A 57,671-nucleotide genomic window follows, 5' to 3' on the forward strand; every position below is an offset into this window, starting at 1 on the left:
GAAAGAAAAAGAAAGACGGAACCTTATATAAGGATTATTTCTATTATGCCTGCAAACATCGTCGCCTGGTAGACGGTCATAAATGTGGATATCGTAAACAATGGAGCGAGGAGAAGATTAATAATGCAGTGGAAGAAGTTATTCGGAAGCTGGTGAAGAATCCTAAATTCGAAGAAGCAATTCTGAATAAAATCGGTTCAAGAATAGATACAGAAGAAATAGAAAAAGAGATTGAAGGATTAGAAAAGCAGCATAAGCAGCTGACAGGAGCAAAAGCAAGACTCGGACAGCAGATGGATAGTCTGGATATCATGGATAAATTTTATGAGAAGAAATATCAGGATATGGAGACAAGGTTATACCGTTTGTATGATGAGATTGAAGGCGTGGAGAACAGTATAGAAGAAGTCAAGAATCGCCTGCTGAATATTCAGCAACAGAAAATATCAGAAGAAAACGTCTATCAATTTCTTTTATATTTTGATAAACTATATGATAAGTTCACCGACCTGGAGAAGAAAGAATTTCTTAACAGCTTTGTAGAACAGGTGGACATTTATGAGCAGGAGCAGCCGGATGGCAGATTCCTGAAGCACATAAAGTTCCGCTTCCCGGTGTATTTTGGAGACAGGGAAATACAGGAACTTTGTTGGAACAACGAAAGTACCGTTGAGACGGTAGTCTTGATGTCAAAACAAAGAAATAAGGACCAGCTTCCAGGTCGAGACGGTGAAATCCGGCAACTCAACTCCCTGCGAGTGTATGGCCAATCAGAGGTCAGAGCGGATGGATTGTGTAGGAGTTGAGCGTTCTTCACTGTCTCAACTGTCGAGACAGTAGCAGAGAGCAGCAATGTAAAAGTGCCTTGCATTATTTGGATGCTGATAAGACAGAAATTTCGTGAAACAGACGAAGAGGCTTGTCTGAAAAAAGAAGGAATGAAAAAACAGGAGAGGAAAAAAGAAACATGGCAGTAAATAAAAATGGAATCGTAGTATTAGGAGCAGTTTTTGTGGATATCAAAGGTTTTCCAGAGGACATCTACGTCCCGGATGGCAGAAACGCCGGCCATGTCGAATACATCCACGGCGGTGTGAGCCGAAACGTGGTGGAGGATATCGCAAACCTGGAACTGCGCCCGACCTTCCTTGGAATCGCGGATAATACCGCACTCGGCGAGGATGTTGTGCGCAAACTGCAGCGCCACAAAGTCAATACCGAATACATGAAAGAAATCCCGAACGGCATGGGAACATGGCTTGCTGTCTTCGATCACAACGGTGACCTGGCGGGCTCCATTTCCCAGCGCCCGAACCTGATGCCGATTCTCGATATTCTGGAAGAAAACGGAGATGAAATTATCGAAAACTGCGATTCCATTGTGGCAGAGATCGATATGGACAAAGAGATCATCAAAAAGCTGGTACAGCTCTGTGAAAAATACGATAAAAAATTGTACGGCGTTGTCAGCAACATGAACATCGCAGTCAGCAGAAGAGATCTTCTGCAGAAATTTGACTGCCTGATCTGCAACCAGCTCGAGGCAGGCGTTCTCTTCTCCGATGATTACAGCGAAAAAACACCGGCCGAGATGGAAAAGATTCTCGCCGAGCGTCTGAAAGCGGCAAATGTTCCGGCCATGGTCGTAACAATGGGCGGCGACGGAGCGGTTTATGCGGAAGCAGACGGAGAGAGCGGCTTCTGCCCGGCGCAGAAAGTACAGGTAAAAGATACAACAGGAGCCGGTGATGCGTTCTGCGCAGGTGTTTCCGCCGGTCTGACCTATGGAAAAACGATTGGCAAGGCAGTTGAAATCGGTACGCGTCTTGCTGCATCCGTCATCACATCGTCGGAAAATGTCTGCCCGCGCTTCCGCCCGGAAGAGTTCGGCATCGAGGCATAGAAGGGGGCAGAAATGAAGTTACTGTACGGAACCGGCAACCCGGCAAAACTCGACGCGATGCGTCACCGCCTTGCCGGTCTTGGGATTGAGCTGATCGGGCTGAAAGATCTTGGCGGTGTTAAGCAGCCAGAGATTATCGAGGATGGAAAAACGCCGCTGGAAAATGCCAGGAAAAAGGCGGAGGCGTATTTCAACGCGCTTCATATGCCGGTGTTCTCCTGTGATTCCGGTCTGTATTTTGACAACGTGGCAGAGGACGACCAGCCCGGCGTCCATGTGCGGACCGTGAACGGAAAGTATCTGTCCGATGAAGAAATGACCGCGCATTACGCCGCCCTTGCAGAAAAGTACGGCGGCCTGACGGGACGCTACAAAAACGCAGTTTCGCTGATTCTTGATGCGGACCACCGCTATGACGCGATGGACCCGTCAATGGAGAGCGCTCCTTTCCGCATGGTCAGCACACCCCATTCGATGAGCAAAAAAGGCTTTCCGCTCGACCGTCTGTCGATCGATCTGCGGACCGGAAAATATTATTACGATCTGAATGAGCAAGAAGCCGCGCTCGATCAGCTTGCCGTGGAAGACGGTTTTCTGCAGTTTTTTGAGCGGGCAATGGAGGAATACCATAAAATGGAACGATATGAACTTCGAACCATCCGCCAGGATGAAATGGAACAGGGCGTTGCCATTGAGCTGGCGTGCTTTCCGCCGAATGAGGCGTGCTCCGAAAAGAGCATGCGCGAGCGGGTGCAGTACGCGCCGGAGCTGTTTCTGGCGGCAGTAGACAAAGAAACCGGAAAAATCGCCGGAACGCTGAACGGACTTGCAACAAACGAGACAAAATTCCGTGATGCCTTTTTCGATGAAATCAGTCTGTACGACCCGACGGGAGAAAACGTCATGCTGTTGGGACTCAGTGTCCTGCCGGAATACCGCGGCCAGGGAATCGCCCGCGCGCTGATGGAAGAGTACAGCCGCCGGGAACAGAAAAACGGAAGAAAACAGCTCATTCTGACCTGCCTGCAGGATAAGGTGGAGATGTACAAAAAGATGAATTTCCGCGACGAGGGAATCTCCGCATCCACCTGGGGCGGCGAGGAATGGCATGATATGACGAGAAAATTAAACGATTAAGAAAATTTGCAGAGAAAATCTCTTGTGTTAAAGTTTGCTGTAAGCGTTATAATAAAGAAAATCAAGCAAAACAGGAGGAACAACCATGAGCAGAATAAATTTTGGAGCAAAACCAAACATGTATCCACTTCCGGTTCTGATTATTGCAACATACGACAAAGATGGCAACCCGGATGCCATGAATGCTGCATGGGGTGTAGTCACAGATTTCAATGAGATCTCCATCAGCATGGGCGACCACAAGACAACAGACAACCTTGCCGCAACCGGTGCCTTCACCGTCAGCATGGCAACCGAGGATACTGTTGTTGGCTGCGATTACGTCGGCATCGAGTCCGGCAGAAAAGTTCCAGATAAATTTGCACGCGCCGGTTTCCATGCAACGAAGAGCGAATTCGTCAACGCGCCGCTGATCGACGAGCTTCCGATGGCACTGGAGTGCAAAGTGAAAAGCTTTGACAACGGCATTCTGGTCGGCGAGATCGTGAACGTCTGCGCAGACGAGAGCGTTCTGACCGACGGAAAGATCGACCCGAAAAAACTGAAACCAATCGCCTTCGACCCGGTCAACAACACCTATCTCGCCATGGGCGACAAAGTCGGCGACGCATTCGGTTCCGGAAAAGCCCTGAAATAAACACAGATGATGACATGACAGCGAATATGTAAAAATTTTATATATTCCCCTTGACAAACCGCCTCCATAGTCTTATGATATGTATAAATTATATATATATAAATATTTTACATATCAGAAACTAACGGAGGTGGTTTTTTATGTATTTTCCGGTATCAGCACTGCTGATCGAATTTATGATCCTGTCGATTGTGAATCGGGAAGATTCTTATGGATATGAAATCAGCCAGACGATCAAACTGGTTGCAGACATCAAAGAGTCGACACTGTACCCGATCCTGAAAAAACTGGAAAAGGCGGGCTACGTGACGACGTATTCCGCAGAGTACCAGGGCAGAAAACGGAAGTATTATTCGATCACAGAAGCAGGAAAAACACAGATGGCGTACCTGCAGGGCGAATGGAAGTCCTATCGTGACACCATTGACAACATCATCGAGTGGAGGAAAAAAGAATGACGAGTGGGGAATATCTGAAACAATTGGAAAAGTATCTGAGGAAGCTTCCGCAGAGCGACTATGAAGATGCGATGGAATACTTCACCGAGTATTTTGCAGATGCCGGTCCGGAAAATGAGCAGGCCGTGATCAAAGAACTCGGAACACCGAAACAGGCAGCCGCCGAGCTGATGCGGAATCTTCTGGACAAAAAAGTAGATGAACGCGAGGCAATGGAAAAGGAAGAAAAACAGAAAGAGAAGAAAAAAACGACAGGCGCCAACGTCGTCTGGATCGCGATTCTCGCCCTGTTTGCAGCCCCGATCGGAGCCCCGATTCTGATCAGCATTCTCATCGTTCTGCTCTGCGCGGCCCTCTGTGCGGCACTGCTTGATATGAGCGTCTTTCTGATTGCAGTTGTCGGCGTGGCCGCCGGAATTAAGATGCTGCTGCGCGGCATTCTGGCAGTCTCGGTTTCCTTCGGCGGATTCTGCTTTATTACCGGAATGGGCGTTTTCATGCTGGGAATCAGTATTCTGTGCGCGGTGTTCGGCGTATACTTTGCAAAATGGATGGGACGGCTGTTCGTGTGGTGTACACGTAAGGTAACGAAAAAAGGAGGAAGCAGATCATGAAAAAATGGACAAAAACAGCATTACTGACAGGATGTGCCTGCTGTATTGCCGGTGCAGTGCTGATGTTCAGCGGATGGGCAAGCGGCGGAAAAGCATACGCGGAAACGTATGATCTGAATGCGATGAGCGGTTCTGCGAAGAAGGAAGACGGCATTTCCACACAGGAAAAGATAAAACTTGATGATTTTGATGAACTGCAGGCAGACCTTACGATCGGCGACCTGAACATCCTTCCGTCCGGTGACGATTCCTGTTATCTCGCCTGGCGGATTCCGTCGAAAAAAGGAGAGACTGCAGTGGAATATCGCGTGCGGGACGGTGTTCTGAGCATCGAAGAGACAAGCGCAGTGTCCGATACGATTTACATTAATATTGACTTTACGGAAGAAATCTTAAGTGGCGGTAAACAGTCGGAAACAGGAGTGATTCTGTATGTACCGGAAAAGAAGGTACTGAAAAAAATAGAGGTAACGATGGGATTCGGTGATGTGCAGATGAATGGCATCCAGGCGGAAAGCGGAAGACTGCAAAATGCGGATGGAGATATCACACTTTTCGGATGTGACATGCAGAATATCAAATGCAAAGCAGATTACGGTGATGTGGAACTGAAGAGTGGAACGTGGGAGAATGGGTCGATCACGCTGGAGGATGGCGATGCGAAAATCCAAAATACGAAGCTTTCCGGAGACGTGTCGGTGGAAAACTCCTACGGCGATATTGAACTTGAACTGGGTAAAAAAGATCTGGAACGGCTGGAAATTACGGCAAAGACAGATTTTGGGGAGATCGATGTACCGGATACCATGGAGAATCTGATGCAGAAAGAGGAGGACGAGCAGAGCTTTTCTTATGTACCGGATCAGCCAGCGGGCAGAATCACACTGATGACAAAGGATGGTGATATCTCGTTGGAAAACGATTAAGCGTTTCTGAATGTTCAGGGACATATGAAATTCCAGAAAAATCGCAAAGCATGCCCGCATGAATGAGCGTTTTTGGAAAATAAGACAAAAGTGACAAAAACACAGGAGGCTGTTTGGATGGTTTCACCAGAAAAAGGGAAATGATCCAAACAGTCGCTTGTTTTTTGTACTTAAATTTTCAGCTTTTAACTTGATTTGTAGATTGCGGTGCTTTAAAATAAAAGTAATCAAGCATTGTGGAACGGGCTCCACAGACTGGCAGCGGGGGAAAAGCCGGAACGAGTCAGAGAAAACAGCCCAGTGTCAGAATAGGAGTTAGGAGAAACTATGGCAAGTATTAGAGATGTCGCGATCAAAGCGGGAGTAGGAATCGGAACGGTATCCCGTGCACTCAATGGGAGCGGGTATATTTCCGATGAAACAAAACAGAAGATCATGCAGGCAGTGGAGGAACTGAACTATAAACCAAATGAGCTTGCCCAGAACCTGTTCCGCAACAAGTCCGGTTTTATCGGAATTGTTGTTAAGAATCTTTCACATCCGTTTATGGCATCTCTGGTGAAACATGTCGAGAATAATCTGTACACCAATGGCTACAAGTGCATGCTCTGCGAGGTTGGGGACAATCCGAACCGCATCGAGGAATTTGTGGAAATGCTGCAGCGAAATGTCATGGACGGCATTATCTGCTGTGCGGATATCCCGTCTTCTGTCAGCCTGGCGGAAATTCACCGTCCGATTGTCATGATTGACCGCTACGTCACCGAAGGGATTCCGTGTATACATTCCGACCATAAGCGCGGCGGTGAGCTTGCGGCGCAGGCGCTTTTGAGCGCAGGATGTAAGAATGTGCTCTATTTTGCATCGAGTGCAACAGAGCGTGGTTGCTCCATGGATCGTTACCGACGGTTTGCGGAAGTCTGCAAACAGCATAAATGTAAAATTACAGCGATTGATGCCGGAAGCAAGATTCTGAATTTTCAGAGCGGCCCGACGATCTGGAAAAAATACATCAGCCATTTTGATGGAATTGATGGACTCTTTACAGCCGATGTCACAGCGGCAGCGTGCATGAAGATGCTGCAGAAAAAAGGGATTAAGATTCCGAAAAAACTGAAGGTGGTTGGCTACGACGGCCTGGATTTTACCCGCTTTTTGACACCGGAGCTGACGACGGTCTGTCAGAATGTGCCGGAAATCGCAAAGCGGAGCGTGGACACAATCATCCGCATGATTGACGGAAAGAAGATTGAGGAGATGGAGCAGATTGTGGATGTGACCTTCCGAAAAGGAGAAAGTACCTGAAGATAACAAAACAGGGAATTACCGAATTTTGCATCATTTTCCGGGATTGCGATAGAACAGAAGAAGAACAGATATCAGAGACACTCGATCTGAAAAGAAAGGGTGTCTCTTTTTCATGTATAAAATAAAAATGAAATAAAACCAACTTATATACGGCAAAAGGGCAGAAAGACTGAGCAAAAGGATATGAAATCGCTGCTGAAACAGTTGCAATTGTCGAAAAAATAGTGAAAAACGGAAAAGTGGAACATATGGAACAGGAAAAGCATGGAACAGCGGAACATGTGGAACAGGAGAATGGGAGAAGAAAGAAGATAAGTGTGAATTTTATGAAAAACAGGATGCATATTGCACAAAAACACAAAATAAAAATTGTGAAAATATTGAAAATGACGAAAAAATATTGATGATTTGTTGACATTGGGCGAACTGCGTACTATGATACAGGTATGGAACAGGTTCCACAAGGCAAAGTGCCAAAACGGAAACGATGCAAATGTGGAACGAAAAGCGGTTGGTAAAGCTTTTAGAGAAATAAGGAGGGAACTATGAAGAAAAAAACGTCATCGCCGAAAACGGCAGAAAGTGGAAAATTGAAAAAAGCGCTCTCGTGCTGGCAGCTGTACATCCTGCTGATTCCTGCACTGATCTGGCTGATCGTTTTTGCTTACTATCCAATGTACGGCCTGATCATCGCCTTTAAAGATTTTAAAGGCCGCATGGGAATCATGGGAAGTCCGTGGGCAGATCCGATCTTCAAGTATTTCAAGATGTTCTTCAGTACCAGTATTGCCATGACGGCAATCAAGAACACGATCGTCATCAGTCTGGAGAGCCTGATCATCGGATTCCCGATTCCGGTTATCTTCGCACTCTTACTGAACCAGGTACAGAGAAGCGGACCGAGACGAATCATCCAGACCATCTCCTACGCACCGTACTTTATGTCAAACGTAGTTGTAGTCAGCCTGATTTCCGTACTGTTTTCCGCAAACGGTCTTGTAAACCACGCAGTTATGGGAGCCGGCGGAAAAGCAATCATGTTCACCAGCCTTCCGGAGTACTTCCGCAAACTCTTCATCGGAAGTAACATCTGGCAGACGATGGGATTCAACGCCATCATCTTCATCGCAGCACTGACCGCAATCAGCCCGGAATATTACGAAGCAGCAACGATGGATGGTGCTTCCAGATTTCAGAAGATCCTTTACATTGATTTACCTCTGATTATGCCGACCATCATCCTGATGCTGATCCTTCAGGTAGGTAATATTATGAACGTGGGATATGAGAAAGCTTATCTGATGCAGAACGGTACCAACACAACCGTCAGTGAGATCATTTCGACATACGTATACAAAGTAGGTCTCCAGACCGCACAGTACAGTTTTGCGACAGCCGTTGGCTTATTTAACTCCGTTGTAAACTTCATTATTCTGGTTATCACAAACGCAGTTGCAAAGAAGACCAGCGATATCAGTATTTTCTAAGAGTCAGGGGGCTTGAAAAATGGCAAATAATAACACTGTGAAAAAGAAAAAAGTAAAAATGAGTACGGGAGACAAGGTCTTTACCGTGATCAATACCGTCATCATGATCCTTGTCTGTATTGCAATTGTATATCCTCTGTATTACGTGCTTCTGGCATCTGTTACAGACCCGGTTGTTGTAAGCTCCGGTAAAATTCTTCTCTATCCGGAAGCGTGGTACACCAACGGATATGAAACCACACTGAAATACCAGCCGCTCTGGACCGGCTATGCAAACACCATCAAATATACCGTATTAGGAACGCTGATTTCCCTGGTCTGCACCATTCCGGCCGGCTATGCACTTTCCAGATACGATATGGTAGGAAGAAAACCGATTATGTTCCTGTTCACCTTCACGATGTTCTTCAGCGGCGGTATGATTCCGATGTACTTAACCGTACAGCAGCTGCACATCTACAACACAACATGGGCTATGGTCCTTCCGGTAGCAGTGTCCGCTTACAACCTGATCGTATGCCGCTCCTTCTTTGAAAGTGGTATTCCGGTCGAGCTTCTCGAAGCAGCAAAAATCGACGGCTGCAGCGATTTTGGATTCTTCTTCAAAATTGCAATTCCGCTGTCGAAAACGATCATCGCAGTTATGTGTCTGTTCTATGCAACCGCAATGTGGAACCAGTTCTTCAACGCACTGATGTTCCTGCAGGATGACAGCAAGATGCCTCTTCAGGTCGTTCTTCGAAACTTGGTACTGATGAACCAGTCCAACCAGATGGGAAGTAGTGCTTCTGAGATGGTAACAAAACAGAAACTGGCTGAGCAGTTAAAATACTGTGTCGTAGTTGTTTCCGCATTCCCGCTTCTGTGCGTATATCCTTTCCTGCAGAAATACTTCGCAAAAGGTGTTACGATCGGTGCAGTCAAGGGCTGATGCAGAACAGAAAATTTATTGTTGCAGAATTCATGGATATAGCAGACATGGTTTATGTGTAGGAATACAAAAATACTAACGTATTTCACTGCCGGAAAAGGCAGCAAAATAAAGGAGGAACAATATGAAGAAAAAAATCGTATCCGTATTACTGGCAAGCCTTATGGTAACCAGCATGCTCGCAGGCTGTGGAAACAGCTCCGGCAGCTCAAGCAGCTCCGGTGCAGGAAGCACAGGAGGAGACACCACCTCTGCATCCGGTACAGAAGCAGGTGACACAGGTCTCACAGCAGAAGAGCAGGAAGCAGTAGATGAGGGAATCATCCAGCTCGACGGTACCCTTCCGATCATCAAAGATCCGGCAAAATTCGAAGAGAAATACGGAAAAATTTCCGCTCTGATCGTAAACTCTGCAGACAGAACTGTAGAAGTAGGCGACCTGGCTATGTGCCAGAAATGGTTCGAGGACACAGGAGTAGAGTTTGACTGGCAGCCGATCCCGCAGGAGAGCGCAACAGAGAAAATCAATCTGATGCTTTCTTCCGGACAGGATCTTCCGGATGTATTCTGGAACTTCGGCGATGGTAAATCCGGAAACACCGTAGTTCAGTACGCAGACCAGGATGTATTCCTTCCGACCGAAGGCCTGATCGAAGAGTATATGCCGAACCTGAAAGCATTCCTCGATGACAATGAGCAGTATCAGCTTGAGATCACCGCTCCGAACGGCCATAAATATGGATTCCCGTACGTAGAGGAAATGAAAGGTCTTGTATTAACACCTGGACCATTCGTGATCAACAAAACATGGCTGGATAAAGTAGGCAAAGAAGTGCCGACAACCGTAGACGAGTGGGTAGACTGCCTGAAAGCAATCCGCGACGGCGGCGATCTGAACGGAAACGGCGAAGACGATGAAATCCCGATGGCAACCTGGTTCGGCGCAACCGATACCTTTGGTTCCTACAACCTGTTCTATCGTTTCACAGGTGCATTCGGATGCGCTGACTCCTACTGCGGAGGAAACTCCTATGCGGATCACTTAAGAATGGTTGACGGAAAAGTTACGTTCACTGCAACAGACGAAGCATTCAAGAAAACAGCAGAATTTTTCAACATGCTGTATGAAGAAGGACTGATCTGGAACGGTTCCTTCGAGGCAGATGAAAGTATGTCATTCAAATCTTCTCTGATCAAAGAGAATGTTGCAAAGATCGGTTCCTTCGGTGTTTGGGGCGATCAGGAAATTACAAACCAGGAAGTACATGATCAGTACGTAGCAGTTCCGAGACTGCAGGGCGAAGACGGTATGACCGGTTTCGAGTGCAACTACTCTGAGCTGCAGGATTCTTCCGATACAGCAATCACAACGACCTGCAAATTCCCGCACGTTGTTGCAAGATTTGTAGATTACATGGTAGGCGATCCGGAAATCTCTGTTACATCTAACTGGGGCGCAATCGGATACAACTATGAGAAAGACGAAGACGGCGTTCTTCGTACACCGCTCGATGAAAACGGAAACTACAAACCTCTGAATCCGGAATATAAGAACTTTGGTGAGGCTCGTGTAAACTCCACAACCTGCCGTGGTTCTATGATCGTTCAGAACGAGTACTATGACACCGTTTGCGGCTACACCTTCGATGCTGTAAAACTTCTCGAGATGCAGAAAGAAAACGGTAAAGATGACATCATGGAAGAGTATGACACCATTCCGCGTGTTCTGATGACCCAGGAAGAGATTCAGCGTCTGGCACAGATTCAGCCGACCGTCTCCGATATCGTTGACCGTTACATCACTACATGGGTAACCGGCGGCGTTGATGATGCAAGCTGGGAGTCCTATAAGACAGAGCTTGAGGGCGCTGGTTTGAGCGAACTGGTTGAGATTTACCAGGGCGCAGTAGATCGAGCAGCTTCTGCAGCAAACTAAAAATCGGGCGAAAAGCGATTACGAAAAAACAGTAACGTAAACGATTTGCAATTAATGTTCTATAACTAAAGAAATTCCAAATGTGGCCATGTTGTATCCCATATAACATGGCCATATTTAAAAAGAAGATTATTTCGTTCTTATTTCTTTTTTGTTGAAGTTCCAAATGGAAAAAGATAAAATAGGAAAAGAGAGAACAGGAAAAGAGGGATCCTATGAGTAAACAGGGAAAAAGAGATTTTAGACCGAACATTCATTTTACACCGGAGAAAAACTGGAACAACGATCCGAACGGACTGATTTATATCGATGGTATCTGGCATCTGTATTATCAGCATAACCCAAATGACGTTGTATGGGGACCGATGCACTGGGGTCATGCAGTATCGAAAGACCTGATTCACTGGGAGCATCTGCCGGTCGCCCTGTACCCGGATGAGATCGGAACGATGTACTCCGGAAGTATGGCATACGATGAAAATAACACCAGCGGATTTGCGAAATACGGTGAGAAACCGATGGTGGCTGTCTACACGGCGCACAATATGGAAACGGGCCTGGAGCAGCAGTGTATTGCATACAGCCTGGATCAGGGAAAGCATTTTGAAAAATATTATGGCAACCCGGTGATCGAAAACCCGGGCACACCGGATTTCCGTGATCCACGCGTCTTCTGGAATGACAAAAAGGACTGCTGGAGCCTTGTTCTGGCATCCGGCGACCACGCAGAGTTTTACGCATCCCAGGATTTGAAAAACTGGAAGAAAACAGGCGAGTTCGGTGTCGGTGTCAATAAAGTGCCGACTGTATGGGAATGCACCGATCTGATCCGTGCTAAAACAGGAAATGAATTTGACGGATTCAAATGGATTCTGATAGTCAGCATGATACATCCGGGAACCGAAGGCCGTGCCAATATACAGTATTTCGTCGGTGATTTTGACGGAGATACCTTCCAGTGCACCGAGATCACAGACGAGCCGCTGTGGATTGATTTCGGATTCGACAATTATGCCGGTGTAACGTATGGAAACTACGACCGTCCGGTTTACCTTGGATGGGGCGTTAATCCGCTCTACGCGAACTTTGTTCCGACCGGTGAGTATTCCGGTCTGATGACACTGCCAAGAGAACTTTCACTTTGTGAGACCGAGGAGGCTACCGCCTGAAAACAAAACCGTTCGGGATCGATGAGTACCGTGCGGGTGCCTTCCCGATCGGAAATCAGAAGCCGCTGCTGACCGAGAGCTTTGGACTTCTCGTGCAGGGTAATTTCGGAAGAATTGCGCTGAAAAACAGCAGAGGTGAGGAAGTAGTCATCGAGGTAACGGTGGACAGCATCACGGTGGACCGCTCTAAGAGCGGCGACCTTAGTTACTTTGATGATGTAGATCCGAAGCTCTTCAAAAAAGAGGATCTGCTGGTATCTACAACAAAACGTTACATGCGCGGAAATGTCAACATGGAGATTATTTTTGACGTTTCCTATCTGGAGATTTATGCAGATGGTGGTCTGGAGACCGCTTCCGTATGCGTTTACCCGGATGCTCCGTATCAGGTGGTTTCCACAGACGGAGATCTGGAAGTGAAAATGTACACCATTAAAAAATAGGGGATATGTTTATTTTGGGAGGTTTTACAAAAATGATGAAAAAAAGAGATTACAGACCGAAAATTCACTTTTCACCGGAAGAAGGCTGGATGAACGACCCGAATGGCATGGTTTATGTAGATGGCGTGTACCACTTCTTTTATCAGAAGTACCCGTATGATACCAGCTGGGGACCGATGCACTGGGGCCATGCAACATCCCGCGACCTGATTCACTGGGAGCATCAGCCAATCGCACTTTATCCGGATGAACTGGGATTTATCTTTTCGGGAAGTGCTGTGTATGATACGCAGAATTCTTCTGAGTATGGTACCAATGAAAACCCGCCGATCATTGCTATTTATACCAGCCATCACAAGGACGGTTTGGAACAGCAGAGTATTGCATACAGCAATGATAAGGGCCGGCATTTTGAAAAGTCATATCTGAATCCGGTCATCAAAAACCCGGGAATTTCCGATTTCCGTGACCCGAAAGCGTTCTGGAATCCGGTCAGAAGATGCTGGAGTCTTGTTCTTGCAGCGCAGGACCGTGTCTTCTTCTACGCATCCCAGGATATGAAAAACTGGGAGAAAACTGGAGAATTCGGACCGGAAGGAAACCATGTGAAGGGTGTATGGGAATGCCCGGATCTGTTCCCGATTGAGTATAAAGGAAAAAATGTATGGGTTCTCGTTGTCAGCATGACGAAAGCTTCCGAAGATGACCACTGCAAAATGCAGTATTTCCTGGGTGATTTCGATGGAGAAAAATTCCTCTGCACCTATCCATCCGATGAGCCAAGATGGCTGGATGAAGGCTTCGACAACTATGCAGCCGTTACATTCCAGAATGCGAAAGATGTTCTGCTGATGGGATGGGGTATGAACTGGCAGTATGCAGCGCAGACTCCGACAGAAGGGTACTGTGGACAGGCAACTCTGGCAAGAAAACTGTCCCTGACAGAAGTAGATGGTGCTCTGACCCTTGCGGCTGCTCCGGCCGGACTGGAAAAATTCCGCCACAGCAGCTATCCGATCGAGAATCACACAACGATCCGCACAGAGACCTTTGGACTGAAGGTTTCCGGAAAAGGAGATGCGAAAATCTGTCTGAAAAACTCAGTGGGACAGAAATTGAAGATTTATGTAACTGACACCAAAATCACGGTTGACCGTACCATGGCGGGCTACAAAGAATTCAGTGAGCACTTCATGACGGAAAAATATTCCATCAGCACCGCAGCGAGAAAGAAAGACGGAGCATGGAATCTGGAGCTTGTTTTTGATGTTTCCATTCTGGAACTGTTTGCTGAGGACGGCGTAGATGCTATTTCTACAGTGGTTTATCCGGAGACACCGTACGACCGTATAAGCTGGAAGGGTGATCTTTCTGTTGAACTTTACGAAATTGATGCATAAGGGCTGCGAGAAAGGGGAAAAGCAAAATGGGATACTTTAAAGATGTGACACCGGAATCAGCTGGAATCAGCTCCAAAGGAATTTTGAATTTTCTCGACCGAATCGAAGAGAACCAGATTGAGCTGCACAGCTTTATGGTGATCCGCCATGGACAGTGTGCAGCGAAGGGCTGGTGGAAGCCGTATGATGAAAAATTTCGTCATCCACTGTATTCGTTCAGCAAATCGTTGACAGCAACGGCGATTGGTTTTGCAGAGCAGGAGGGAATCTTATCGCTGGATGAGAAAATTGTCGATATCTTTCCGGACCTGCTGCCGGAAAATCCATCCGAAAATCTCAAAAAAATCACGCTGCATCACCTGTTGATTATGGGTTGTGGTCACGAGACGGAGATTATGGACAATTCCGAAAACTGGATTTCTACCTTTCTTCATCATCCGGTGCTCCATGAGCCGGGAACGTTTTATAAATACAATACAGCCGGAACTAACATGCTGGCTGCCGTTCTGAGGAAAAAAACGGGACAGAACGTCACAGAATTTCTGAAATCCCGTCTGCTGGAGCCGCTTGGCATCACATCCCTTACCTGTGCGCTGCTCGGAGACGGAACGGAGCTTGGCGGCGGCGGTATGAAGATGGTAACGGAGGATATGGCAAAATTCACGTATTTTCTGTCCAGACAGGGTGAGTGGGAAGGAAAGCAGCTGCTTCGAAAAGACTGGTTTGAACGCGCCTGCCGCAAGCAGATTGAGACGGAGGGCGATTCGGAAGGCCACGTAAAAGACTGGGCGCAGGGCTACGGCTATCAGTGCTGGATGTGCCGTTATCCGGGTTCCTTCCGCGCAGATGGTGCGTACGGTCAGTTCGGCGTTGCGTTCCCGGATCTCGATCTGATTGTGATCCTGACAACAGCAACAGAACAGACGCAGGAGGAGCTGAGTGCACTGCAGGAGGAACTGATCCCGTATGTGAAGAAAGAGGCAGGAGAGATGCCGCCGTCCCCACTTGCCGATGCAGTAAAAGCGCGTACCGCAGATCTGGCTCTGCCGCCGCGCAGAGGAACGAGAAATCCGTTTATGGAAGAAAAGGTAAGTAAGCATGTTTATGTATCTGCCCCGCTGATGGGGAACCAGCAGCTGCCGGATTCCGCAGAAATTCTGATCGGCGGAAGCGGCCTGTTTTCGCTGGAGACAAGCCCGATTCAGGAGATGCGATTCGCTTTTGGCTGCGATAAGATGTACTGGAAAGTACAAGAAGGCGGGAAAGAAAAGGAATTTGTCCTCTCCATGCGCCGGGATTTCGCCTACAGTGAAGCAGACGGCCATATTTACGCAGGATCCGCTGCATGGCGTACCGTCAACACGCTTGAGATGGAGCTTCGCCGGATGGATGGCCTAAGCGCGGCCGCATGATCGTCAGATTCCAGGAGGAAAAGCTGCTGTTAGAGGCAGAGGATACGCTGATCAGCGTTGGGGGACTCGGTATTTCACCGCGTCAGGCACTGACTGTATTTGGATTAAAAGAAGATTAAATGGATCGAAAGAGAGAAAAACCGGCGGAATTTTCCGCCGGTTTTTGCATAGGCGTGAGAAAATCCTGTAAAAGAAAGAAAACAATATGCAAAGTCTGAGAGAAGAATTGCCGATTCTTTCTGAATATGGTAAAATTTTGAATATCTTGGAAAAAGAGCGACGCAAAAGATAAAAATACAGGAGGCTCTATGTCAGTTTTTTCAGATTTATTATCCGAATATATCACTATGAAGGATGTCGGGGTCTACCCGCTTTCACAGTTCTGCGGACTCGATCGTTCTTTCATGTATAAGATCATCAATGGAAAACGAAATCCATCCGGGGAGGATGTTGTGCGGAAGATGGCACAGTTCATGCAGCTGACACCACGGGAAAAAACAGATTTCATGGATGCATTTTACATTACCCAGATGGGTGAAGAGGTTTATTACCGGCGCAAATCGGTCGGAGAACTGATTGAAACATTTAGCCGCCGCGAGGGAAGAAAAGAGCATATCTTTTATGAAAAGGAACTTGCGAAAATGGAAATGAGCGGGGGGGGGGTAGAGGAGAGATTCCCTTTCAGGGCGCAGTGCATGTGCGGCATGCAATTTTACAGTTGTTTTCCGGCGAAGCTGTAAAAGAAAACGGAAAAATTTCCGTTCTGGTTCAGCCGGACTTCGATTTTGCCATGGAACTTCTGCAGGTTCTCGGAGAACAGAACCCGAATTTGACGATTCACCATCTGTTCTGTATGAACAACAACGAGAAGCTAACTTCAATGCGGAAAAATTACAACCTGAGTTGTCTGCAGAAAATTCTACCGATCTGTGCCTGTGGATGCGATTACCGTGCGCGGTACTATTACGACAATGTGGCGGCGCGGCTGAATGAGTTCCGCCTTTTCCCGTACCTCATCCTGACGGAGCACTGTGCGCTTGCTTTTAGTGCCGATTACCAGAATGCAATTCTGTTCCGGGAGGAGACGACGCTGCGGATGATGCGCGAGATGTTTGAAGGCTATTTAAAACAGTCGGAGCCGTTGTTTGAACGTCTTGACACGGTACAGTCCCAGCTTGGCTATACGGAAACACTGATTCGTCGCTTTATCGCATCAGATTCCCCGCGGTATTTCTTCCAGAGAATGCCGTGTCTTTCCGGACTTCTGACACCGGAAATGCTGAAACACCATCTTGTAAAAGAAATGCCGGAGCGAGATCAGATGATACAGGCGGTTGCGCAGTATGCAAAGGTGATGCAGACACGGGTGCTGGATGAAAAAACGACGATGTTTTTCTCAGAGGACGGCGTCAAAAGTTTCCTGGACACGGGCCGCGTGGATGAGTATCCAAAAGAGTGCTATTCTCCGCTGGACTTTGACGAGCGTATTGCCCTGATCCGCCGCTTTCTGGCGCTGCGGGATCGCGCGAATCTTCGTATGATCCGGGAAACGAAAGAGAGAGCAGAGCATGCGCTGAATATTTCGGTCAATGCAAACGAGGGCTATCTTCTGTTCCAGACGCGGACAGAGCGGCTGATTTACCTCAGCATCCGGGAACCGAGCATTCTTATGGCATTCTACGATTACCTGGAATCCATGAAACCGGAAGAACTCTGCACGGAAGAGGAGATGCTGGGACGTGTCGAAGCCATTCTGCATGAATTTGTGGCTTGTCATTCCAGAGAAGGTTCGATATAATAGAAAAAAGGATATTTCCAAACCGGTCATCTCGGGTGAGTTCCGGTGCGTGTCTGCTGAAAAGAAGGCTGGACACGCACCGGGCGGGAACCTGCGGATGACCGGTTTTGACTGTACGAAAAAGAAATGGGGGTTTTTACGAATGAGTACAGAAAGTAAAACAAGAATGACGGAGGGCAGTATTTCAAAAAAGATGATTCTGTTTGCGATCCCGCTGTTCCTTGGTAATCTGTTCCAGCAGTTGTACAATACGGCCGACTCGCTGATTGTAGGAAATTTTCTGGGAAGCAATGCACTGGCAGCGGTCAGCTCTTCGGGCAATCTGATCTTTCTGATGGTTGGTTTTATTAACGGTATCGCAATGGGCGCCGGTGTCGTGATTGCAAGGTATTACGGAGCGAAAAACCGGGAAGATCTGCAGAAAGCGATCCATACGACCGTGGCGTTCGGCCTGGCGGCCGGTGTAGCGCTGACTGTGCTTGGCATGTATCTGGCGCCGAAAATCCTTGTGCTGATGGGAACACCGTCCGATGTCCTGCCGCAGTCCGTCGAATATTTCCGTACCTATTTTGCAGGATCTCTTGGTTTTATCATGTATAACATTTTCGTCGGCATCCTGCAGTCCGTTGGCGACAGCCGTCACCCGCTGATCTATCTGATCGTATCGTCGTGCATCAATGTTGTGCTCGACCTGCTTTTTATCGGAGGGCTTGGCATGGGGGTCGGTGCGGCGGCGCTTGCAACGGTCATTTCCCAGTTCACAAGCGCGATTCTCTGCATGATCCATCTGCTGCGGACGAAGGAAGAGTATCGTCTTCATATCCGCAAAATCCGTTTCGACGGCCGGGCGCTTGGCGAGATTATCCGCAACGGTGTGCCGTCCGGTTTCCAGAACTCGGTTATTTCGATCGCAAACGTTTTCGTGCAGACGAACATCAATGCATTCGGGAAAATGGCGATGGCAGGCTGCGGTTCATATGCAAAAATCGAGGGTTTTGCATTCCTTCCGGTTACATGCTTTACGATGGCATTAACGACGTTTGTCAGCCAGAATCTCGGTGCAAAACAGTATGACCGGGCGAAAAAAGGAGCGCGGTTTGGCATTCTCTGTTCCATTACCATCGCCGAGCTGATCGGGTTTGTGATCTATGCAGCCGCACCGACTTTGATTGCGGCGTTTAACAGCGATCCGGCCGTTGTCCATTGCGGCGTGATGCAGGCGAGAACGATTGCACTGTTTTATTTTCTGCTGGCATTTTCTCATTGCATCGCGGCTGTGCTCCGCGGTTCCGGGCACGCTTCGGTTCCCATGGTTGTCATGCTCTGCGTCTGGTGCCTGTTCCGCGTCAGCTACATTACCGTGACGGTCCGGCTGATCCCGGATATCCGCGTGATTTTCTGGGCTTACCCGCTGACCTGGAGTATCAGTTCTGTCATTTTCCTGTATCTGTTTTTGAAAGGAAAATGGGTATACGGCTTTGAAAAAGGAGGAAAACAAGGATGAACGCAGAATCGACGAGAGAAGCGCTTGATGTGGCATCGCTGGCGGGAGACATCCTGCTGGCGAGCGGCGCGGAAATCTTCCGTGTGGAGGAGACGATCGACCGCATTGCGCGGGCGTATGGCGTCAACTCCAGCGATGCGTTTGTGTTGAGCAGTGGTATTTTCCTGACTGCTGAGAGTGGAAAAAGCAGGAATTTGCCCGCGTGCGTCACATTCCGCTGTCGGCGGCGCGGCTCGACAAGGTAACGGCAGTCAACCAGCTCTCCCGCGAAATCGAGGAGGGGCTGCACGCGCCGAAAGAGGCGAAGGCCTGGCTGCTCGACATTCAGCGGATGCCGGACAAACCAAGATGGCACCAGGTGCTTGCATCCGGTGTCGGAAGCGCGTGCTTCTGTTTTCTGTTCGGCGGCGATGTGGTGGACAGCATGGTAGCGTTTCTGTCGGGCTTTGTTCTGTACTTCTATCTGCTGTACCTGCTGCGCGGCAGAATGTCAAAGATTGCGACGAATATTTCCGGCGGCGCGCTTGTCACACTGATTGCCGTTTTTCTGTATCAGGCGGGGATCGGCCATCATCTGGACAAGGTCATCATCGGTTCGATTATTCCGCTGGTGCCCGGTGTCAATTTCACGAACGCCATCCGTGATATTGCGGATCAGGACTACATCGCTGGTTCCGTGCGGATGCTCGATGCGCTGCTTGTGACATTCTGTATTGCGCTTGGCGTCGGACTGATTATCACAGGATATCATCAACTGGCGGGAGGGCTGCAGCTATGAGTGATACCATTCGTTTAATTGCGGAATTTTTTGCAGCCTGCGTCGGAACGATTGCGTTTGCGCTGCTGTTCCAGGTGCCGCGGAAATACTACCTGTACTGCGGACTGGCAGGTGCCTGCGGCTGGATCTGCTACAAACTGTTCCTCCCGCATACGACAGAGCCGGTATCCATCTTTTTTGCAACGGTGCTCGTCATCCTTCTGTCGCGCAGCTTTGCGGTGTACAAGCGCTGCCCGGTAACGGTATTTCTGATTGCGGGTATTTTCCCGCTGGTGCCGGGAAGCGGCATCTACTGGACTGCTTTTTACGTGGTAACCAATGATCTGGAGCGCGCCGGTGCAAGAGGATTTCTGACACTGAAGGATGCAGTTGCGATTGTGCTTGGCATTCTCCTTGTTTTTGAGTTTCCGCAGAGCTGGTTCCGTAAGGTGTTGACAGACAAAAGCAAATAACCTATTATTGTAGTAGAGATTATAAACAAGGAGGAAGGAAAACAAATGGCATTGAATCAGTTTTCCAGAACACAGCTTCTGCTCGGACAGGAGAGCATGGATCTTCTGGCGAATGCAACCGTTGCCGTTTTCGGTATCGGCGGCGTAGGCGGATATACCGTAGAGGCGCTGGCAAGAAGCGGTGTCGGCCATTTTGTGCTGGTAGACGATGATAAGGTCTGCCTCACCAACATCAACCGTCAGATTATTGCGACGAGAAGCAGTGTCGGAAAATATAAAGTAGACGTAATGAAAGAACGCATTCTGGATATCAATCCGAAAGCGGAGGTAGAGGTATACAAATGCTTTTATCTGCCGGAAAATGCGGACGATTTTGATTTTTCGAAGTATTCATACGTGGTGGATGCTGTTGATACCGTGACAGCGAAGATTGAGATTATCATGCGCGCCAAAGCGTGCAATGTGCCGGTCATCAGCTGTATGGGAGCTGGAAACAAGCTGGACCCGACGAAGTTCCGCGTGGCGGATATCTATAAAACGAACATGTGTCCGCTGGCAAAGGTCATGCGGCGTGAGATGAAAAAACGCGGCGTGAAGAAACTGAAAGTGGTCTATTCAGAGGAAAAATCCCTCCGTCCGCTTGAGGATATGAGCATCAGCTGCCGGACAAATTGCATTTGTCCTCCGGGAGCTGCAAGAAAATGCACGGAGCGGCGTGATATCCCGGGCAGCGTAGCGTTTGTGCCGTCCGTAGCAGGACTGATTCTGGCGGGAGAGGTCATCAAAGATCTTTCCGGTGTCAGAGAGAGACGGCAGCTGCAGTAAAAAATAAGAATAAAAGGGACGAGCCCCGGAAAAGCAGTTGTGCTTTCCGGGGCTCGCCTTGTGTTTATGGAGATTTGAAATTTGAAAAATTACATTACGGCAACAACATCATATTCGGTGCAGCCTTCGGTGAGCGGAATCAGATTTCCTTCTACTGCGGTTCCGTTTACCGTGAGGGAAGAAATACCTTTCTCCCTGTGCTCCGGATTCTGGAAGGTGATGTTATACCATGCACCGCGGAAGTATCTGCGGATCTTGAACTCTTCCATATCGGACGGAATACACGGATTTAAGGAAAGTCCGTCGTAATCCGGCTGAATGCCGAGGATGTACTGGGAAACATTGACAAAAGTCCATGCGGCAGTACCGGTCAGCCAGGAGTTCTTTGCCTCACCGAAGTGAGCAGCGTCTTTTCCGGCGATCATCTGAGAGTAGACGTACGGCTCGGTGCGGTGGATCTCGCTGATGTCCTCAATGTAAGCCGGGCAGATCTTGCGGTACAGATCAAATGCGCGGTTTCCGTGGCCGACAACGGTCTCAGCGATGGAGATCCATGGGTTGTTGTGGCAGAAGATACCAGCATTCTCTTTGTATCCCGGCGGATAGGAGGAAACCTCACCAAGATTCAGGTAATACTTGGTGTAAGCCGGCTGCAGAAGAACAACGCCGTACTTGGTTTCCAGAATGTTCTGGACAGAAGTCAGGGCTTTTTCTGCCAGTCCTTCTTTGACACCGATTTCAGCAAGAACACAGAAGCCCTGCGGCTCGATGTAGATCTTACCTTCCTCACATTCATTGGAGCCGACTTTTTCGCCTGCTGCATCATAAGCACGCAGGAACCATTCGCCGTCCCAGCCTGCATCAAGGACTGCCTGGTAAACTTTTTCGACTTCTTTTTCTGCGTAAACAGCTTCTTCCTCATTGCCTCTGCGGCGGCAGATGGCTGCGTACTCTTTGCCGTATTTCACGAACATAGCGGCGATGAAAATGGACTCAGCAACTGGTCCCTCGGAAGGTCCTGTCGTCTGGAACGGTTCGCCCGGCTCTGCAGAGAAGCAGTTCAGGTTCAGACAGTCATTCCAGTCTGCACGGCCGATGAGCGGCAGTTTGTGCGGTCCGAGATGGGTTACGGTAAAGTCGAAGGAACGTTTCAGGTGCTCCATCAGAGGCTGTGCCTTGGTGGAATCGTTGTCGAAATCAACCTGCTCATCGAGAATGGAGAAATCTCCGGTCTCTTTGATGTAGGCGGCGCATCCGGCAATCAGCCAGAGCGGGTCATCGTTGAAGCCGCTTCCGATATCCATGTTTCCTTTCTTGGTCAGCGGCTGATACTGGTGATATGCGCTTCCGTCTTCAAACTGGGTAGCAGCGATATCGAGCAGACGCTCTCTTGCGCGGTCCGGAATCAGATGAACGAAGCCGAGCAGATCCTGGCAGGAATCACGGAAGCCCATACCACGGCCGGTGCCGGATTCGAAGTAGGATGCAGAACGGGACATGTTGAAGGTAACCATACACTGATACTGGTTCCAGATGTTGACCATGCGTCCCAGTTTTTCATCTGCACAGGAGAGCGCATATTTTGCCAGCAGGCCTTCCCAGTAGGAAGCAAGCTCTGCAAGTGCTGCGTCAACCTGCTCGTCGGTCTGATAGTGAGAGAGCATCTCTTTTGCCGGTTTTTTGTTGATCACGCCAGGAGCTTCCCATTTGTCATCCGCTGCATTCTCACAGTAGCCGAGAACAAAGATAAAGGAGCGGGACTCGCCTGGTTTTAAGGTAACGTCGATGTGGTGGGAACCGATCACACCCCATCCGCTGGCGACGGTGTTGCCTGCAGTGCCGCGCAGAACGGTCTCCGGGCGGTCATTTCCGCGGTAAGCGCCAAGGAAAGCGTCGCGGTCGGTATCGTATCCGTCGATCGGGCAGTTGACTGCATAAACAGCGTAATGTCTGCGGCGCTCGCGGTACTCAGTTTTGTGGTAAATTTCAGAACCCTGAATCTCAACTTCGCCGATGCTGAAGTTTCTCTGGAAGTTGGTCATATCGTCCACGGCGTTCCAGAAGCAGAACTCTACAAAAGAAGTCAGAGCCAGTGTTTTTTCTTCGGTGCCGTTGTTGGTCAGCATGAGACGGTTTACTTCGCAGGAATCTGCCAGCGGAACAAAAGCGGTCAGTTCAGCGGCAACTAAGTTTTTGGAAGAAACAAAGCGGCTGTAGCCAAGGCCATGATGGCACTCGTAGGAATCGAGCGGCGTCTGGGTCGGCTGCCAGCCCGGGTTCCAGACGGTATCGCCGTCCTTGATGTAGTAGTAGCGTCCGTTCTGATCGAGCGGCGTATCGTTATAACGGTAACGGGTCAGACGCAGAAGTTTTGCGTCCTTGTAGAAGCTGTATCCGCCGCAGGTATTGGAAATCAGAGAAAAGAAGTTCTCAGATCCCAGATAGTTGATCCACGGAAGCGGAGTCTTCGGGCTTGTGATGACATACTCTTTTTTCGCATCATCAAAATGTCCAAATTGCATGTGTGATACCTCCTTCGTCGTACAATGTAATTTCATTATACAGCCGAAAAAAGAAAAAACTAGCAAGAATTTGCTAAAAATATAAAAAAAACGCCGAAACCGTTTTCGTGACAGTTTCGGCGTTTGTGGATATTCACGAATTGTTCCGCGATTCTGCAAATATTCGGAATCCGCTGGCGCTACGTCCTCATGTTTGGCGGGTTCCAAATTCGAACGCTTTATCGTGCAAGCACGAACAGCTTTCGAACTTTGAACCCTGGAATATCAGATCTTCTCGTGATTCTTAAATTTCTTAATAACTTTCTGAATACGATCCGCCGGATCCAGCAGTCCGCTGATGGAGGCATCGTGATTCAGCTTGTCGATGATGAGAGCGATATATTTGCTCAGGTCGCAGCTGATGTAGTACTCGCGGGAGAGAAGCTCCGGTGTCTGGTATACGACGTTGGTGGTCAGAACTTTTGTGAAGAGTCCTTCCTCATAAGCCTTGTCGAATTTCTCCAGTCCGCTGGTGAACAGTCCGAAGGTCGAGCACATGTAGATGTTGCGTGCCTCACGATCCTTTAAGAGTTTGGCAACTTCCAGCATACTCTCGCCGGAGGAGATCATATCGTCGATGATGATCATATCCTTACCTTTGACATCAGCACCGAGAAACTCATGGGCAACGATCGGGTTGCGTCCGTCAATGATGGTAGAGTAGTCGCGGCGTTTGTAGAACATACCCATGTCAACACCGAGGTTGTTTGCCATGTAGATAGCACGGCCCATACCGCCCTCATCCGGGCTGATGACCATCAGATGATCCTTGTCGAGCTTCATATCCGGTGCATTGCGCAGGATGTTTTTGATGAACTGGTAAGCCGGCTGGATGGTTTCAAATCCATGCAGCGGAATCGCGTTCTGGACACGCGGGTCGTGAGCGTCGAAGGTGATGATGTTTTCTACGCCCATAGCAGTCAGCTCCTGCAGACCAAGTGCGCAGTCGAGAGACTCTCTTCCAGATCTCTTGTGCTGGCGGCTCTCATACAGGAATGGCATAATGACATTGATTCTGCGGGCTTTTCCACCGATGGCTGCGATGACACGCTTCAGATCCTGGAAGTGGTCGTCCGGAGACATGTGGTTGGTGTAGCCGCACAGAGAATAGGTCAGGCTGTAGTTGCAGACATCGAGCAGAATGTAGATATCGTCACCGCGGACAGATTCGTTGATGATACCCTTTGCCTCGCCTGAACCGAAACGCGGAACCTGAGACTGGATAATGTAGCTGTCACGCTCATATCCTTCATAGGCAGCGACATATTTTTCCGCAAATTCATTGCCGCGTCCCTTTCTCCAGCTGACCAGATAATCGTCGACCTTTTTTCCAAGTGCGGCGCTGCTGTTCAGCGGGATCAGTCCCAGTCTTCCGATTGGCAGTGTGTCAAAATGTCCTTCAGTTCCCTTACTCATGCTTTGGTTCCTCCCAAAAGTTTTTTCTGGATCCGAATATCGTTTCCAAAAAGTTTAATGATGGTGTAGTTACTTGAAATTCGTGAAAAGGTACGTTCCGAGTACGTCTCCATGAAGCGGTCAAGGGGCAGGTTCGTGGAGATGATCGTCGATTTCTTCCGCAGGATGCGTTCGTTGATGCAGAGAAAGAGCTGGGAAGAGACGAAGCTGTTGGTCAGTTCCGTACCTAAATCATCGATGATCAGAAGATCGCAGTCAAAGATATTGGCGTGAGCGTCTTTTGCTTCTTCTGAACTGGAAAAGGTGTAGCGTGCAAACAGGTCAAACAGATCAAATGCAGTAAAATAAATCACACAGAACGACTGCTCGATCAGTTCGCGGGCAATACAGTGCGAAAGAAACGTTTTTCCGACACCGGTGTCGCCGTAAAAGAAGAGATTTTCAAACGACGAGCCGAAATTGCGGACGAACGCCTGGCTTTTTTCGAGCGCGGCAGCAGCGGCCTCGCGGGAAGTGAGCGGTGTTCCGGTACTGGTCAGGCTGTCCGAGTAGTAATCCAGAGAGAACTGGCTGAAATTTTCGGCTTTCAGAAGCTCCTCCACGTTGGACTGCCGGTACAGAAGATCGACGGCAGCTTTTTTGAAGCAGGCGCATTTCTGCGTGCCGTTGATGTAGCCGGTGTCGCGGCAGAGCGGGCAGTCATACGTCAGCTCGAGATAGTCTGCCGGGTAGCCGTGCATGGAAAGGAGCGCCGCGCGTTCCTGGGAACGGTCACGGATGGCAGCATTCAGGTCGAGATCCATGGAAGCGTCTCCGTTCAGCATCGCTTTTGCTTTCCGAACCGAGAGGGATGCAATCTCGGCGTCGATTTCCGCAAGGCGCGGAATCTTTTCATAAGCAATGCGGATGTGCTCCTGCTGTTCTCTCTGGTGGCGGAGCTGCCGTTCGTTGTACATGCGCATAATCGCATCGTATTGCGGGTTTGTCAGTGCCATAGTTGTTTCGTCCTCCGGGCGTTATTTCAGAAGCTGTTCTTCTAACTTCTGGTAGTCGTATTCTCTCTGATGGAAATTGTTGAAGCGGTTACTTGAAGCAGCAGGAGCGGTTTTTCGTGCCGCATTCTGATCAGAAGCGGTTTTCTTCCTTTTCTGGTGCTCCGCATCGCGCTGTTCGACGTCTGCCATGGAGCGGACGCCCTGTTCCTTCCATTTGGAGAGAATGCCTTCCGCGTACTGGAAGCTCGGCTGGCCGATCTTGGAAACGGTGCGCTGACAGGCTTCGGTGATAAGATCAATCGTAAAACCGTAGGTATTCAGCCAGCGGTCCATCATCTCGGCTTCTTTTTCCACCGGTGCGCGGTTGCGGATGCCGAATGCTTTCAAAATTGTGTAGTAATGTTTGTTGAATGTCGTGGTCTCCTGTTTGGCAGAGGCAACATCGCGGATTCCGCTTTCCTGCCAGGCGAGTCCTACCTTTTTCAGGTAGTGGATGCTGGTGCTTCCCTTCGAAACACAGTATTCCACCAGGTATTCCAGAAGATCCGCGGAAAAGTGGAGATCATCATAGAAAAACATGATGCATTCGATTTCCGTTGGCGACAGAAGATGACCGAAATACGTCTGCGCAACGTAAAGAACGTGCTGCAGTTCTTCGCGGCTGCCGGGAGCGTGTTTTTTTTCTACTGACTGTCCGGAAATACCGGAACTGGAAAGATCATCTGCCGGAGAAGAGGCAGATGGGGCAGAAACGGCCGGCTGTGGTGATGGAGCCGGGGTCTGTTCCGTCTGCGGGATTTCAACGGATACAGCAGAAACAGCCGGTGCAGCCGCAATCGGGCCGGAAATCGAGGATTCCGGTGTTGGAAGGATTCCGCTTTCTTCCTTCCGGACAAGCGGCAGAAAGGCGATTCCGGTCGGAACGCTTTCCCCAGTGGTGTAGGAGAGCGAGAGGAGTCCCTGCTTCTCCCAGTATTTCAGCGCCCGGACGATATCGTTTTCCGTGCAGGAAAAAAAATCTGCCATCGATGACAGAGTGGAATCCTGCTGATGGTCTTTGACCAGCTTCAGCAGATAAAGGTACACTTTTACAAATTCTCCGTTGGCTGCGGGCATATATTGTTCCAGAAAAAGATCCGGCACAGCAGTCACACTGGCCAGGCAGTCATTGTTTAATGTCAGCATACTCAAAATTACACCATCCTGTTCTTATCGTGCGGCAGATTTTTACTTTTAGCGATCTGTTTTTTATTATACGTCTTGCCTTCTCATACACAACCAAGTATAACACAGTATTTTCGACAAGTGAATAGGTGTTTTGCGGAAAAAACATTCCGGGAAAAAGGCACGGTGGATGAAAAAGGACTGTGGACAATGTGGATAATGTGGAGAAATCCGTTTTGTGAAATATTATCATCTACCAAAAATGTTGAAAAATGGAGGAAAACAGGGAAGTATAGGACTTTCTGGTGATATCGTTATGTAAACAAAGTTATACACAGGAAATCCACATTGTGTGGATCGTAAAAATGTGTATAAAATTGTGGACAATGTGGATAACTCTGAAAACAGGCGAAAATACAGGAAAATAGCTGTGAATAAAAATGTGCGTAACTATTTGGCGAAAAGACAGATTGTGTGGATTCGGAGCAAAAAAAGACCCTGTGGAAAAAAGGAAAACTCCATTTTCCACAGGGAGCAGGTAAAGCGAAAGAATGATTTTATTTTTCGGAAGCAAGAAGCTCCTCACCGATTTTTACAACGTCTCCGGCACCCATGGTGATCAGCATGTCGCCTCGGCAAGATTTTCGTTCAGATAGTTTTCGATTTCCGCAAAGGATGGGAAATATTCGCAGGCAGTGCCGAGTTTTACAATGCGTTCCTGGATATCTTTGGAGGAGATGCCGAGCGTATCGGTTTCTCTGGCTGCGTAAATATCGGCGAGAACCACATGGTCTGCCAGGGAAAGAGCGGCAGCGAAATCATCGAGCAGCGCTTTCGTTCTGGTGTAGGTATGCGGCTGGAAGACGCACCACAGTGTTCTGTGCGCACAGTTTTCAGCGGCTTCCATCGTTGCACGGATTTCGGTTGGATGATGCGCATAATCGTCGATCACCTTTGCTCCGTGGTATGTACCCTTATACTGGAAACGGCGGTCGGTTCCGCGGAAGGTGGCAAAGCCTTCGTGGATGGCGTTTTCCGGCAGCTGCAGTTCATCGGCCAGTGCAATGGCAGCCAGGGCGTTGGAAACGTTGTGAAGTCCCGGAACCATCAGTGTGTAGCGACCGCGCAGCTCGCCACGGCAGATGCAGTCGAAGGACGGGTGATCGAACTCATCGTAGGTGATGTTGGCAGCGGTATAATCAGCGACAGCCTGATTCTCCAGCGCGTAGGTGACAATTTTGCAGCCAAGGCCTTCGGTTACGTAATCGTATTTCGGCGTATCGGCGTTGATGATCAGCATGCCGTCGGCCGGGAGCAGACGGGCAAATTCGCGGAAGGAATGGCGGATATCATCAATATCCTTAAAAAAGTCAAGATGATCCGCATCCATATTGAGGATGATGCCGATTTTCGGGAAGAAACTTAAGAAACTGTTGGTGTACTCACATGCTTCGGTCAGGAAAGTTTCGGAATGGCCGACACGGATATTTCCGCCGATGGACGGAAGAATACCGCCGACAGAAATCGTTGGGTCACAGTCGGCTGCCATCAGAATGTGGGAGAGCATGGAGGTTGTCGTCGTCTTTCCGTGGGTACCGGAAACGGCGATCGGCGTATTGTAGTTGCGCATGATCTGTCCAAGCAGTTCAGCACGGGTCAGCATCGGAATGCCGGCAGCTTTGGCGGCGGCAAATTCCGGGTTGTCCGGGTGGATCGCTGCGGTGTAAACGACAAGGTCGATGCCAGGAATGATATTTTCCGCCTTCTGGCCGTAGAAAACCTGCGCGCCAAGAGAAGTCAGGTGGCGGGTCAGGTCACTTTCCTTTGCATCGGAACCGGAAATCGTAAAATTTTCTTTTAAAAGAATTTCAGCAAGGCCGCTCATGCTGATGCCGCCGATGCCGATAAAATGTATATGGATTGGTTTACTGAAATCTACTTCGTACATAGTATCTCCTTCAATGTGTCTTTTCACTGAATTGGGGAAATTTTCTCAATTAATCATAGGAAAGAACAGAGTAAAATCCAAAGCCGTTTCCCCGGAATCCGGCCGGAACTGTTCTGGCTAATAGTATACACGTATTTGCCGGAAAAGTAAAAGAAAAAAAGCACAGGAAAATGAAAATGAAATAAAAAATAATAGATAAACATTATGGAGCAGATCATGTGCAAAATGCAATGTTGCAAAATGAAAACGACGGGAAATGACAAAAACTGGTAAAAAAATAATAAACGGTTTGTCGAAAATTGTTGAAAATCATGATGCGGTTCTGACAGGTTGAAAAATGCATAGTCAAAAGTAATAAAATATAAGAAAAAAATAAAGAAAAATTATAAAAAACGTTCACAATGTGACGGAAGTGTGGTATAATTTACCTTGTAGTTATCAAAGAAGTGCGTGGATATGAAAAGCCAGGACCGACAGGGGATCATTTCTGAAGGCAGACAGGAAGTATGCCGTACATTCTTACAGTTACTGCAAATCTTTAGATACGACAAGAGGTGATTGCATGATTAAGAAAGAGATGATAGCAATGCTGCTGGCAGGCGGCCAGGGAAGCCGTCTCGGTGTGCTCACGGAGAAAGTGGCAAAACCGGCAGTAGCATTTGGCGGAAAGTATCGAATCATCGACTTCCCGCTCAGTAATTGTATCAATTCAGGAATTGATACGGTAGGCGTACTGACCCAGTATCAGCCGCTGCGGCTGAATACCCATATCGGAATCGGTATTCCGTGGGATCTCGATAAAAACGAAGGCGGCGTAACCGTTCTGCCGCCATACGAAAAAAGTACAAACAGCGAATGGTATACAGGAACTGCAAATGCAATTTACCAGAACATGGCTTATATGGAAACATACAATCCGGAATATGTTCTGATTCTTTCCGGCGACCACATTTACAAAATGGATTACGAGGTGATGCTTGACTATCACAAAGCAAACCACGCAGATGTGACCATCGCATGTATGCCGGTACCGATTGAAGAAGCAAGCCGTTTCGGTGTCATGATCACAGACGGAAACGGAAGAATTACCGAATTTGAAGAAAAACCGGAGCACCCGAGAAGCAACCTCGCTTCTATGGGCATCTATATTTTCAGCTGGAAAGCATTAAAGGAATCTCTGACAGCCCTGAAGGATCAGCCGAGCTGTGACTTCGGAAAACATATTCTGCCGTACTGCCGCGACAACGGAAAACGTTTGTTTGCGTATGAGTTCAACGGCTACTGGAAAGATGTCGGAACGCTTGGCTCCTACTGGGAAGCAAATATGGAGCTGATCGATATTATTCCGGAATTCAATTTATATGAGGAGTTCTGGAAGATCTATACCAAAGGTGATATCATCCGTCCGCAGTATGTTTCCGGGGACGCTGTCATCGACCGCTGTATTATCGGCGAGGGCGCTGAAATCTACGGAGAGGTACATAATTCCGTCATCGGTGCGGATGTGCGCATTGAAAAGGGTGTTGTTGTAAGAGATTCTATTATTATGCGCCACAGCACAATCGGCGAGGGAACCCAGGTCAATAAGGCCATTATTGCAGAAAACGTACATGTCGGCAAACATGTTGTGATGGGCGTTGGCGAGGAAGCGCCGAACGTCTTAAAACCGAATATTTACGGATTCGGACTTGTGACCGTTGGAGAAAAGGCAGTCATTCCGGATGGCGTAACCATTGGAAAGAATGTCTGCATTTCCGGCGAAACTTCCCTTGAGGATTACCCGGATGGCACACTTCCGTCCGGCGGAGCAATTGTAGAAAAGGACGGTGAGTAATATGAGAGCATTGGGAATTATTCTTGCAGGCGGTAACAACAACAAAATGAGAGAGCTGTCCAATAAAAGAGCCGTTGCAGCTATGCCGGTCGCAGGCAGCTTCCGCAGCATCGATTTTGCGCTGTCAAGCATGGCAAACTCTCATATTCAGAAGGTGGCTGTCCTGACACAGTACAACGCCAGATCTTTAAATGAACATTTAAGCTCTTCCAAATGGTGGGATTTCGGAAGAAAACATGGCGGTCTGTTTGTATTTTCTCCAACCGTTACATCAGATAACAGCTGGTGGTATCGTGGAACGGCAGACGCGATCAGTCAGAACCTGACATGGCTGAAAAACAGCCATGAACCGTACGTAGTCATCGCATCGGGAGATGGCGTATACAAACTGGATTTCAATAAGGTACTGGAATACCATATTGCAAAACGTGCGGATGTTACCGTGGTATGCACGGATTCCAAGGAAGCAGATACCAGCCGCTTCGGCGTCCTGAAGATGAATGAGGACTGCCGCATCGAGGAGTTCGAGGAAAAACCGATGGTTTCGAGCTCCAACGTGATCTCTACCGGTATCTATGTCATCCGCCGTCGCCAGCTGATCGAAATGATTGAGCGCAGCGCACAGGAAGACCGCTACGACTTTGTAAAGGATATTTTAATCCGTTACAAAAACCTGAAACGGATTTACGGATACAAGATCAATACCTACTGGAGCAACATTGCTACCGTAGATTCCTATTACAGAACCAACATGGATTTCCTGAAACCGGAGGTAAGAGATTACTTCTTCGGACAGTATCCGGGCATCTACTCCAAGATCGACGATCTTCCGCCGGCAAAATACAATCCTGGCTGCACAGTGAAAAATTCTCTTGTATCCAGCGGCTGTATCATCAACGGACAGGTTGAGAACTCTGTTTTGTTCAAGAAGGTATATGTTGGAAACAACTGTGTGATTAAAAATTCTATCATCTTAAATGATGTATATCTCGGAGACAACACTCACATTGAAAACTGTATTGTGGAGAGCAGGGACACCATCCGTGCAAACTCCTATCACTGTGGGGAGGACGGCATCAAAATTGTTGTCGAAAAAAACGAAAGATACGCCATCTGATTATGGGGTGAAAGGGGCATAAAAGTTTATGAACATTACAGACGTGAGAGTACGCAAGGTAACAAAAGAAGGAAAAATGAAGGCGGTTGTGTCTATCACAATCGATGACGAATTTGTCGTACATGATATTAAGGTAATCGAAGGAGAAAAAGGACTGTTCATCGCAATGCCGAGCCGTAAGGCTACGGACGGGGAGTACCGCGATATCGCACATCCGATCAACTCCGGAACCAGAGAAAAAATTCAGACCATTATCCTGAAACAGTACGAACAGGCGATGGCAGAAGCGGAAGCAGAGGAAGCTGCTGCAGAGGCCTGAGCAAAAAGGAAGAAAGAATGCCCCCGGGCGGAAAACGGAAGTGGTTACGTTTTCTGCCCGGGGGCGTTTTTGTCAGTAAAAATAAAGATGACGATATACAAAAGTATATCGCCATCTTTTTATGAGGGGGGAGATAGTGAGTGGTTTATCAACTATCCGAGCTTTATTATAAAAGGAATATGTGAGCAAAGTGTGTCCAAATTCTAAAAGAAATGGAAAAAATATAAAGAAAAGAGGAAAAATTGTGGGAAGAGGTATGGACAGAAGAGAGAAGAGAGCGTAAAGTGAGAGAAAAATGTATCTGCGGAGTCTTTTTTGTGCCTGTATTTGCGTGAGCTGAAAAATTCCGGGAGTACATCATAAAAAGAGGAGGAAACAGGATGAAACAGAAAAGAATCAGTGATTACGGATATCGGATCGGACATCATGAAAATGGACCGCGAAACAAAATTACGGATGTGCCCGGTGTGCGGGTAGGCCATGCGACGGTGGAAAGTGGAAATCAGCATACCGGAGTGACGGTGATTGTGCCGGGAGAAGGCAATCCGTTTCTGAAAAAGTACCTGGCGTCTGCTACGTGCATAACGGTTTCGGGAAAACGTGCGGTCTTGTGCAGGTACAGGAGCTCGGAACTCTTGAAACGCCCATTGCCCTGACCAATACACTGAATGTCGGAAAAGTGGCGGATGCATGATTTCATGGATGATACAGCAGACCCGAAAAGAAGGGGAAGATGTTTTTTCCATCAATCCGGTTGTCGGAGAATGTAATGATTCGAGAATCAATGAGATTTGTAACCGGGTAGTGGGGGAAAAAGAGCTGTATCATGCACTGGAGCAGGCGGATACAGACTTTGCGGAAGGTGATATCGGTGCCGGAACAGGAACTATCTGCTATGGGCTGAAAGGGGGAATCGGATCAGCATCCCGCACGCTGGTGCTTGACGGAAAAACATATACCATTGGTGTTCTGGTACAGTCAAATTTCGGGGCAACCAGAGATTTGAAAATCAGTGGAAAACCGACAGGAGAGAAGATTCTGGAGCGGATCCGGAAGGAAGAATGCGGAAGCAGCGCCGAAGACCGGGGATCAATTATGACGGTTCTGGCAACAGACCTTCCGGTATCAGAGCGGCAGCTGTACCGGATTATCCGCCGCTGTGGAGTTGGAATCGCCAGAACAGGAGCCTACACCGGCCACGGAAGCGGTGAAATCATGATCGGATTTACAACAGCAAACCGCGTAGACACAAAGAGTACATGTGAGGTGGAAGTGTGTGCCCGGATAAAAGAAGAAAAAATCAACGAGGCATTTGAAGCAGCGGCAGAGGCTGTGGAGGAAGCGATCCTGAACTCTATGGTAACCGCAAAGGAAAAAAGAGGCCTGGACGGAGCCAGATACCGCAGCCTTGCAGAATTTCTGGAAATACCGGGATTTCTGAAATAAATTATTGTTCCAGAACCATACGCCCCAGCTCGGAAATTTCACATCCGCCTTTTGTCCGGTGCACGATGAGATAACCGGCGGAAGAAAGCTCTCCGAGTACGGTGCGCAGAGCCGCTTCGGATACAAAGGTTTCTCCGTCGGCCAGTCCGTTTTTGATTGCCAGGCGGCCTGCTTTCGGATGCGTCGATACGAAAGAAAGAACCTGATATTGAAGGGCGGTGAGGGAAACGTCAGCCATCTGGCGGGAGCGGAGGTACGTTGGCAGATCGGAAAGCTGCAGCTTATGGCTGCTGTACCGGGTAAACAGGCTGCAGGACAGATTGTACAGCTCATGAATATTTCCGGGGTACGCATATTCCTTCAGAAAGCGCAGAAGCCCTTCCGAAAAGATCCGGTCGCAGGTCATATCGGTGTTGTGGAAAAACTGAAGCAGAAAGTAATTGAGAAGATCGGGAATATCCTCCCTGCGTCTGCGGAGCGGGACTGTCTGAAGCTCTGAAGCACTTAAAAGGTGAAAAAGTTCCCGCAGGAAGGTTCCTTTTTCTACTTTTTTGTAAAGGTTATCATCCGCAATAGCAATGATCCGCACATCGAAACGGCGGGTTTCCGGTGCGGAAAAGAAGTTACCATGAACATTGGTAAGAACATTGACCAGCAGATCCTGAATGGAAAGCGGAAAACGGTCCACCTGGGAAAGAACGAGTGTGCCATGGTTGGTTTCGGCAAGAAGCCGGAGCAGGGAGGCTTCGGTCAGATCATTTCCCGGAGAATGAAGAACGGAAAACGGATAATGATGGCGGCGCGAAAAATTGTGGATCGCACGTGCGAGTGTCCTGCGCTGTGTACCGCTTTCTCCCTGGATCAGAATCGGAAAATCAAAAAGTGCAAGATGTCTGGCCTGCGCCATCAGATTCTGGACGGAATCTGCGTGGGACAGGGAAAGGGAAAAGGTACGGGAGGAAGCGAAAAAAGTGCTTTCTTCCGTTTTTTCGTCTTTCGGTACCGACATTTCCGTGGATCTGCTCTCGGGAAGAAACGCAAGAAAAACAGGCTCTGTATCCGGAAAAACCATAGAGAGAACGCTTAACGTGATCTGTGTTTTCTGATCCGAAAGGAGAATGGTCCAGTCACCGTTGCGGTCGAAAGCAGTGTCCGCGTAGGCAGGCGGAAGACATTCCGAAAAAGGCTGTCCTTCAAAGTTGGAGGAGGGAAGCGAGAAGGCATGTGCAAATTTAGCGTTCATGAACTGAATGCGGCCATCCGCACCAAACAGACAGATGCCAATGGGAAGAGAGAACAGGATAACCTGCATGAGCTGTTCGGTCTGTACATAATTTGTATAGTAGGTTTCTGAGGTTTTGACGGTGTGAAGAATCTGATTGACATAATTGCGCGATACACGGTTTACGGTCTGCAGAGGAATGTTGAAATATTCGCAGAGCTGTAAAATAGTGGAAATATCGATGATACGGTTGCCGATATCCAGTACATTGGGAATGCGGGAAGGAACGAGCTGCGGCTCGCCGGCGGTGATGGCAAACTGAATGTCAGACTCGGTATCCTTGCATCCGGGATAAAACGGAACAAAGTCATATTGTGTGATGCCGCATTCCTCAAACTGGGAAATGATAGCGAGCGTGGAATATTTATCATCGTTTACCAGATAGACACGTTCGTGCGGCGGAATCTGAATGATTTTATCCAGGAACATATGGTTGAAAACGCGGTCGCAGGGGAGCTGCAAAATGGAGGAGTCAAGGGTAAGCGGAAAGGTTTCCATGGCGCGGGCGGTTGGAAAAAGGACGCACTGGTATCCCCGGAAGAGAGAGGGGTCTGTGGCCTGCTCTCTCAAAAGGGTATTGAAGGTGAGATATTCACCGAGCACGGAGTGAAGATAAGACTGAAATTCGGAAAGCATTCGTTTCCGGGAAGAAATGATCAATACGTTGCCAAGCTTTTGTTTTCTGTTCATAAAGGGACCTCTTTTCCTGCTAAAAAGTGGTAATGGGTTAAAAATTAGGATAATTATATCATTTTTGACGAAAATAAACAACCTAAATGCAAAAAGACAAAAAAGAAAAGAAAAAATCAAGAAGAATGCTTTGACATAGTGACGCATTACATCTATAATACCGATTAAGCAAAGGGGCTGTAAAAAAAGGTAAGGCATCTTTGCTCTTTTTTATATCATGGTTCTGTTATCTGTGAAAAGAAAGAACAAAGAAAACAGCAACACTTGCAGAAAAGGAGGAGACAACAATGAAAAAAAGACATGTAATGCGTGCTCTGGTTGCAGCAGCAACGGCACTGGCACTGACAGCATGTGGATCGACAGGTTCTTCTGACACAAGTAAGAGCACATCAACAGCATCCGCTGCATCGACCTCATCCGGTTCAGAAGCAGGTACGGAGAATACCATCACGATTCCGGCAGGCGAGTCGGTATCCCAGGATTCTGATGTTACGGCAATGGTAGCTGTAGACTTTACCACCATGGATCCGATGGATACTTCCGATACACTTTCCGGTGGTGTACAGCGAATGATGATGGACGGTCTGTTTGGATTTGATGAGAATATGCAGATCATTCCGATGCTGGCAACCAGCTACGAAGCAAATGACGAAGCAACCGAGTATACGATTCATCTTCGTGAGGGCGTAAGCTTTACCGATGGAACTCCGTGGAATGCAGATGCCCTGATTGCAAACGTAAACAAATGGGCAGATAAGAGCCTTGGACTGAAACGTACTACATTCCTCTGCAATGTTCTGGATCATGCAGAGAAGGTAGATGATTATACCGTTAAAATTTATTTAACACAGTCATTCGGTGCTTTCATCAGCAACCTGGCACATCCGGCTACGCTGATCATGAGCCCGAAACAGATTGAAGCAGGAGAAGATGCCTGTGCACAGGCACCGGTAGGAACCGGCCAGTACAAATTTGTTGAATGGGTTGCCGGTGACCATATGAAAGTAGAGCTGAACAAAGACTGGTGGGGATATGACGCAGACGTCTGCGGCGGAACTGCTCTGGCAGATGCAGATGCAGGATTTAAGAGCATCACATTCAAACCGGTTGCAGAAAGTGCTACCCGTGTATCTGCAATTCAGGCAGGTGACGCACAGATTATGTGGTCTGTACCGACAGAAAGTGTTGACACCTTAAAAGGTGACAGCAACGTATCCGTTGGAATGGGCGACAGCATCGCCGTATGGTACTTCTTCATGAATACACAGAAAGCACCGTTCAACGATGTGAAGGTTCGTGAGGCAATGGCTTATGCAATCAACAAAGAGGCATATATCCAGGTCGTTATGAACGGTTACGGTTCTGTGGCAACTTCTATGGTAGGAGAAGAAGTACAGCACTACAAAGGAAATGATCCGTATTCCTACGATCCGGAAAAAGCAAAAGAGCTGTTAAAGGAAGCAGGATATCCGGATGGATTTACCACAACACTGATGTACAGCAACACGACAGCAAATCAGAAAAAAGCAGAGTTCTACAAACAGCAGCTTTCTGAGGTTGGTATTGATCTGGAATTGAACGGAATGGAAAATGCCGTTCTGAATGAAAAGGTTCAGGGAGCTGACTGCGCAGGAGCAGATGCCGAGGTTGACTGCTACTTAAGCGGATGGTCTACTTCCACCGGTGATGCTGACTGGGGACTTCGCCCGATGCTGGCAACCGAGTCTGAGCCGCCGATGAGCTTCAATATCAGCTACTATGAGAATGAAAAAGTAGATCAGCTTCTCAAAGACGGTCTTGCAACTGCAGATGAAGACAAACGTGGTGAGATCTATGGAGAAGTACAGGATATCGTATGGAAGGATCTCCCGCTGCTCTGCATCGCAAGCGATAAAAACATCTGGGCAACCAGCAACAACATTACCGGAGTATATCTGTTAGGCGATGGAAGCATCGGCATGAGAAATGCCAGAATGGCAGCCGAATAACGGCAGACTGAAACAAGGATATGAAAAAGACCCCGGCGTCCTTCCATCAAAAGAGGGCGCCGGTTTCTTACAAACAGGAAAGCAGGCAGTGATCCGTGGGATTGTACCTGTAGGATAAGCATGAAAGTAGGAGATACAATATGCCAAAATATATACTGAAGCGTATTGTGGGTACGATCCCCACACTGATTATTGTTGTTACATTTGTATTTTTCTTTGTCCGCCTGATTCCGGGAGATCCGGCGAGACTCGTTGCAGGAGAGCAGGCAACACAGGATGACGTAGAGGCAGTAAGAGAAGAGCTTGGCCTGAATAAATCCATTCCGGCACAGTATGTTACCTACGTGACAGGACTTTTAAAAGGAAATCTCGGAACCTCCCTTCGCACAAAGCAGCCGGTTACAAAGGAGGTTGCGGGAAGATTCGGAAATACCGTCCGTCTGGCATTTGTCACATTGCTGTGGAGCTCGGTTGTTGGTGTGCTCTTTGGTGTGTGGTCCGGAACACACCGGGGAAAATGGCAGGATTATACCGGAATGACGATTGCGGTCTCGGGTATTTCACTCCCCTCGTTCTGGATCGGCTTTCTGCTGATTATGCTGTTTGCGGTAAAACTGCGAATTCTGCCGACAACAAGCGGAACAAGCCTGAAAAGTCTGATTATGCCGTCGATCACGCTCGGCGTCGGAATTGCAGCCGTGATCGCACGATTTACAAGATCCTCCATTATTGAGGTTTTAAAAGAAGATTACGTCAGAACAGCAAGAGCAAAAGGAATCAAAGAAAAGGTTGTGATCTGGAAGCATGTTTTCCGCAACTCCATGATCTCCGTCGTGACGGTTGTGGGTCTGCAGTTCGGCTTTCTGCTGGGAGGTTCTGTTGTCACAGAAACGGTATTTGCCTATCCTGGCCTTGGCTCCCTTCTGATTGAATCGGTCAATTACAGAGATTATCCGGCAATCCAGTCCCTGATTCTGATCTTTTCGCTGCAGTTTATCGTCATCAACCTGATTGTCGATATCCTCTATGCGGTTCTGAATCCGGAAATTAAACTTCAGTAGGAGATGAGTGGAATGAAAGAAAAGAAAAAAGTACAGACCGAGAACCAGGAGAGAATTAAAACTCCGTTTTCTGAGATGGTTCGAAAATTTAAAAAACAGAAAAATGCAGTAGTTGCGCTTTGTTTTATCATTTTTCTCATTTTCCTTGCGTTTTTCGGAAGCAAAATTGTGCCGTACGGAATCAATGAGTATGATTATAATGCGATTCTGCAGGGACCAAGTATGAAGCACCTGTTTGGAACGGATGAGTTTGGACGGGATCTGTTTTCCCGTATCGTCTGTGGAACCCGGATTTCACTTGCAGTCGGATTCGGCGCTGTTACGGTCGGTGCAGTCTGTGGTACCATTCTCGGACTTCTGGCCGGATATTACGGCGGATGGATTGATTCTATTATTATGAGAATCTGCGATGTCCTGTTTGCTTTTCCGGGACTGATTCTTGCAATCGCCATCGTGGCAATCCTCGGAAGCGGCATGACAAACGTTGTGATTGCGGTCGCTGTCTTTTCTACACCGACCTTTGCGCGGCTTGTCCGAAGCAAAACGCTGAGCCTGAAAAATTCCGTCTTTGTCCTGGCGGCACGGAACATCGGTGTTTCCGATGCAAGAATTCTGTTTCACCATATTCTGCCGGGAGCCATTCCGGACATCATTGTACAGTATTCCATGTCATTTGGATCTTCCATTCTGACAGCATCAAGCCTTTCCTTCCTGGGAATGGGCGCACAGCCGCCGACACCGGAATGGGGACTGCTTCTTTCCAACGGAAGAAACTATATGGCAAGTGCAATGTATGTGACGATTTTCCCGGGTCTTGCGATTTTCCTTACCGTACTGAGCTTTAACCTGTTAGGCGACGGACTTCGCGATGCACTCGATCCGAAACTTTCCGATTGATAAGGAGGAGCAGAAGTGGCTACTGATAACGTACTTGAGATAAAAAATTTACATACGTATTTCTATACCGATGGCGGCGTGATCAAAGCAGTAGACGGTGTCGATGTGGAGCTTCGACGCGGCGCAACGCTTGGCATCGTAGGTGAGTCGGGAAGTGGAAAGAGCGTGACATCCCTCTCTGTGATGGGATTACTGACCGGAACGAAAGGAAAAATTGCTGATGGCGAAATCCTGCTGGATGGCGATGACATTGTAAAGCTGACGAAGGAACAGCAGAGAAAGCTGCGCGGAAGCAAAATTTCCATGATTTTCCAGGAACCGATGACCAGTCTGAATCCGGTCATGAAGATTGGAGACCAGGTGCAGAATGTGTTCTGCAGCACGAAAAAATATCAAAAAAAGAGGCACTGAAAAAGGCGGAAGATATGCTCCGGAAAACCGGTGTTCCGCGTGTGGAACATATGATGAAGGAGTATCCGTTCCAGCTTTCCGGCGGCCAGAGACAGAGGGTCATGATTGCCATGGCACTTGTATGCAAGCCGGAAATCCTGATTGCGGATGAGCCGACGACTGCACTGGATGTAACGATTCAGGCACAGATACTGGATCTGATGAATCAGCTGAAAAAAGAGACAGGTACATCCATCCTGTTTATTACACATGATCTTGGTGTTGTCGCAGAGGTCTGCGATGATGTTGCCGTTATGTACTGCGGCCGCGTGGTAGAGCGCGGAGATGTAAAAACAATTTTCGCCAATCCGTCCCACCCGTATACGAAGGGACTGCTGGGATCGATTCCGAGACTGGGAGACGCCGGAAAAGAACTGAAGTCGATTCCGGGTAACGTTCCAAACCCGAAATATATGCCGAAAGGCTGCAAATTTGAGCCGCGATGTCCATACGCTTCGGAAAAATGCCGCGAGGAAGAACCGGGATTTTTCCAGATCGAAGAAGGCCATATCAGCAGATGCTGGCTCTGCGAAAGCGGACAGCTCAAAACAGATCACGTAGAGAAGGCAGGTGACTAGGATGTCAGATACATTACTTAGAGTAGAGGATTTGAAAATTTATTATCCGGTTGCCGGAAGCGGATTTGGGAAAAAGGAATTCGTCAAAGCGGTAGACGGAGTTACCTTTGAGGTGAAAAAAGGCGAGGTATTCGGAATTGTAGGCGAGTCCGGCTGCGGAAAATCCACACTGGGAAGAGGCGTCTGCAAACTGGAAAATCTGACATCGGGCCATGTGTATCTGGATGGCGAAGATATTACAGAGTACAATGACCGGAGAATGCGTTCCATCCGGAAAAAAGTACAGATGGTTTTTCAGGACCCGTATGCGTCCCTGAATCCACGAATGTCCGTTTTTGATATCATTGCAGAGCCGCTGCTGGTGCATCATCTGTATCAGGATAAAGCGGATCTGGAAAAGAAAGTGCTGGATCTTTTGCACCGGGTAGGACTGGATGACTACCATGCAAACCGTTATCCACATGAATTTTCCGGCGGTCAGCGTCAGAGAATCGGAATTGCCCGTGCACTTGCGGTAGAACCGTCTCTGATCATCGCAGACGAACCGGTTTCGGCACTGGATGTGTCTATTCAGGCGCAGGTTCTGAATCTTTTAAATGAACTGAAGCATGACCTGGATCTGACCTATATTTTTGTTGCACATGACCTGAGCGTTGTGGAATACATCAGTGACCGTGTCGGTGTTATGTATCTCGGCAATTTCGTGGAGGTCGGAGAAAAAGAGAAAATTTACAGCAATCCGATGCATCCGTATACGCAGGCACTGCTTTCCGCAGTTCCGGTTCCGGATCCGACGGCAAAAAGAGAAAGAATTCTGCTTGAGGGAAGCATCCCATCCGCCCACAAGCCGCCGACAGGCTGCAAATTCCATACCAGATGTCCAAAATGCATGGAATGCTGCAAAACACAGGCGCCGGAGCGATATGAAGTGGATGACGGACATTACGTATATTGTCATCTTTATGATAAAGAAAGAAGGGAACAGCAGAAATGAAGCTTTTTATCAGTGCAGATATCGAGGGCTGTGCCGGAGTGGCACTGACCGATGAAACACATAAGAAGGAAAGCGTATACCAGAGATTTGCAGAGGAGATGACCGAAGAGGTCGTTGCGGCATGCGAAGCAGCACATGAAGCGGGCGCGGATGAGATTGTCGTAAAGGACGGTCACGGAGATGCATCCAACATTGACCCGCTGAAAATGCCGGAGTATGTCACCCTGATCCGGGGAAAGAGTGGTCATCCGTATAATATGATGTATGGTATCGACGACAGCTATGACGGCGTACTGTATCTTGGATACCATGCACCGGCAGGAGATCCCAATTTTTCGATCAGCCACACATCGACAGGAAACAGCCTGTATATTCATCTGAATGGAAAAGTGATGAGTGAGTGCATGCTGAACAGCTATACAGCAGCATCACATCACGTACCGGTGCTGTTCCTTTCCGGAGATGAAGAGATCTGCCGTCAGGCCAAAGAACTGATTCCGGGCATTACGACAGTGGAAACGAAGCATGGTGTCGGTGCGGCAACGTGGTGCAAAGCGAAAGGAAAAGTGATCTCCGAAATCCGGGAAGGGGTAAAAAAGGCAGTTGCCGGACAGAAAAAAGAGTGCCAAGTGGCCCTTCCTGAGCACTTTACGTATGAGGTAACCTATAAAGACTGGAAAAAAGCGTACACGATGTCGTTTTATCCGGGAATGCAGAAGGTAGATACCTTTACAAATAAGCTGGAGACAGACCGCTGGATGGATATTGTCACAGCACATTGCTTTGTTGTATATTAAGAATATAAATCTGACAGAAACCCAAAGAAAAGAGGATAAAACAATGGATATAGAAATGTTTGGTAAGCTTTCCGATGCATTTGGACCAAGTGGATTCGAGGAGGATGTCATCCGTACCATAGCAGATTACTGCAAAGAATTTGATGTAGAAAATGACGCAATGAATAACCTGTATGTGCGGATGCCGGGAACAAAGCAGGATTCCCGTCCGGTCATCCAGCTGGATGCCCATCTGGACGCATGCGGTTTCATGGTACAGAATATCCAGGACAACGGATGCCTTGGCATTATCATGCTTGGCGGCTTTCATCTGACCAGCCTTCCGGCACATGCGGTATGGATCCGCACCAGATCCGGAAAGATGGTACATGGTATTATCTGTGCGAAACCGGTTCATTTCATGACAACAGCAGAACGCAACAGCCAGACTCTGGAAATTGAAAAAATGTATGTGGATGTCGGAGCAACAAGCCGCGAGGAGGTTGAAAACGTTTTCGGAATCCATATCGGTGATCCGATGATGCCGGATGTAACCTTTGAATACGATGCAGAGCATGAAATCTGCTTCGGAAAAGCATTTGACAACCGTGCCGGCTGCGCGTGCATCGTAGATACGATGAAACAGCTGGAAAAGGAGCAGGCTTCTCTTGCAGTTAATGTTGTCGGTGCCTTTGCGGCGCAGGAGGAGGTCGGAACTCGCGGTGCTGTGGTAACGAGCCAGATTGTAAAACCGGATCTTGCCATTGTATTTGAAGGATCTCCTTCCGATGACTTTTTCATCAGCGCAGGACAGGCACAGGGCTGCATGAAGAAGGGTGTTCAGATTCGTATCCTGGACAACAGCTATATTTCCAATACGCAGTTTATTTCACTGGCCGAGGAAGTGGCAGCAAAATGCGGAATCAAATACCAGGAGAGCGTAAGAAGAGGCGGAAGTACAAACGCAGCAAAAATCAGCGTGACAGGAAAAGCAGTTCCGTGTCTGGTGCTTGGTGTTCCATCCCGCTATGCGCACAGCCATTACAATTTCTGCGCAAAAGAAGACCTGGAGGCAGCAAGCGCAATGGCAGCCAATGTCATTCGTGCTTTAGATGAGGAAAAGATCCGTCATATCTGCCATCAGGATGTACTGTAAAATATTCGATAACGAAAGAAAAAGCATGCCGGAAGCGGGTTCACAGGAAAGGTGAAGCCGTTTTCGGCATATCTGGTAAAAAAGGAGAGTTTACAAGTGAGAAAACCGATCATTGGAATCTTGGGAAATACGTATAAAACACAGCCGGGACTTTTTTCAAGTGCGGAGAGAATGTATGTCAACAGCGATTATATCGAATCAGTTCTGAATAACGGCGGAATTCCTATGGCAATTCCGGCAGTTACCATGAAAGCGGATCCAGAAGGCATACTTGCTGTGTGCGACGGAATTCTGGTTCCCGGCGGAGAGGACTTAAATCCGTGGTATTATGGGGAAGAGCCAAAACCGCAGATCCAGACCATCCGCCCGGAGATCGACGAGGCATGGTTTGCACTTGGACGGGCAGCAAAAGAGATGGGAATGCCTATGCTTGGCATCTGCAAAGGAATTCAGTTTTTAAATGTCCTGTGCGGCGGTGATCTGTACCAGGATATCTATACACAGAAGGAAACTACAATTCTGCATCTGCAGTCCCTGGAGCGGTCGTATCTGCATCACCATGTAGAAATTAAAGAGGGAACCCATCTGGCAGAAATCCTTGGGGCGGGAACCCATGCGGTAAACTCCATGCATCATCAGGCAGTGCGTACGCCGGGAGAGGACATCGTGGTTTCAGCAACGGCGCCGGATGGAACCATCGAGCGATAGAAAGCCGCAACGGACAGATTGTGGCCGTACAGTGGCATCCGGAAGGGCTGATCCACTCAGCGCCGGAGATGAACCGCCTTTTTGCGGATCTGGTAGAAAGAAGCAGCAGATACAGAGAGAAAAAGTAACGATTTGGAACCATGTAAAAGGAAAGAAAAACCGGGATGGGACTTTTGAACCGTTACGAAAAAATAAGAATGGATAAAGATGCGATTCTAAAAGCAGAGAGCAGGAATCGTTCGGGAGGCAAAAAAAGAATGAACAGAACAATAAGAGTATCGGCGGCGGGTGATATTCTGATTATGAAACGGCTTCTGCCGGGATATCAGGATGTTTTGCCGATTCGCGAATTTCTGATGCAGGGAGAGGTTCGGATGGCGAATCTGGAAACAACGATATCGGACGGCAGCTGTTACGCATCGGCGTATTCCGGCGGAACATGGCTGACTGCAGATGCGAAGTGTCTGGAAGATACCCTGCGTTACGGTTTTAATTTTCTTGGGATTTCGAATAATCATACGATGGATTATCCTACGAAGGACTTGCATCTACGATCAGCGAACTGAAAAAAAAGGATGTGGCATATGCCGGAGCAGGCAAAAATCTTTACGAAGCATCGCGTCCTGCTATTCTGGACACAACAGCGGGACAGATTGCGGTGATTGATATCTGTTCTACCTTTGAAAATGCAGCCAGGGCGGGAAGCCAGACGGAACGGCAGCCTGGCAGGCCGGGCTTAAATCCGCTGCGCTTTTCGGAAAAATATACCATTACGGAGAAACATGCGCAGGATCTTGCAAAGATTGCAGAGGTGACCGGAATCAACGGACTGCGGGATCTGCACCGGCAGGAGGGATTTATCGCTCCGCTTCCCGAGGGTATCATGGAATTTGGCGGGAAAATGTTTGAAATCAGCAAGGACGGAACAGAGGGAAGAAGCTCCAGCCCGAATCCGATCGATGTGAAACGCACCGTCGATGCAATCCGGGAAGCGAAGATGACATGTGAGGCAGTCCTGGTTATGGTACATTCCCATGAAATCCGTAAGGACAATGACGAGGAAGCGGATTATTTTCTGGAGGAATTTGCACACGCCTGTATCGATGCGGGCGCCAGCGCGGTGATCGGGGGCGGAACGCATCAGCTGAAGGGAATCGAACTGTATCATGACTGTCCGATTTTCTACTGCCTCGGAAATTTTATTTTTGAAAATCAGTATGTACGCCTTCTGCCTGCGGACTACATGGAAAAATATGGTCTGAATATTCACACGGCAGCATCCATCGGAATCGCCAGGCGGCAGGAGCAGTCCTCACATTCCCTCTACGAAATTCCGGAGGTCTATCGGAGTGTGCTGCCGTATTTCGAGATCTGTCAGGGGAAATGCACACATTTGGAGCTTCTGCCGGTCGAGCTTGGTATGGACAGGGAAAACGCAGAAAAAAAATATTCCGTACGTAGCAGACGAAAAAACAGCAGAAAAAATTGCAGAATATCTCACCCGCGTGAGCAAGAGATATGGAACAGAATGGGAATACAAAGAAGGAAGGATTGTACTTCATGCGTAAAAAATGGGAAATAGAAGAGGAATACCGAAACTTTTGCCGGAACAACAAAGAACTTGCGCTGCAGACGCTGCGGGAGCTGACACTGACCCCGACGGAAACGGGAAAAGAAGATCAGAGAATCGCATATTGCATGGAATGGATGAAACAGCAGGGCATGGAGTCGGTTCATACGGATGAGCTTGGAAATGTAATCTGGGAGTATCGGCCGGAACAGGAAAAGAAGGTTCTGTATACGGCGCATCTGGACACCGTGTTTTCGCTGGAGGAGCCGCTGGAGATCAAAGAAGACGGAATGATCTGGCGTTGTCCCGGCATCACAGACGATACCGTGAATGTTGTGATGCTTCTGATGGCGGCAAAATACGTTCATGAGACAGAGCCGGAGCTTCCATGCGGTCTGATTTTTGCAGCGGATCTTGGAGAAGAAGGGCTTGGCAATCTGTGCGGAGTTCGCGCGCTTGTCGACCATTATGAAAAAAATCTGTGCGGAATGGCAGCCTTTGATCTGTATCGGGATAAAATGTATCCCATCTGCATCGGGTCTGTCCGGTATCGGATTTCGGCAAAAACAAAGGGCGGTCATTCCTTCCTGAATTTCGGAAGAAAAAATGCTATTGCAGAGCTTGCGGGCCTGATCGGAGAGCTTTACCGTTTTCAGACGGATGCAGCATCTCATACAACATACAATGTGGGAAAAATAGAGGGAGGAACCTCTGTTAATACGATTGCGCAGGATGCCTCCATGCTGTTTGAATTCCGTTCGGAGGATTACAGGAGCCTGGAAGCCTGCGAAACATATCTGGAGGAGACCATAGCAGCACGCCAGAGTGAGGAGGTACAGTATTCCTGCAAGCTCGTCGGAAAGCGGCCGTGCGCAAGAGAAACCGATCCTGTCCAGATGGCACGTATGACGCGGTGCGCACAGAAAACGCTGAAGGCAGCCGATGGGGAAGAGGCGGTATGCTCTGAAGCATCCACAGACTGTAATATCCCATTGTCGCGGCATATTCCTGCTATCTGCGTCGGTTTCTGCCGGGGCGGGGGAGCGCATACCAGAGAAGAATGGCTCGATGCCGCCAGCGTAGAAGATGGCATGTGTGCAGCCGTAGCACTCGTATGCCGGCTTCCGTGGATGTGCTGCGAGAGCAGAGTCGTTGTAAGGGACGGGATAGAGGATCGAAAAGAGAAAGAGGAAATCCGGCAGCTGCTGGAGCTGTGCGATCAGGATTTCGTTCCGCCGCTTTCCCACCGCAACAGTACATCCCAGACGAACTGGGCCGAGACAGAAGAAAAGACGGATGGAATTGCAGAATATCTGGAGAATATCTGCAGTCAGCATGTGGTGCTGTGGAAGGAAGAGGGAGTCGTGCGGGCCTTTATGACCTGGAAGGATCACTTTAACTGTGAGAATCTGGAAGCATATCCGGATTCCTGCTATCTGACCACCCTCTGCGTCTGGCCGGATTACCGCGGACAGGGAATTTCGGAGGTAATGTATGCAGAAGCAGAAAAGGATATCGCAGCAAAATTTCCGGGAAGCCGGATTACTCTCCGTACCTGGTCCACGAACGGGGCCCAGGAGCATATCCTGGACAAGCTGGGATATAGTCTTGTCCGGCGGCTGAAGGATGACAGGGGAGAAGGAATTGATACGGTTTATTTTGTGAAAAAGGAAGAAAACGACAGATAACATGGTGCTTGCAAATCGCAGCTGAAGATGTCATAATCGGAAGCATAAGACAGCAAAAGGAGGGCTATAGCTATGCCTTGTACAACCATTTTAGTTGGAAAGAAAGCATCGTATGACGGTTCCACCATGATCGCGCGAAACGACGATTCTGGTGCAGGCCATTATACATCGAAAAAATTTGTAGTGATTCACCCGGAGGAGCAGCCGAGAACCTATAAAACCGAGATTTCTCATCTGACCATTGAGCTTCCGGACAATCCGATGCGGTACACTGCAGTGCCAAACGCAGAAAAAGGCGAGGGTGTCTGGGCGGCAAGCGGCGTGAATGCAGCGCAGGTCGGCATGACTGCGACCGAGACAATCACATCGAATCCGCGTGTGCTGGGTGCTGATCCGCTTGTCGTTTATCAGCCGGCGGAAGACGGAAAAGAAGAGGTTCCGGGCGGAATCGGCGAGGAGGACCTCGTTTATATTGTTCTTCCTTATATTAAAAGCGCCAGAGAAGGTGTCAAAAGACTTGGCAGCCTGCTGGAGCAGTACGGTACATACGAGATGAACGGCATTGCATTTCAGGACCACGATGAGATCTGGTGGCTGGAGACGATCGGCGGCCATCACTGGATGGCAGTGAAAGTGCCGGATGACCATTATGTGGCCATGCCGAACCAGCTTGGCATCGACCATTTTGATCTGGAGGATGCACTCGGCGAACAGAAGGAATATATGTGCTCAGCAGACTTGAAAGAATTTATTGAAACATATCATCTGGATCTTTCTATGGATGGAAATTTTAATCCGCGCGATGCCTTCGGAAGCCACGATGATTCCGATCACGTTTACAATACACCGCGTGCCTGGTTCATGGAGCGCTGTCTGAACCCGCACACGAAAAAATGGGACGGACCGGATGCCGATTACACACCGGTATCCGACGATATTCCGTGGATGATGGTTCCGGAGAAGAAGATCACCGTAGAGGATGTGAAATACGTACTGTCCTCCCACTATCAGGGAACACCGTACGACCCGTATGCCGCATACGGCGATAAATCGTGGAAGGGAGCATATCGCTCCATCGGTGTCAACCGGACCGATTTCCTTTCTGTCATCCAGATGCGCCCGGATCACAAAGGAGACAACGGCATTTTGCAGTGGATTGCATTTGCGTCAAATACATTCAATGTGCTGGTTCCGTTCTACACCGATGTGACGACAACACCGGAGTATCTTTCCAACACAACGGGAGAGGTTTCCACAGATAATTTCTACTGGGCAAGCCGCATGATAGCAGCAATGGCAGATGCGTCCTATAAGTCTTCTATCTTCCACATTGAACGGTATCAGGAAAAGGTGATGGCAAAAGGCCATGCACTGATCCATCAGTACGATGCGCTGCTTGCAGGGGAGACAGACGAAACAAAACAGACACAATTGAGAGAAGAAGCAAACAACAAAATGGCTGAAATGCTGAAAAAAGAGACGGGTGCAACACTGCACAAGGTACTCTTTGAACTCAGCAACCAGATGAAAAACGCGTATTCCAGATCGGATGCGTAAGGCTTTTTAAGGGAAAGAATAAGAGAATGGTTCTGCGCGCAGGAAAAATTGCGCGCAGAATCATTTCCTGTCCGGAACCGCCTCGAACAAACAGGGTGTTACAGTTCGCCGGACACCGGTGAACGATACGATCCTGATAAAAAATCTCAGCGTACTTTGGTGAATTTTGTTGACAACAGGCAGTTCCTGTGCTACAATAAACCAGCGACATGGAAGAAGGTCTTTTTTTTATGCCTGAAATTGCTGAAGTACGAGCAGCAAAAACAGGGCAGAAATGAAGAGACCGCCGCTGATCCGCAAGGATCACAAGCGATAACGCAAATACACAGTGGAGGTGGAAGTCGTGCGCGTAAAAATCACATTGGCATGTACTGAATGCAAACAGCGTAATTACAACATGACAAAAGAGAAAAAGAACCATCCTGAGAGAATGGAGACAAAGAAGTACTGCAGATTCTGCAAAAAGCACACAATGCACAAAGAAACCAAATAATCTTTGGTAAGAGGTGATCCAATGGCAGAAACTGAAAAAAAAGCATCCAAAAAGAGCTGGTTCAAGGGCTTGAAAGCAGAGTTCAGAAAAATCATCTGGGTTGACAACAAAACGCTGGGCAAGCAGACCGTTGCAGTCGTAGCGATCTCTGCAGTAACCTGCGGGTTAATCACCCTGGTTGACAGCGCTGTAATCGAGTTCGTCAATTTATTGATCAAATAAGGATAAAGGTGTCAGAATGTCAGAAGTAAACTGGTATGTAGTCCACACCTATTCGGGCTATGAAAACAAAGTAAAAGCCAATATTGAGAAAACAATTGAGAACCGTCATCTTGAGGATCAGATTTTGGAAGTACGTGTTCCTATGGAAGAAGTTGTTGAAGTCAAGAACGGAACCAAGAAACAGGTACTCCGGAAATTGTTTCCGGGCTACGTTCTGATCAACATGATCATGAACGACGATACCTGGTATGTTGTCCGCAATACCAGAGGTGTTACGGGCTTCGTAGGACCGGGATCCAAGCCGGTACCGCTTACGGATGAGGAAATGGTGAACCTTGGAATCACCGGTGGTGAGGAAAAGGTTGAGCTTGACCTTGAAGTCGGCGATGCAGTCGTTGTAACAGGCGGCGCATGGAAGGATACAACCGGACTGATTCAGAGTATCAACGATACAAAACAGATGGTTACCATCAATGTTGAGCTGTTCGGCCGCGAAACGCCGGTAGAAATAAGTTTCGCAGAAGTCAAGAAGATGTAAGAAATGCCCCAGGGGCGTTTCGTGGGAGGGAAATTCCCGCAATTACCACATTTATTTAGGAGGTGCCGTAAAATGGCAAAGAAAGTTACAGGATATATCAAATTACAGATTCCTGCTGGTAAAGCAACACCAGCACCACCGGTTGGACCTGCACTTGGACAGCACGGAGTAAACATCGTACAGTTTACCAAAGAGTTCAACGCAAGAACAGCAGATAAGGGAGACCTGATCATCCCTGTAGTTATCACTGTATATGCAGACAGAAGTTTCAGCTTCATAACCAAAACTCCTCCGGCAGCAGTTCTGCTTAAGAAAGCCTGCAACCTGAAATCTGGTTCCGGCGTTCCGAACAAAACGAAAGTTGCTACTATCTCTAAGGACAAAGTTCGTGAGATCGCAGAGATGAAGATGCCAGATCTGAATGCAGCAACTGTTGAGGCAGCTATGAGCATGATCGCAGGTACCGCAAGAAGTATGGGTATCGTTGTAGAGGACTAATTTAGAAGAAGAGTTTACATCTTCTCGTATTGACGTGGGAGGGAGATTCCCGCAACTACCACCAGGAGGTTATTAGACAATGAAACATGGTAAGAAATATTTAGAGGCTGCAAAAGCAGTTGATCGTAGCATTCAGTACGATCCGGCAGATGCTATTTCCACAGTTAAGAAATTAGCTACTGCTAAATTTGACGAGACAATCGAAGTTCACATCAAAACTGGTTGTGACGGACGTCACGCAGACCAGCAGATCCGTGGCGCAGTTGTTCTGCCGCACGGAACAGGAAAACAGGTTCGTGTCCTTGTTTTCGCAAAAGGCGCAAAAGCTGATGAGGCTGTTGCAGCAGGTGCAGAGTTCGTTGGAGCAGAGGAGCTGATCCCGAGAATCCAGAACGATGGCTGGTTTGATTACGACGTTGTTGTTGCTACACCGGATATGATGGGTGTTGTTGGTCGTCTGGGCCGTGTACTTGGACCGAAAGGTTTAATGCCAAACCCGAAGGCTGGTACCGTAACTATGGATGTTACCAAAGCCGTTAAAGAGATCAAAGCAGGTAAGATTGAGTATCGTCTTGACAAAACAAACATTATCCACGTGCCAATCGGAAAAGCTTCTTTTACTGAGGAGCAGTTAAGCGACAACTTCCAGACGCTGATCGGTGCAATCAACAAAGCAAAACCGGCTACTCTGAAGGGACAGTACCTGAAGAGCGTTACTCTGGCTCCTACTATGGGACCTGGAGTTAAGGTTAATACTTTGAAGCTTGCATAATAAATGAAATACTGAGAACCCCCGGGGCTGTAATGGCTCCGGGGGTTCTTTGCGTTGAAAAACGGACGCAGGGGAAAGGCGAATTCCGATTCCTTAAGAAAGAGCTTTATTTCAATGGGAAATAATTGAAAAAGATCAAAATAGTGTTAGAACATGAAAATTAAGATCAAGTATTCTGCCCGAAATGTTAGTATAATACTAAGTAGAAAGCAAACGAAAACAGCAGAGCCCGCGTGCGCTTATGGGGCGGCGGGGGATGGAAAGGGAGGTTTTTATGCAGTATTTTGAAAAACAGGGAAATGCGCTGATTTTCCGGCAGGATGGGGAGACGGTCCGAATGGAGCCGTGGCAGAAGGACAGTCTTCGGGTGAGAGGTACGCTTCTTTCGGAGATAGAAGAGGGAAGCATTGCACTGCTTGATCCGGAACCGGTGGAAGCGGAAATTGAGCTGGTGGATGAACGGAAAGCGACGATCAAAAACGGTAAAATCCAGGCGGTTCTCGAGCTTCAGCCGTGGGGACAGAAGCTTCGGATTACGTTCCTGAATCAGAAGGGCGAGGTGCTGCTCTCCGAGATCGCGAACGGCGGAGCACTCTGCCTGCGCGCACACGATTACCGTGCATTGAAGGGCGGCGCTTATCAGCTGAAAGTATCCTTCGATTCCAACCCGGATGAGAAGATTTACGGTATGGGACAGTATCAGCAGGAGCGAATGAACCTGAAGGGATGCAACCTGGAACTGGCGCACCGCAATTCGCAGGCGAGCATTCCGTTTTATGTATCGAGCCTTGGCTACGGCTTCCTGTGGCACAATGCAGCAGTCGGTGAGGTTCATTTCGGAACAAACACAACGGAATGGCTGGCACGCACCACAAAGCAGCTCGACTACTGGGTAACCGCAGGTGATACCCCGGCGGAAATTGAAGAGCACTTTGCAGATGCCATTGGTAAAGTTCCGATGATGCCGGAGTACGGCCTTGGCTTCTGGCAGTGCAAACTGCGCTACTACAATCAGGAGCAGGTACTGAATGTGGCACGCGAGTACAAAAAACGCGGCATTCCGCTGGATGTCTTTGTCATCGACTATTATCACTGGCCAAGATGCGGTGATTATCGTTTTGATGAAGAATATTTCCCGGATCCGAAAGCAATGATCGACGAGCTGCATGAGATGGGCATCGAGACGATGGTTTCCATCTGGCCGCAGATCGACTGGAGAAGCGAGAATTACGAAGAAATGAAACAGCAGGGACTCCTTGTGAAGAGCAACGCAGGTGTTGATGTACAGATGCTGTTCCATGGAAATAATGTCTTCCTGGATGCAACAAATCCGAGAACAAGAAAGTATGTATGGGAGAAAGTAAAGAAAAATTATGCAGATCTCGGCATCCACACCTTCTGGCTGGATGAGGCAGAGCCGGAGTTTTCAACCTATGAGTACGAGTGCTACCGCTACGCCGCAGGCCCGGTGGAAGAGATCGGAAATATTTATCCAAGAGAGTATTCCCGTATGTTCTACGAGGGCCAGAAAGAGAGCGGCCAGGAGGATATTGTCAACCTCGTCCGCTGCGCATGGCTCGGAAGCCAGAAATACGGAGCCCTTGTGTGGTCCGGCGATATTTTCTCAACCTACGAGGATTTCCGCAAACAGATCTGTGCAGGTCTTCATATGGGACTTTGCGGTATTCCGTGGTGGACGACTGATATCGGTGGATTCCACGGCGGTGTGACCGAAGATCCGGACTTTCAGGAGCTGCTTGTGCGCTGGTTCCAGTTTGGCACCTTCTGCCCGGTTATGCGTATTCACGGAAACCGGGGACCAAGAGAAGAGATCATCAACAAGGCTGGCGAAGTGCGTGAGGGAACCGGAGCTGACAACGAGGTATGGAGCTTCGGAGAGAAAAATTATGAAATCCTGACAAAATTCATCGGTGTCCGCGAAAAAATGCGCGATTACACGAGAAGCCTGATGGCAGAAGCACACGAAAAAGGAACACCGGTCATGAGAACGATGTTCTATGAGTTCCCGGAGGATGCAGCGTGCTGGGATATCTCCGATGCTTACATGTTCGGCTCCGACATCCTTGTAGCACCGATTGTCCGGCCAAAAGCAACGAGCCGTACCGTTTATCTGCCGGCCGGTGCGTCCTGGACGCTGGCAAATACCGGTGATGTTTATGAGGGCGGAAAAGCCTATGAAATTGAGGCGCCGATCGAAACACTGCCTGTTTTCCTTCGCAACGGAAAACAGGGATATCTGGTGGGAGAGATCTGATTTAACCGAATCAAGTAAGTCACCTGCTTCGAGTACGAAAAGTAATAAGCAGTGGTTGGGGACTTGCCTGTATCAGGAGGAATGCAAGCTTCTTCTGATAAACTGCGGAGCAGTTATTTGGTTATGGGCAGGCAGTAAATGCGGATTGCAGATAGCTGCATGAAAAAAGAAAAGGAAAAAGGGAAAAGCATTCCGGAAGATCGACAAGATCCAAAGGAATGCTTTTCCGATGTTATAAATCAATCACGGATCCGAAAAACGGATTTTAGCTTTGTTCCGCATACGGGCAGGCGGACAGAAAAACTTACGGAAGCGGATGGCCTGCCGCCAGATACAGCTCATACCATTCTTCCCGCGTCAGCGTAATAGCACATGCCGCGATAATCTCTTTCAGGCGGTTTTCGCTTGCCGTACCTGTGACAAGCTGCATATTTGCCGGGTGGCGCAGAATCCACGCTGCCGCAATCGTGGTATCACTGACGCTGTATTTTTCGGCCAGTGCACGGATTTTCCGGTTCAGTTCCGGGTACTCGTCGCTTCCAAGAAAACATCCTTTCCATGATGGCATCTGGAACGGAGACCATGCCTGCAGGGTAATATCGTGCAGACGGCAGTAATCGAGCAGACTGCCATCGTGGTCAACCGAACCCGGTGTTTCCATGTTCACTTCCATGCCATTTGCAACAAGGTTGGAAACCGGAATGCTGAACTGTACCTGATTGGCAACGAGTGGCTGGCGGACATATTTCTGCAGCAGTGCAATCTGCATCGGCTTGTGGTTGGAAACACCGAAATGGCGGACCTTTCCGCTCTCAAACAGAACATCAAAGGCGGCAGCTACATCTTCTGGTTCTACGAGCGCATCCGGCCGGTGGAGCAGCAAAAGATCGAGGTAATCCGTCTGCAGACGTTTTAAAATACCATCGACAGATTCCAGGATGTGGTCTTTCGACAGATCATAGCAGCCCTGGCGGATGCCGCATTTGGACTGGAGAAAAATATCCTCCCGTTTCAGGGACGGATCGCCGGAAAATGCCTCACCGAACACAGTCTCGCTCATGCCGCCGCCGTAGATATCCGCGTGATCAAAGAAATATGCGCCCTGCTCCAGCGCGGAGTGGATAAAATGATTCATCTCGTCCTTCGATTTTTCGGAAAGCCGCATGCATCCGACTGCAATGGAAGGAACTTTTCGCAGGTGATTGCCTAAAATTGTTTCTTTCATAGTAGAATTTTCTCCTTTGCAATGCTTCTGTATTCGCAGAGGTTTTCGTAAAGCAGGCGTGGAAGGACTCTGGAAGTACAGAAAGAATAGTAATTACGTTGCTTTTAATATATCATTTAAGTGCACTTGAAAGTCAATGGTTTTTGAGGAAAAGAGAATAAAAAAATCGCCGGAATCGATCAGAATTCGACCAGAACACAGAAAATCCGTATTTTGTTAACAAAATCGGAACAAAATCGACAACAAAGTTTACTTGCATTTTCAGAAAAATGATGTAAGATAGGGGTATTCGAAAAAAAGATCCGACAGGATCTGCGAAGTGGTATTGACTCAGATAATGGAGGTTTTGCGATGGATGCAAAAATAATAGCCGGAATCCTGGCCGCAGGAGGCGCAGCCTTAGCTGTGGGCGGCATATATAGCATGAATAAGAAAACAGGTTATTTTAAAAAGGGAAATTCCGTCCGATACGATGTTTCCCGTATTCCGTTTAAAAAAACAAGTCCGTTAAAAGGAAAAACAGTTGTATTTTTGGGATCCTCCGTGACGAAGGGCTTTGCTGCCCACAACAATTCGTTTGCGGAGTACATAGCGAAGAAAGACAGCTGTACCTGCATCAAAGAAGCGGTCAACGGAACCACGCTGATTGATAATGGTGAGGATTCCTACATCGAGCGTATGCGCGACAAGCTTGATCCAAAGCAACAGGTGGATCTTTTTATCTGCCAGCTGTCCACGAACGATGCAACACGCAACAGCCCGCTCGGTGAAATTTCGGAATCCTGCGATCTGGAGAGCTTCGATGTCGAAAGTGTCTGCGGCGCGATTGAGTATATCATTGCATATGCAAAAGAAACGTGGCATTGCCCGGTGATGTTCTATACGAATCCACAGTATGATTCCGAGCCGTACGCGAAGATGGTAGAGGCGCTTCTGAAAATTCAGGAAAAATGGCAGATCGGTGTGATCGATTTCTGGAATGACGAACGAATCAACCGTGTTTCCCCGGAAAAACGAAAACTGTATCTTCAGGATCCGATTCATCCGATGAAGGCCGGCTATGCCGAGTGGCTGGTGCCTGTGATGGAACAGCGGATTGGTGAGTATCTGGAACAGCAGGTATAGGCAAAGAGAAAAATAAAAAATACTTTCGTGGTTTCTTTTGAAAAGATTCCGCGAAAGTATTTTTTTGATTTACAGGAAACTTCGTTGAATTTTCCTGTAAATTAAAAAAGCCCTCCGGGCAGGATCGCACTGCGGCGGACGGGAATTATGTCGCTGAAGCGACCCGCCGCAGGCGGAGAATCCTGCAAAGCAGGATTCTTTCTTGTTTACGAGAGCAGTGAGTCGGGATTCGCGCCTGCATTTTCCGTGGTTTTCCGTTTCTTCCGGATTCGGAACTGCTTGAAAATGCCCCGAATGGCAGCGTAGAGCTCCGGCTTTAGTTCTTCAAGCGGAACCGGCTGCTGGTACAGGATAGCATTGTAGCTTGTACCGCTTACAAGCTCCAGAATCATATAGAACATCAGCTCCGGTGAGCGATACGTATATGCTGCATGAGAGAGCAGAGATTCATAGATGGTGTAGATGGCCGGCGTGTCGGCAAACGGAGCAAAGGTAAGAGAGTTTTTGAAGAATCCCCAGCTCAGATGCTTGGAAATCAGCGTCACGAGGCTGTGGTTGGCGGCAAACTGGTCGAGGATATTGTCGGTGATAAAAAGCACCTGCTCTTCAAAATCACGGATATCCGGGTGGCGCAGCAGATCTGTGTAGGCGGCCTGAAATACCTGACTCGCCTTATGTGCAATCAGATGATTCCGAATATCGTACTTATCTTTGAAATAAAGATAGAAGGTACCTTTTGCAACGCCGGCGTTATTCACGATATCCGAAATGGATGTTTTACTGAAGCCGTTGTTGATAAAAAGTGAGAAAGCAGAGTCCAGAAGGGACTCACGTTTCATTTGTTTGTTGTTGTCAATTTTTCCCACAGAGAGTCTCCTTTCCTGAAAGATATCAGATCATGTGTCATTTACTTAACTATAATTATAGTTAGAATGCATGGAAACTGTCAAAGGGAAAATGACTAATTTTCTCATTTTTGTGACTATGCACGAAGAAAAAAATGACCGATCGTCAATTTTGTGCAGTATTTAATGTTGACTAAGAGTCATTTTTGCGTTATAACATTAGATGATTGAAAGGCATAGGAAAAACATCCTCGATCTGAGGGAAACAGTATCCCGCAGTATCTTACTCCGAGCGGGTTTTACTTCTCTTATGATCCTGGATTTCATCATAAAAAACCATTATAAAAACCACAGAAAGGAAGTTT

At 48.2% G+C, this 57,671-nt stretch carries 48 protein-coding genes and 6 pseudogenes; 46 read left to right on the top strand and 8 right to left on the bottom strand.

Annotated elements, in window-relative coordinates; all coding sequences use genetic code 11:
- From DXA93_RS13590 to DXA93_RS13690, 24 genes and pseudogenes are all read left to right on the top strand, one after another.
- A pseudogene (locus DXA93_RS13590) lies at positions 1-806 on the top strand (hypothetical protein); the annotation flags it as partial.
- A gap of 161 nt (positions 807-967) precedes the next feature.
- Entirely contained in the window at positions 968-1,903 is a 936-nt protein-coding gene (locus DXA93_RS13595; protein WP_117813569.1) for a carbohydrate kinase family protein, read from the top strand.
- 12 nt (positions 1,904-1,915) lie between these two features.
- Positions 1,916-3,040, top strand: a complete 1,125-nt coding sequence (locus DXA93_RS20090) for a non-canonical purine NTP pyrophosphatase (protein WP_119208567.1) — start codon at positions 1,916-1,918, stop codon at positions 3,038-3,040.
- 85 nt (positions 3,041-3,125) lie between these two features.
- Positions 3,126-3,677, top strand: coding sequence for a flavin reductase family protein (locus DXA93_RS13605; protein ID WP_117813520.1), 552 nt, complete (start codon positions 3,126-3,128; stop codon positions 3,675-3,677).
- A 140-nt stretch (positions 3,678-3,817) separates the two neighbouring features.
- Positions 3,818-4,135: a PadR family transcriptional regulator gene (locus tag DXA93_RS13610; protein ID WP_022461550.1), complete on the top strand. Its 318-nt coding sequence runs from the start codon at positions 3,818-3,820 to the stop codon at positions 4,133-4,135.
- Entirely contained in the window at positions 4,132-4,749 is a 618-nt protein-coding gene (locus DXA93_RS13615; RefSeq protein ID WP_022461551.1) for a DUF1700 domain-containing protein, read from the top strand. Before DXA93_RS13610 ends, DXA93_RS13615 begins: the two co-directional genes overlap by 4 nt.
- Positions 4,746-5,675 carry a DUF4097 family beta strand repeat-containing protein gene (locus DXA93_RS13620; RefSeq protein ID WP_022461552.1) on the top strand — a complete coding sequence of 310 codons (930 nt, stop codon included), beginning with the start codon at positions 4,746-4,748 and terminating at the stop codon, positions 5,673-5,675. The genes DXA93_RS13615 and DXA93_RS13620 overlap by 4 nt, the downstream gene beginning before the upstream one ends.
- Positions 5,676-6,002: 327 nt before the next feature.
- Positions 6,003-6,980, top strand: coding sequence for a LacI family DNA-binding transcriptional regulator (locus DXA93_RS13625; RefSeq protein ID WP_022461553.1), 978 nt, complete (start codon positions 6,003-6,005; stop codon positions 6,978-6,980).
- A gap of 251 nt (positions 6,981-7,231) precedes the next feature.
- The gene (locus tag DXA93_RS17895; protein WP_158565053.1) at positions 7,232-7,387 is read left to right on the top strand and encodes a hypothetical protein; all 156 of its coding nucleotides are present in this window, start codon (positions 7,232-7,234) and stop codon (positions 7,385-7,387) included.
- Positions 7,388-7,528: 141 nt separating this feature from the next.
- Positions 7,529-8,470, top strand: coding sequence for an ABC transporter permease (locus DXA93_RS13630; protein ID WP_022461554.1), 942 nt, complete (start codon positions 7,529-7,531; stop codon positions 8,468-8,470).
- 19 nt (positions 8,471-8,489) lie between these two features.
- Positions 8,490-9,401 carry a carbohydrate ABC transporter permease gene (locus tag DXA93_RS13635; protein ID WP_082426161.1) on the top strand — a complete coding sequence of 304 codons (912 nt, stop codon included), beginning with the start codon at positions 8,490-8,492 and terminating at the stop codon, positions 9,399-9,401.
- A gap of 124 nt (positions 9,402-9,525) precedes the next feature.
- A complete protein-coding gene (locus DXA93_RS13640) occupies positions 9,526-11,337 on the top strand; it encodes an extracellular solute-binding protein (RefSeq protein WP_022461556.1) in 1,812 nt (603 codons plus the stop codon).
- 215 nt (positions 11,338-11,552) lie between these two features.
- Positions 11,553-12,506: a glycoside hydrolase family 32 protein gene (locus tag DXA93_RS13645; RefSeq protein WP_117813522.1), complete on the top strand. Its 954-nt coding sequence runs from the start codon at positions 11,553-11,555 to the stop codon at positions 12,504-12,506.
- 92 nt (positions 12,507-12,598) lie between these two features.
- Positions 12,599-12,949: a GH32 C-terminal domain-containing protein gene (locus DXA93_RS13650; protein ID WP_158565054.1), complete on the top strand. Its 351-nt coding sequence runs from the start codon at positions 12,599-12,601 to the stop codon at positions 12,947-12,949.
- Between the two features lie 32 nt (positions 12,950-12,981).
- The gene (locus tag DXA93_RS13655) at positions 12,982-14,349 is read left to right on the top strand and encodes a glycoside hydrolase family 32 protein (protein ID WP_117802615.1); all 1,368 of its coding nucleotides are present in this window, start codon (positions 12,982-12,984) and stop codon (positions 14,347-14,349) included.
- Between the two features lie 26 nt (positions 14,350-14,375).
- A complete protein-coding gene (locus tag DXA93_RS13660; protein WP_119208571.1) occupies positions 14,376-15,761 on the top strand; it encodes a serine hydrolase domain-containing protein in 1,386 nt (461 codons plus the stop codon).
- Entirely contained in the window at positions 15,758-15,880 is a 123-nt protein-coding gene (locus DXA93_RS18985) for a hypothetical protein (RefSeq protein ID WP_256372656.1), read from the top strand. Before DXA93_RS13660 ends, DXA93_RS18985 begins: the two co-directional genes overlap by 4 nt.
- Positions 15,881-16,069: 189 nt before the next feature.
- Positions 16,070-16,501 carry a helix-turn-helix domain-containing protein gene (locus DXA93_RS13665; protein ID WP_119208573.1) on the top strand — a complete coding sequence of 144 codons (432 nt, stop codon included), beginning with the start codon at positions 16,070-16,072 and terminating at the stop codon, positions 16,499-16,501.
- Positions 16,459-17,559: a hypothetical protein gene (locus DXA93_RS13670; protein ID WP_119208574.1), complete on the top strand. Its 1,101-nt coding sequence runs from the start codon at positions 16,459-16,461 to the stop codon at positions 17,557-17,559. Before DXA93_RS13665 ends, DXA93_RS13670 begins: the two co-directional genes overlap by 43 nt.
- Positions 17,560-17,701: 142 nt before the next feature.
- A complete protein-coding gene (locus DXA93_RS13675) occupies positions 17,702-19,063 on the top strand; it encodes an MATE family efflux transporter (protein WP_118720396.1) in 1,362 nt (453 codons plus the stop codon).
- Positions 19,060-19,340, top strand: a pseudogene (locus DXA93_RS20095) (threonine/serine exporter family protein); the annotation flags it as partial. The gene DXA93_RS13675 and the pseudogene DXA93_RS20095, both read left to right, overlap by 4 nt.
- A 54-nt stretch (positions 19,341-19,394) precedes the next feature.
- The gene (locus DXA93_RS20100; protein ID WP_330425962.1) at positions 19,395-19,841 is read left to right on the top strand and encodes a threonine/serine exporter family protein; all 447 of its coding nucleotides are present in this window, start codon (positions 19,395-19,397) and stop codon (positions 19,839-19,841) included.
- Complete coding sequence (locus tag DXA93_RS13685) at positions 19,838-20,293, top strand: threonine/serine exporter family protein (RefSeq protein WP_055265624.1); 456 nt, start codon at positions 19,838-19,840, stop codon at positions 20,291-20,293. The genes DXA93_RS20100 and DXA93_RS13685 overlap by 4 nt, the downstream gene beginning before the upstream one ends.
- Positions 20,294-20,338: 45 nt before the next feature.
- Positions 20,339-21,118 carry a tRNA threonylcarbamoyladenosine dehydratase gene (locus tag DXA93_RS13690; RefSeq protein ID WP_055226710.1) on the top strand — a complete coding sequence of 260 codons (780 nt, stop codon included), beginning with the start codon at positions 20,339-20,341 and terminating at the stop codon, positions 21,116-21,118.
- Between the two features lie 89 nt (positions 21,119-21,207).
- Here DXA93_RS13690 and DXA93_RS13695 read toward each other — a convergent pair whose 3' ends face one another.
- The 5 genes and pseudogenes from DXA93_RS13695 to murC form a co-directional block, all read right to left on the bottom strand.
- A complete protein-coding gene (locus tag DXA93_RS13695; protein WP_118720378.1) occupies positions 21,208-23,640 on the bottom strand; it encodes a GH36-type glycosyl hydrolase domain-containing protein in 2,433 nt (810 codons plus the stop codon).
- A gap of 264 nt (positions 23,641-23,904) precedes the next feature.
- Positions 23,905-25,095 carry a ribose-phosphate pyrophosphokinase gene (locus DXA93_RS13700; RefSeq protein WP_022463223.1) on the bottom strand — a complete coding sequence of 397 codons (1,191 nt, stop codon included), beginning with the start codon at positions 25,093-25,095 and terminating at the stop codon, positions 23,905-23,907.
- Complete coding sequence (locus DXA93_RS13705; RefSeq protein WP_055219220.1) at positions 25,092-26,090, bottom strand: ATP-binding protein; 999 nt, start codon at positions 26,088-26,090, stop codon at positions 25,092-25,094. The genes DXA93_RS13700 and DXA93_RS13705 overlap by 4 nt, the downstream gene beginning before the upstream one ends.
- A 21-nt stretch (positions 26,091-26,111) precedes the next feature.
- A complete protein-coding gene (locus tag DXA93_RS13710) occupies positions 26,112-27,275 on the bottom strand; it encodes a DnaD domain protein (RefSeq protein ID WP_117509923.1) in 1,164 nt (387 codons plus the stop codon).
- A 536-nt stretch (positions 27,276-27,811) separates the two neighbouring features.
- Positions 27,812-29,202, bottom strand: a pseudogene (gene murC / locus DXA93_RS13715) (UDP-N-acetylmuramate--L-alanine ligase).
- A gap of 562 nt (positions 29,203-29,764) precedes the next feature.
- Between murC and DXA93_RS13720 the strand changes: the two are divergent.
- The 4 genes and pseudogenes from DXA93_RS13720 (at position 29,765) to DXA93_RS13735 (ending at position 33,918) form a co-directional block, all read left to right on the top strand.
- Positions 29,765-31,036 (top strand): glucose-1-phosphate adenylyltransferase, encoded by a 1,272-nt coding sequence (locus DXA93_RS13720; RefSeq protein WP_022463227.1) that lies wholly within the window; start codon positions 29,765-29,767, stop codon positions 31,034-31,036.
- 1 nt (position 31,037) lies between these two features.
- A complete protein-coding gene (glgD, locus tag DXA93_RS13725; protein ID WP_022463228.1) occupies positions 31,038-32,153 on the top strand; it encodes a glucose-1-phosphate adenylyltransferase subunit GlgD in 1,116 nt (371 codons plus the stop codon).
- 28 nt (positions 32,154-32,181) lie between these two features.
- Positions 32,182-32,472 carry a septation regulator SpoVG gene (gene spoVG / locus DXA93_RS13730; RefSeq protein ID WP_022463229.1) on the top strand — a complete coding sequence of 97 codons (291 nt, stop codon included), beginning with the start codon at positions 32,182-32,184 and terminating at the stop codon, positions 32,470-32,472.
- Between the two features lie 380 nt (positions 32,473-32,852).
- Positions 32,853-33,918 (top strand): annotated as a pseudogene (locus DXA93_RS13735) (P1 family peptidase).
- 1 nt (position 33,919) lies between these two features.
- Here the strand turns inward: DXA93_RS13735 and DXA93_RS13740 are convergent.
- On the bottom strand, positions 33,920-35,890 hold the full coding sequence (locus DXA93_RS13740) for a sigma 54-interacting transcriptional regulator (protein WP_158583304.1): 1,971 nt from the start codon (positions 35,888-35,890) through the stop codon (positions 33,920-33,922).
- Between the two features lie 287 nt (positions 35,891-36,177).
- Between DXA93_RS13740 and DXA93_RS13745 the strand changes: the two genes are divergently transcribed.
- From DXA93_RS13745 to DXA93_RS13830, 17 genes and pseudogenes are all read left to right on the top strand, one after another.
- Complete coding sequence (locus DXA93_RS13745; protein ID WP_119208578.1) at positions 36,178-37,878, top strand: glutathione ABC transporter substrate-binding protein; 1,701 nt, start codon at positions 36,178-36,180, stop codon at positions 37,876-37,878.
- Between the two features lie 140 nt (positions 37,879-38,018).
- The gene (locus tag DXA93_RS13750; RefSeq protein ID WP_117805053.1) at positions 38,019-38,939 is read left to right on the top strand and encodes an ABC transporter permease; all 921 of its coding nucleotides are present in this window, start codon (positions 38,019-38,021) and stop codon (positions 38,937-38,939) included.
- A 12-nt stretch (positions 38,940-38,951) separates the two neighbouring features.
- Positions 38,952-39,836 (top strand): ABC transporter permease subunit, encoded by an 885-nt coding sequence (locus DXA93_RS13755; RefSeq protein WP_055265632.1) that lies wholly within the window; start codon positions 38,952-38,954, stop codon positions 39,834-39,836.
- Between the two features lie 15 nt (positions 39,837-39,851).
- Positions 39,852-40,864 (top strand): annotated as a pseudogene (locus tag DXA93_RS20695) (ABC transporter ATP-binding protein).
- A 1-nt stretch (position 40,865) separates the two neighbouring features.
- Complete coding sequence (locus tag DXA93_RS13765) at positions 40,866-41,858, top strand: ABC transporter ATP-binding protein (RefSeq protein ID WP_055219243.1); 993 nt, start codon at positions 40,866-40,868, stop codon at positions 41,856-41,858.
- The gene (locus DXA93_RS13770; RefSeq protein ID WP_055219245.1) at positions 41,855-42,655 is read left to right on the top strand and encodes a M55 family metallopeptidase; all 801 of its coding nucleotides are present in this window, start codon (positions 41,855-41,857) and stop codon (positions 42,653-42,655) included. Before DXA93_RS13765 ends, DXA93_RS13770 begins: the two co-directional genes overlap by 4 nt.
- Before the next feature lie 43 nt (positions 42,656-42,698).
- Positions 42,699-43,790, top strand: a complete 1,092-nt coding sequence (locus tag DXA93_RS13775; protein WP_119198469.1) for a M42 family metallopeptidase — start codon at positions 42,699-42,701, stop codon at positions 43,788-43,790.
- A gap of 96 nt (positions 43,791-43,886) precedes the next feature.
- On the top strand, positions 43,887-44,498 hold the full coding sequence (locus DXA93_RS13780) for a gamma-glutamyl-gamma-aminobutyrate hydrolase family protein (protein ID WP_243109229.1): 612 nt from the start codon (positions 43,887-43,889) through the stop codon (positions 44,496-44,498).
- Between the two features lie 302 nt (positions 44,499-44,800).
- Positions 44,801-46,080: pseudogene (locus DXA93_RS13790) on the top strand (CapA family protein).
- Entirely contained in the window at positions 46,059-47,756 is a 1,698-nt protein-coding gene (locus tag DXA93_RS13795) for a M20/M25/M40 family metallo-hydrolase (RefSeq protein WP_158554999.1), read from the top strand. The pseudogene DXA93_RS13790 and the gene DXA93_RS13795 overlap by 22 nt, the downstream one beginning before the upstream one ends.
- Before the next feature lie 72 nt (positions 47,757-47,828).
- Entirely contained in the window at positions 47,829-49,313 is a 1,485-nt protein-coding gene (locus DXA93_RS13800; RefSeq protein ID WP_117509913.1) for a C69 family dipeptidase, read from the top strand.
- A 343-nt stretch (positions 49,314-49,656) separates the two neighbouring features.
- Positions 49,657-49,806: a 50S ribosomal protein L33 gene (rpmG, locus tag DXA93_RS13805; protein WP_055219257.1), complete on the top strand. Its 150-nt coding sequence runs from the start codon at positions 49,657-49,659 to the stop codon at positions 49,804-49,806.
- Between the two features lie 21 nt (positions 49,807-49,827).
- Positions 49,828-50,028, top strand: a complete 201-nt coding sequence (secE, locus tag DXA93_RS13810) for a preprotein translocase subunit SecE (protein ID WP_022463243.1) — start codon at positions 49,828-49,830, stop codon at positions 50,026-50,028.
- A gap of 16 nt (positions 50,029-50,044) precedes the next feature.
- Positions 50,045-50,566, top strand: coding sequence for a transcription termination/antitermination protein NusG (nusG, locus tag DXA93_RS13815; RefSeq protein WP_022463244.1), 522 nt, complete (start codon positions 50,045-50,047; stop codon positions 50,564-50,566).
- A 72-nt stretch (positions 50,567-50,638) separates the two neighbouring features.
- Complete coding sequence (gene rplK, locus DXA93_RS13820; RefSeq protein ID WP_022463245.1) at positions 50,639-51,064, top strand: 50S ribosomal protein L11; 426 nt, start codon at positions 50,639-50,641, stop codon at positions 51,062-51,064.
- Between the two features lie 79 nt (positions 51,065-51,143).
- Positions 51,144-51,836, top strand: a complete 693-nt coding sequence (gene rplA / locus DXA93_RS13825; protein WP_022463246.1) for a 50S ribosomal protein L1 — start codon at positions 51,144-51,146, stop codon at positions 51,834-51,836.
- Positions 51,837-52,110: 274 nt separating this feature from the next.
- Positions 52,111-54,111: a glycoside hydrolase family 31 protein gene (locus tag DXA93_RS13830; RefSeq protein WP_119208580.1), complete on the top strand. Its 2,001-nt coding sequence runs from the start codon at positions 52,111-52,113 to the stop codon at positions 54,109-54,111.
- Between the two features lie 304 nt (positions 54,112-54,415).
- Here DXA93_RS13830 and DXA93_RS13835 read toward each other — a convergent pair whose 3' ends face one another.
- On the bottom strand, positions 54,416-55,336 hold the full coding sequence (locus DXA93_RS13835; protein ID WP_117805060.1) for an aldo/keto reductase: 921 nt from the start codon (positions 55,334-55,336) through the stop codon (positions 54,416-54,418).
- A gap of 351 nt (positions 55,337-55,687) precedes the next feature.
- Between DXA93_RS13835 and DXA93_RS13840 the strand changes: the two genes are divergently transcribed.
- Positions 55,688-56,461 carry an SGNH/GDSL hydrolase family protein gene (locus tag DXA93_RS13840; RefSeq protein ID WP_119208582.1) on the top strand — a complete coding sequence of 258 codons (774 nt, stop codon included), beginning with the start codon at positions 55,688-55,690 and terminating at the stop codon, positions 56,459-56,461.
- A 206-nt stretch (positions 56,462-56,667) separates the two neighbouring features.
- Here DXA93_RS13840 and DXA93_RS13845 read toward each other — a convergent pair whose 3' ends face one another.
- A complete protein-coding gene (locus DXA93_RS13845) occupies positions 56,668-57,327 on the bottom strand; it encodes a TetR/AcrR family transcriptional regulator (protein ID WP_117805062.1) in 660 nt (219 codons plus the stop codon).
- Positions 57,328-57,671 lie beyond the last annotated feature (344 nt).

This window comes from Blautia sp. OF09-25XD (assembly GCF_003482095.1).
Taxonomy (GTDB): Bacteria; Bacillota; Clostridia; order Lachnospirales; family Lachnospiraceae; genus Fusicatenibacter; species Fusicatenibacter saccharivorans.

Coding starts and splice junctions, on each gene's coding strand:
- DXA93_RS13595 (WP_117813569.1), top strand. CDS start 968: ATGGCAGTAAATAAAAATGGAATCGTAGTATTAGGAGCAGTTTTTGTG.
- DXA93_RS20090 (WP_119208567.1), top strand. CDS start 1,916: ATGAAGTTACTGTACGGAACCGGCAACCCGGCAAAACTCGACGCGATG.
- DXA93_RS13605 (WP_117813520.1), top strand. CDS start 3,126: ATGAGCAGAATAAATTTTGGAGCAAAACCAAACATGTATCCACTTCCG.
- DXA93_RS13610 (WP_022461550.1), top strand. CDS start 3,818: ATGTATTTTCCGGTATCAGCACTGCTGATCGAATTTATGATCCTGTCG.
- DXA93_RS13615 (WP_022461551.1), top strand. CDS start 4,132: ATGACGAGTGGGGAATATCTGAAACAATTGGAAAAGTATCTGAGGAAG.
- DXA93_RS13620 (WP_022461552.1), top strand. CDS start 4,746: ATGAAAAAATGGACAAAAACAGCATTACTGACAGGATGTGCCTGCTGT.
- DXA93_RS13625 (WP_022461553.1), top strand. CDS start 6,003: ATGGCAAGTATTAGAGATGTCGCGATCAAAGCGGGAGTAGGAATCGGA.
- DXA93_RS17895 (WP_158565053.1), top strand. CDS start 7,232: ATGGAACAGGAAAAGCATGGAACAGCGGAACATGTGGAACAGGAGAAT.
- DXA93_RS13630 (WP_022461554.1), top strand. CDS start 7,529: ATGAAGAAAAAAACGTCATCGCCGAAAACGGCAGAAAGTGGAAAATTG.
- DXA93_RS13635 (WP_082426161.1), top strand. CDS start 8,490: ATGGCAAATAATAACACTGTGAAAAAGAAAAAAGTAAAAATGAGTACG.
- DXA93_RS13640 (WP_022461556.1), top strand. CDS start 9,526: ATGAAGAAAAAAATCGTATCCGTATTACTGGCAAGCCTTATGGTAACC.
- DXA93_RS13645 (WP_117813522.1), top strand. CDS start 11,553: ATGAGTAAACAGGGAAAAAGAGATTTTAGACCGAACATTCATTTTACA.
- DXA93_RS13655 (WP_117802615.1), top strand. CDS start 12,982: ATGATGAAAAAAAGAGATTACAGACCGAAAATTCACTTTTCACCGGAA.
- DXA93_RS13660 (WP_119208571.1), top strand. CDS start 14,376: ATGGGATACTTTAAAGATGTGACACCGGAATCAGCTGGAATCAGCTCC.
- DXA93_RS18985 (WP_256372656.1), top strand. CDS start 15,758: ATGATCGTCAGATTCCAGGAGGAAAAGCTGCTGTTAGAGGCAGAGGAT.
- DXA93_RS13665 (WP_119208573.1), top strand. CDS start 16,070: ATGTCAGTTTTTTCAGATTTATTATCCGAATATATCACTATGAAGGAT.
- DXA93_RS13675 (WP_118720396.1), top strand. CDS start 17,702: ATGAGTACAGAAAGTAAAACAAGAATGACGGAGGGCAGTATTTCAAAA.
- DXA93_RS20100 (WP_330425962.1), top strand. CDS start 19,395: ATGCCGGACAAACCAAGATGGCACCAGGTGCTTGCATCCGGTGTCGGA.
- DXA93_RS13685 (WP_055265624.1), top strand. CDS start 19,838: ATGAGTGATACCATTCGTTTAATTGCGGAATTTTTTGCAGCCTGCGTC.
- DXA93_RS13690 (WP_055226710.1), top strand. CDS start 20,339: ATGGCATTGAATCAGTTTTCCAGAACACAGCTTCTGCTCGGACAGGAG.
- DXA93_RS13695 (WP_118720378.1), bottom strand. CDS start 23,640: ATGCAATTTGGACATTTTGATGATGCGAAAAAAGAGTATGTCATCACA.
- DXA93_RS13700 (WP_022463223.1), bottom strand. CDS start 25,095: ATGAGTAAGGGAACTGAAGGACATTTTGACACACTGCCAATCGGAAGA.
- DXA93_RS13705 (WP_055219220.1), bottom strand. CDS start 26,090: ATGGCACTGACAAACCCGCAATACGATGCGATTATGCGCATGTACAAC.
- DXA93_RS13710 (WP_117509923.1), bottom strand. CDS start 27,275: ATGCTGACATTAAACAATGACTGCCTGGCCAGTGTGACTGCTGTGCCG.
- DXA93_RS13720 (WP_022463227.1), top strand. CDS start 29,765: ATGATTAAGAAAGAGATGATAGCAATGCTGCTGGCAGGCGGCCAGGGA.
- glgD (WP_022463228.1), top strand. CDS start 31,038: ATGAGAGCATTGGGAATTATTCTTGCAGGCGGTAACAACAACAAAATG.
- spoVG (WP_022463229.1), top strand. CDS start 32,182: ATGAACATTACAGACGTGAGAGTACGCAAGGTAACAAAAGAAGGAAAA.
- DXA93_RS13740 (WP_158583304.1), bottom strand. CDS start 35,890: ATGAACAGAAAACAAAAGCTTGGCAACGTATTGATCATTTCTTCCCGG.
- DXA93_RS13745 (WP_119208578.1), top strand. CDS start 36,178: ATGAAAAAAAGACATGTAATGCGTGCTCTGGTTGCAGCAGCAACGGCA.
- DXA93_RS13750 (WP_117805053.1), top strand. CDS start 38,019: ATGCCAAAATATATACTGAAGCGTATTGTGGGTACGATCCCCACACTG.
- DXA93_RS13755 (WP_055265632.1), top strand. CDS start 38,952: ATGAAAGAAAAGAAAAAAGTACAGACCGAGAACCAGGAGAGAATTAAA.
- DXA93_RS13765 (WP_055219243.1), top strand. CDS start 40,866: ATGTCAGATACATTACTTAGAGTAGAGGATTTGAAAATTTATTATCCG.
- DXA93_RS13770 (WP_055219245.1), top strand. CDS start 41,855: ATGAAGCTTTTTATCAGTGCAGATATCGAGGGCTGTGCCGGAGTGGCA.
- DXA93_RS13775 (WP_119198469.1), top strand. CDS start 42,699: ATGGATATAGAAATGTTTGGTAAGCTTTCCGATGCATTTGGACCAAGT.
- DXA93_RS13795 (WP_158554999.1), top strand. CDS start 46,059: ATGCGTAAAAAATGGGAAATAGAAGAGGAATACCGAAACTTTTGCCGG.
- DXA93_RS13800 (WP_117509913.1), top strand. CDS start 47,829: ATGCCTTGTACAACCATTTTAGTTGGAAAGAAAGCATCGTATGACGGT.
- secE (WP_022463243.1), top strand. CDS start 49,828: ATGGCAGAAACTGAAAAAAAAGCATCCAAAAAGAGCTGGTTCAAGGGC.
- nusG (WP_022463244.1), top strand. CDS start 50,045: ATGTCAGAAGTAAACTGGTATGTAGTCCACACCTATTCGGGCTATGAA.
- rplK (WP_022463245.1), top strand. CDS start 50,639: ATGGCAAAGAAAGTTACAGGATATATCAAATTACAGATTCCTGCTGGT.
- rplA (WP_022463246.1), top strand. CDS start 51,144: ATGAAACATGGTAAGAAATATTTAGAGGCTGCAAAAGCAGTTGATCGT.
- DXA93_RS13830 (WP_119208580.1), top strand. CDS start 52,111: ATGCAGTATTTTGAAAAACAGGGAAATGCGCTGATTTTCCGGCAGGAT.
- DXA93_RS13835 (WP_117805060.1), bottom strand. CDS start 55,336: ATGAAAGAAACAATTTTAGGCAATCACCTGCGAAAAGTTCCTTCCATT.
- DXA93_RS13840 (WP_119208582.1), top strand. CDS start 55,688: ATGGATGCAAAAATAATAGCCGGAATCCTGGCCGCAGGAGGCGCAGCC.